The 57671-nt window shown below is 66.5% G+C and carries 51 protein-coding genes (2 of these 51 cut by a window edge); 23 read left to right on the top strand and 28 right to left on the bottom strand.

Going from position 1 to position 57671, the window contains the following annotated elements; genetic code table 11:
• A protein-coding gene (gene tatC, locus ACSC1S_RS17685) for a twin-arginine translocase subunit TatC (protein ID WP_435365433.1) crosses the window boundary here: on the bottom strand, positions 1–1682 show its 5' portion. It extends 16 nt beyond the left edge of the window; only the first 1682 of its 1698 coding nucleotides appear in the window; the start codon lies at positions 1680–1682; its stop codon lies beyond the left edge, outside the window.
• Between the two features lie 133 nt (positions 1683–1815).
• Here tatC and ACSC1S_RS17690 point away from each other — a divergent pair, with 133 nt between their 5' ends.
• Positions 1816–4266 carry a twin-arginine translocase subunit TatC gene (locus ACSC1S_RS17690; protein WP_435365434.1) on the top strand — a complete coding sequence of 817 codons (2451 nt, stop codon included), beginning with the start codon at positions 1816–1818 and terminating at the stop codon, positions 4264–4266.
• 32 nt (positions 4267–4298) lie between these two features.
• On the opposite strand, the gene ACSC1S_RS17695 is transcribed toward ACSC1S_RS17690, so the two are convergent.
• Entirely contained in the window at positions 4299–4784 is a 486-nt protein-coding gene (locus tag ACSC1S_RS17695; protein WP_435320113.1) for an Lrp/AsnC family transcriptional regulator, read from the bottom strand.
• Between the two features lie 45 nt (positions 4785–4829).
• Positions 4830–5900, bottom strand: a complete 1071-nt coding sequence (locus ACSC1S_RS17700) for an ABC transporter ATP-binding protein (protein ID WP_435365435.1) — start codon at positions 5898–5900, stop codon at positions 4830–4832.
• A gap of 143 nt (positions 5901–6043) precedes the next feature.
• Here ACSC1S_RS17700 and ACSC1S_RS17705 point away from each other — a divergent pair, with 143 nt between their 5' ends.
• The 6 genes from ACSC1S_RS17705 (at position 6044) to ACSC1S_RS17730 (ending at position 12893) form a co-directional block, all read left to right on the top strand.
• Positions 6044–7186, top strand: coding sequence for an ABC transporter substrate-binding protein (locus ACSC1S_RS17705; protein ID WP_435365436.1), 1143 nt, complete (start codon positions 6044–6046; stop codon positions 7184–7186).
• Between the two features lie 21 nt (positions 7187–7207).
• Complete coding sequence (locus ACSC1S_RS17710) at positions 7208–8125, top strand: ABC transporter permease (RefSeq protein WP_435365437.1); 918 nt, start codon at positions 7208–7210, stop codon at positions 8123–8125.
• Position 8126: 1 nt separating this feature from the next.
• The gene (locus ACSC1S_RS17715) at positions 8127–8996 is read left to right on the top strand and encodes an ABC transporter permease (protein WP_435365438.1); all 870 of its coding nucleotides are present in this window, start codon (positions 8127–8129) and stop codon (positions 8994–8996) included.
• A gap of 127 nt (positions 8997–9123) precedes the next feature.
• Entirely contained in the window at positions 9124–9924 is an 801-nt protein-coding gene (locus ACSC1S_RS17720) for an enoyl-CoA hydratase/isomerase family protein (RefSeq protein WP_435365439.1), read from the top strand.
• Complete coding sequence (locus ACSC1S_RS17725) at positions 9917–12112, top strand: acetate--CoA ligase family protein (RefSeq protein WP_435365440.1); 2196 nt, start codon at positions 9917–9919, stop codon at positions 12110–12112. The genes ACSC1S_RS17720 and ACSC1S_RS17725 overlap by 8 nt, the downstream gene beginning before the upstream one ends.
• Positions 12105–12893: an enoyl-CoA hydratase/isomerase family protein gene (locus ACSC1S_RS17730; protein WP_435365441.1), complete on the top strand. Its 789-nt coding sequence runs from the start codon at positions 12105–12107 to the stop codon at positions 12891–12893. Before ACSC1S_RS17725 ends, ACSC1S_RS17730 begins: the two co-directional genes overlap by 8 nt.
• Here the strand turns inward: ACSC1S_RS17730 and ACSC1S_RS17735 are convergent.
• Complete coding sequence (locus ACSC1S_RS17735) at positions 12890–13645, bottom strand: HpcH/HpaI aldolase family protein (RefSeq protein WP_435365442.1); 756 nt, start codon at positions 13643–13645, stop codon at positions 12890–12892. The two genes, ACSC1S_RS17730 and ACSC1S_RS17735, sit on opposite strands and share 4 nt — an antisense overlap.
• A 117-nt stretch (positions 13646–13762) precedes the next feature.
• Here ACSC1S_RS17735 and ACSC1S_RS17740 point away from each other — a divergent pair, with 117 nt between their 5' ends.
• Positions 13763–13939, top strand: a complete 177-nt coding sequence (locus tag ACSC1S_RS17740; protein ID WP_261649384.1) for a CopG family transcriptional regulator — start codon at positions 13763–13765, stop codon at positions 13937–13939.
• 15 nt (positions 13940–13954) lie between these two features.
• Here ACSC1S_RS17740 and ACSC1S_RS17745 read toward each other — a convergent pair whose 3' ends face one another.
• Positions 13955–15535, bottom strand: coding sequence for a sensor histidine kinase (locus ACSC1S_RS17745; protein ID WP_435365443.1), 1581 nt, complete (start codon positions 15533–15535; stop codon positions 13955–13957).
• Between the two features lie 76 nt (positions 15536–15611).
• Here ACSC1S_RS17745 and ACSC1S_RS17750 point away from each other — a divergent pair, with 76 nt between their 5' ends.
• Positions 15612–16352 (top strand): TrmB family transcriptional regulator sugar-binding domain-containing protein, encoded by a 741-nt coding sequence (locus ACSC1S_RS17750; RefSeq protein ID WP_435365444.1) that lies wholly within the window; start codon positions 15612–15614, stop codon positions 16350–16352.
• Positions 16353–16576: 224 nt separating this feature from the next.
• On the opposite strand, the gene ACSC1S_RS17755 is transcribed toward ACSC1S_RS17750, so the two are convergent.
• From ACSC1S_RS17755 to ACSC1S_RS17765, 3 genes are all read right to left on the bottom strand, one after another.
• Positions 16577–17359, bottom strand: coding sequence for a 23S rRNA (uridine(2552)-2'-O)-methyltransferase (locus tag ACSC1S_RS17755; protein ID WP_435320124.1), 783 nt, complete (start codon positions 17357–17359; stop codon positions 16577–16579).
• 142 nt (positions 17360–17501) lie between these two features.
• Entirely contained in the window at positions 17502–18815 is a 1314-nt protein-coding gene (locus ACSC1S_RS17760) for a PGF-CTERM sorting domain-containing protein (RefSeq protein ID WP_435365445.1), read from the bottom strand.
• Positions 18816–18931: 116 nt separating this feature from the next.
• A complete protein-coding gene (locus tag ACSC1S_RS17765) occupies positions 18932–20215 on the bottom strand; it encodes a PGF-CTERM sorting domain-containing protein (RefSeq protein WP_435365446.1) in 1284 nt (427 codons plus the stop codon).
• 337 nt (positions 20216–20552) lie between these two features.
• On the opposite strand from ACSC1S_RS17765, the gene ACSC1S_RS17770 reads away from it, so the two are divergent.
• The 5 genes from ACSC1S_RS17770 (at position 20553) to ACSC1S_RS17790 (ending at position 29540) form a co-directional block, all read left to right on the top strand.
• Complete coding sequence (locus ACSC1S_RS17770; protein WP_435365447.1) at positions 20553–21020, top strand: DUF8159 domain-containing protein; 468 nt, start codon at positions 20553–20555, stop codon at positions 21018–21020.
• Positions 21021–21463: 443 nt separating this feature from the next.
• Positions 21464–26227 carry a PKD domain-containing protein gene (locus ACSC1S_RS17775; RefSeq protein ID WP_435365448.1) on the top strand — a complete coding sequence of 1588 codons (4764 nt, stop codon included), beginning with the start codon at positions 21464–21466 and terminating at the stop codon, positions 26225–26227.
• Entirely contained in the window at positions 26224–27513 is a 1290-nt protein-coding gene (locus ACSC1S_RS17780; RefSeq protein WP_435365449.1) for a dockerin type I domain-containing protein, read from the top strand. The genes ACSC1S_RS17775 and ACSC1S_RS17780 overlap by 4 nt, the downstream gene beginning before the upstream one ends.
• Positions 27513–28610 (top strand): CARDB domain-containing protein, encoded by a 1098-nt coding sequence (locus ACSC1S_RS17785; protein WP_435365450.1) that lies wholly within the window; start codon positions 27513–27515, stop codon positions 28608–28610. Before ACSC1S_RS17780 ends, ACSC1S_RS17785 begins: the two co-directional genes overlap by 1 nt.
• A 186-nt stretch (positions 28611–28796) precedes the next feature.
• Positions 28797–29540, top strand: coding sequence for a DNA polymerase sliding clamp (locus tag ACSC1S_RS17790; RefSeq protein WP_435365451.1), 744 nt, complete (start codon positions 28797–28799; stop codon positions 29538–29540).
• 12 nt (positions 29541–29552) lie between these two features.
• Here ACSC1S_RS17790 and ACSC1S_RS17795 read toward each other — a convergent pair whose 3' ends face one another.
• Positions 29553–29927, bottom strand: coding sequence for a hypothetical protein (locus ACSC1S_RS17795; RefSeq protein ID WP_435365452.1), 375 nt, complete (start codon positions 29925–29927; stop codon positions 29553–29555).
• A gap of 57 nt (positions 29928–29984) precedes the next feature.
• Positions 29985–30581 (bottom strand): DUF7474 family protein, encoded by a 597-nt coding sequence (locus ACSC1S_RS17800; protein ID WP_435365453.1) that lies wholly within the window; start codon positions 30579–30581, stop codon positions 29985–29987.
• Between the two features lie 85 nt (positions 30582–30666).
• Between ACSC1S_RS17800 and ACSC1S_RS17805 the strand changes: the two genes are divergently transcribed.
• Positions 30667–31044 carry a DUF7994 family protein gene (locus ACSC1S_RS17805; protein WP_435365454.1) on the top strand — a complete coding sequence of 126 codons (378 nt, stop codon included), beginning with the start codon at positions 30667–30669 and terminating at the stop codon, positions 31042–31044.
• Between the two features lie 85 nt (positions 31045–31129).
• Positions 31130–31501 (top strand): hypothetical protein, encoded by a 372-nt coding sequence (locus tag ACSC1S_RS17810; RefSeq protein ID WP_435365455.1) that lies wholly within the window; start codon positions 31130–31132, stop codon positions 31499–31501.
• Positions 31502–31523: 22 nt separating this feature from the next.
• On the opposite strand, the gene ACSC1S_RS17815 is transcribed toward ACSC1S_RS17810, so the two are convergent.
• From ACSC1S_RS17815 to ACSC1S_RS17850, 8 genes are all read right to left on the bottom strand, one after another.
• On the bottom strand, positions 31524–32813 hold the full coding sequence (locus tag ACSC1S_RS17815; protein ID WP_435365456.1) for an MFS transporter: 1290 nt from the start codon (positions 32811–32813) through the stop codon (positions 31524–31526).
• Between the two features lie 182 nt (positions 32814–32995).
• Positions 32996–34033: a 3-oxoacyl-ACP synthase gene (locus ACSC1S_RS17820; RefSeq protein WP_435365457.1), complete on the bottom strand. Its 1038-nt coding sequence runs from the start codon at positions 34031–34033 to the stop codon at positions 32996–32998.
• On the bottom strand, positions 34030–35187 hold the full coding sequence (locus ACSC1S_RS17825) for a branched-chain amino acid ABC transporter permease (protein WP_435365534.1): 1158 nt from the start codon (positions 35185–35187) through the stop codon (positions 34030–34032). Before ACSC1S_RS17825 ends, ACSC1S_RS17820 begins: the two co-directional genes overlap by 4 nt.
• A gap of 199 nt (positions 35188–35386) precedes the next feature.
• On the bottom strand, positions 35387–36391 hold the full coding sequence (locus ACSC1S_RS17830) for a branched-chain amino acid ABC transporter permease (protein ID WP_435365535.1): 1005 nt from the start codon (positions 36389–36391) through the stop codon (positions 35387–35389).
• Positions 36392–36423: 32 nt separating this feature from the next.
• The gene (locus ACSC1S_RS17835; protein ID WP_435365458.1) at positions 36424–37188 is read right to left on the bottom strand and encodes an ABC transporter ATP-binding protein; all 765 of its coding nucleotides are present in this window, start codon (positions 37186–37188) and stop codon (positions 36424–36426) included.
• Positions 37185–38012: an ABC transporter ATP-binding protein gene (locus ACSC1S_RS17840; protein WP_435365459.1), complete on the bottom strand. Its 828-nt coding sequence runs from the start codon at positions 38010–38012 to the stop codon at positions 37185–37187. The genes ACSC1S_RS17835 and ACSC1S_RS17840 overlap by 4 nt, the downstream gene beginning before the upstream one ends.
• A 4-nt stretch (positions 38013–38016) precedes the next feature.
• Complete coding sequence (locus ACSC1S_RS17845; protein WP_435365460.1) at positions 38017–39414, bottom strand: ABC transporter substrate-binding protein; 1398 nt, start codon at positions 39412–39414, stop codon at positions 38017–38019.
• Positions 39415–39533: 119 nt separating this feature from the next.
• Positions 39534–40238, bottom strand: a complete 705-nt coding sequence (locus ACSC1S_RS17850; protein WP_435365461.1) for a helix-turn-helix domain-containing protein — start codon at positions 40236–40238, stop codon at positions 39534–39536.
• A 133-nt stretch (positions 40239–40371) separates the two neighbouring features.
• Between ACSC1S_RS17850 and ACSC1S_RS17855 the strand changes: the two genes are divergently transcribed.
• Complete coding sequence (locus ACSC1S_RS17855; protein ID WP_435365462.1) at positions 40372–41127, top strand: DUF429 domain-containing protein; 756 nt, start codon at positions 40372–40374, stop codon at positions 41125–41127.
• Positions 41128–41159: 32 nt separating this feature from the next.
• Complete coding sequence (locus ACSC1S_RS17860) at positions 41160–41528, top strand: DUF7994 family protein (protein ID WP_435365463.1); 369 nt, start codon at positions 41160–41162, stop codon at positions 41526–41528.
• 1 nt (position 41529) lies between these two features.
• Here the strand turns inward: ACSC1S_RS17860 and ACSC1S_RS17865 are convergent, their stop codons facing one another.
• Both ACSC1S_RS17865 and ACSC1S_RS17870 read right to left on the bottom strand, forming a co-directional pair.
• A complete protein-coding gene (locus tag ACSC1S_RS17865) occupies positions 41530–43095 on the bottom strand; it encodes an AMP-binding protein (RefSeq protein WP_435365464.1) in 1566 nt (521 codons plus the stop codon).
• Positions 43085–43918, bottom strand: a complete 834-nt coding sequence (locus ACSC1S_RS17870; RefSeq protein WP_435365465.1) for an alpha/beta fold hydrolase — start codon at positions 43916–43918, stop codon at positions 43085–43087. The genes ACSC1S_RS17865 and ACSC1S_RS17870 overlap by 11 nt, the downstream gene beginning before the upstream one ends.
• A gap of 213 nt (positions 43919–44131) precedes the next feature.
• Here ACSC1S_RS17870 and ACSC1S_RS17875 point away from each other — a divergent pair, with 213 nt between their 5' ends.
• Together ACSC1S_RS17875 and ACSC1S_RS17880 are read left to right on the top strand one after the other, a co-directional pair.
• Positions 44132–44572: a MaoC family dehydratase gene (locus ACSC1S_RS17875; RefSeq protein ID WP_435320143.1), complete on the top strand. Its 441-nt coding sequence runs from the start codon at positions 44132–44134 to the stop codon at positions 44570–44572.
• 90 nt (positions 44573–44662) lie between these two features.
• Complete coding sequence (locus ACSC1S_RS17880; RefSeq protein WP_435365466.1) at positions 44663–45691, top strand: DNA primase regulatory subunit PriL; 1029 nt, start codon at positions 44663–44665, stop codon at positions 45689–45691.
• Positions 45692–45714: 23 nt separating this feature from the next.
• Here the strand turns inward: ACSC1S_RS17880 and ACSC1S_RS17885 are convergent, their stop codons facing one another.
• From ACSC1S_RS17885 to ACSC1S_RS17905, 5 genes are all read right to left on the bottom strand, one after another.
• Positions 45715–45933 carry a DUF7472 family protein gene (locus ACSC1S_RS17885; protein ID WP_435365467.1) on the bottom strand — a complete coding sequence of 73 codons (219 nt, stop codon included), beginning with the start codon at positions 45931–45933 and terminating at the stop codon, positions 45715–45717.
• 46 nt (positions 45934–45979) lie between these two features.
• Entirely contained in the window at positions 45980–47032 is a 1053-nt protein-coding gene (locus ACSC1S_RS17890) for a DUF7350 domain-containing protein (RefSeq protein WP_435365468.1), read from the bottom strand.
• A 78-nt stretch (positions 47033–47110) separates the two neighbouring features.
• Positions 47111–48421, bottom strand: coding sequence for a DUF7405 family protein (locus ACSC1S_RS17895; protein ID WP_435365469.1), 1311 nt, complete (start codon positions 48419–48421; stop codon positions 47111–47113).
• 193 nt (positions 48422–48614) lie between these two features.
• Positions 48615–49127 carry a winged helix-turn-helix transcriptional regulator gene (locus ACSC1S_RS17900; protein ID WP_435365470.1) on the bottom strand — a complete coding sequence of 171 codons (513 nt, stop codon included), beginning with the start codon at positions 49125–49127 and terminating at the stop codon, positions 48615–48617.
• The gene (locus tag ACSC1S_RS17905) at positions 49124–49468 is read right to left on the bottom strand and encodes a DUF7471 family protein (RefSeq protein ID WP_435365471.1); all 345 of its coding nucleotides are present in this window, start codon (positions 49466–49468) and stop codon (positions 49124–49126) included. Before ACSC1S_RS17905 ends, ACSC1S_RS17900 begins: the two co-directional genes overlap by 4 nt.
• A gap of 208 nt (positions 49469–49676) precedes the next feature.
• On the opposite strand from ACSC1S_RS17905, the gene ACSC1S_RS17910 reads away from it, so the two are divergent.
• Complete coding sequence (locus ACSC1S_RS17910) at positions 49677–50315, top strand: SWIM zinc finger family protein (protein WP_435365472.1); 639 nt, start codon at positions 49677–49679, stop codon at positions 50313–50315.
• A 115-nt stretch (positions 50316–50430) separates the two neighbouring features.
• Complete coding sequence (locus ACSC1S_RS17915; protein WP_435365473.1) at positions 50431–52920, top strand: DUF5059 domain-containing protein; 2490 nt, start codon at positions 50431–50433, stop codon at positions 52918–52920.
• A gap of 195 nt (positions 52921–53115) precedes the next feature.
• Here the strand turns inward: ACSC1S_RS17915 and hjc are convergent, their stop codons facing one another.
• From hjc to ACSC1S_RS17930, 3 genes are all read right to left on the bottom strand, one after another.
• Positions 53116–53544, bottom strand: a complete 429-nt coding sequence (gene hjc / locus ACSC1S_RS17920) for a Holliday junction resolvase Hjc (RefSeq protein ID WP_261649431.1) — start codon at positions 53542–53544, stop codon at positions 53116–53118.
• A gap of 65 nt (positions 53545–53609) precedes the next feature.
• Positions 53610–55766 carry a hypothetical protein gene (locus ACSC1S_RS17925; RefSeq protein ID WP_435365474.1) on the bottom strand — a complete coding sequence of 719 codons (2157 nt, stop codon included), beginning with the start codon at positions 55764–55766 and terminating at the stop codon, positions 53610–53612.
• A 154-nt stretch (positions 55767–55920) separates the two neighbouring features.
• Positions 55921–57204, bottom strand: coding sequence for an adenosylhomocysteinase (locus ACSC1S_RS17930; RefSeq protein ID WP_435320151.1), 1284 nt, complete (start codon positions 57202–57204; stop codon positions 55921–55923).
• Between the two features lie 140 nt (positions 57205–57344).
• Here ACSC1S_RS17930 and ACSC1S_RS17935 point away from each other — a divergent pair, with 140 nt between their 5' ends.
• Positions 57345–57671, top strand: partial view of a PAS domain S-box protein gene (locus ACSC1S_RS17935; RefSeq protein ID WP_435365475.1) — the 5' portion only. It continues 2064 nt past the right edge of the window; 327 of the gene's 2391 nt are visible here — the first part of the coding sequence; the start codon lies at positions 57345–57347; its stop codon lies off the right edge, out of view.

Genomic DNA, 57671 nt, shown 5'->3' on the forward strand with positions numbered 1-57671 from the left:
GCGAAGAACAGCGAGGCCTCGAACAGCACCACGAGGCCGACCGTGAGCACGATGGCCTGCGTCTGTGGCAGCGCCACGTCGGTCATGACCCGTGCCAGCAGCGAGTTCTGCGTGCCGAGGTAGCCCGCCAGGACGGCGGTGAGCCACACGGCCGGGCGGCCCTTCCGGAGGGCGCGCCAGAGCTTCACGCTACCGTAGTAGTTCTTGTTGACGTACGCCACGAGCTCGTAGACGAACACGGCCGCCCCGCTGAGCAGGAACGGCGTGGCGTTCCCGAAGCCGAGCGTCGCCAGGTTCTCCGTGACCACCGCGGGGAGCTGCTGGTAGTAGCCGTTCGGGACCGGGGCTGCGCTGGCGGCGTAGCCGAAGATACCGATGAGCAGCCAGATGTACGGGCGACGTTCGCCCATCTCCTCGGCGGTCGGAATCGGCGAGGAGCTGTCGGTCCACCGCAGGAGCAACAGCGTCCCCTCGAACAGGACGACCATCGACAGCGCGATGATGATGGGGGCCATCCCCGTCGGGTCCGGTGCGAACACGAACGCGATGGCGACGAACGCACCCCAGAACAGGATGCGCTTGGATTCCAGCCAGCGCCGGCTCGTCACGCCCATCATGATAGCGAGCATGATGAACAGCGGAATCTGGAAGACGATGGCCTGGAACGCCATCAGCGTGATGATGAGGTTGAACGTGTCCGAGAGCGCGAACGCGATCTCCGCGGAGCCCTCGGTGTAGTACAGGAAGTACTCGAACAGCGCGGGCAACACGAGGAAGTACGCGAAGGCCATCCCGGCGACCGCGAGGATGAGACTCGTCGGGACGGACGCGAGGTAGTACCGGCGCTCTTTCGGGTAGAGCCCGGGGCGCATGAACAGGTAGGATTCGTACACGAACAGCGGCAGCGCGACCACGATACCGGAGAGGCTCGCGACCTTGATCTTCGTCAGGATGAACTCGAGGGGGGCGTAGACACGCGGCCGTGTCAGTTCGCCCGCCGAGGGCAGGAGGTCGAACCACATCGTCGTGATGATCGCCTCCGAGGCGAAGATGGAGAGCGCGGTGGCGGCGGCCGCCGCGATGATGACGATGCCGAGGCGGCTGACCATCTCCTCGATGTGGACCGCGAGCGGCATCTCCTCGTCGTCCGGTGGGCGTTCGAAGTCGTCTGCGGCTTCGTCGTAGCCGAAGTCGGGTTCGGTGAACGAGTCGTCGTCGACGGTCGACTCGGCCGCCGGCCGAGCCGCACCGGTGGCGTGTCCGACGGGCACGTCCTCGCCACCGTCTGCGTCTGCCTGCGGCGGGTTCTCGGTCACGTCGGTCGGGTCGGTGACGCCGTACGGCGCGTCGTCCTCGACCGGGTGGTCCGTGCCGTCGGCTGGCGCGTCGTCCTCGACCGGGTGGTCCGTGCCGTCGGCTGGCGCGTCGTCCTCGACCGGGTGGTCCGTGCCGTCGGCTGGCGCGTCCGCGTCACCGCTGTCGGGAGCGTCGTCGACGTGCTGGAACTGGTCCGGCACCTCGGGTTCCCCGCCGGTCGGGCCCTCCTTCTCGGGCGCGTCGGCGTCGTCGGCCGCGGGCGGCGCGCTCGGTTCGTGCTCCGCCGGCTCGGTCTCGGGCGGTTCCGGTCGGGACTCCTCGTCGTCGACCTTGGATAGCCCGGACTCTTCAGACTCGTCCGCCATCTACGGGAGAGTAGTCGGCCCGCGCGTTATAGACCTTTTTCTTACCGGGGCGTCGTCGGCGTAGTTTCGCTCCCTCCGGGCGTCCCCGTAGAAGAAGATTGATGTTCGCGAGGTTGGTACCACTCGGCATCCAATGAGCTCCGTGGTCGGAGAGGACACTGCGCGCACCATCAACCAGGGGCGTGAGAGCCTCGGTGTGTTGTTACGCACCGCGCAGAAACACCTCCAGAAGGTATTCATCGTCTTCCTGGTCGGGTTGCTCGGTACCATCTACGCGTTGCGGCTGTTCATCTGGGACTTCCTCCGGGCGAACACCCAACAGCGGATGTCGGCGAACGTCGCCGAACAGGTCGACGTCATCGCGAGAACACCCTTCGACGTCATCCTGTTACAGGTGAAGATCGGCCTCGTCGTGGGTATCCTCTTCGCGCTACCCGTGCTGTTGTACTACGCCCGCGACTCGCTGGCACAACGCGGCTTCCGCCCGAAGGTGCCACTGTCGCGCTTCCAGATAGTCGGGTTCATCTCGCTCGGTGTCTTCCTCTTCACGCTCGGGGTCATCTACGCGTACGCGGTCTTCTTCCCGTTCATGTTCCAGTTCCTGGCGACCAACGCCGTGAACGCGTCCATCAAACCGAGCTACGACATCACGATGTGGACGCAGTTCATCGTCCTGCTGACCTTCTCGTTCGGGCTGGCGGCCCAGCTCCCACTCGCCATGTCCGCGCTCTCGTACACGGAGATAATCCCGTACGAGCAGTGGCGCGACAAGTGGCGCTACGCGTTCGTCGCCATCTTCGTCTTCGGGGCGGTGTTCTCGCCGCCGGACCCGTTCACGCAGATCATGTGGGCGCTCCCGCTGGTCTCGCTGTACGTCCTGAGTCTCGGCTTCTCGAAGGTCGTCACCAACCTCCACCGGGCCGGCGAGAACTCGCCCTCGGGCGGCAGCAACCTGCTGCGGACGCGCATCTACCAGCTGCTCGGTATCGTCGGGCTGACCGCCGTCGCCTCGTTCTTCGCGGTCGACGCGGGCGGGCTGGAGACGGTCAACCGGCAGGTCATCTCGCAGTTCCCGGAGTGGGTCCCCATCGGGCCGCTCTCGGTCGAGGGGCTCACGCCCTTCACCGGCATCGCCGGGCAGATACTCGTCGCCATCGAGGCCGGGCTCATCGTCGGGACGTTCATCCTCGTCGTCTACACGGTCGTCGTGCTCCGCCAGCCAACCGTTCCACGCGGTGGCCGGCGGACCGGTGACCCGGCGAGCATCGACCTCGACACCCTCGACGCCGCCGGCGTGCGGGCCGCCCCCATCGAGGCCTTCATGGAGCTTTCGGAGGACAAGGCGCTCAAGCACGCCCGCACGGCGATGGACGAGGACGACTCCGAGAAGGCACAGGCGCTCCTGGACCGCTTCGACGAGGCCCAGGAGGTAAAGGAGATGCAGGAGGCGGCCGAGGCCGGCGACCAGCCGAAGTCCCTGGCCGACCCGTCCTCGATGGGCGGCGACGTGCCTCCCGAGGACGCCGAGGGAGAGAGCAACGTCCTGTCCCGGACCGCGGCCGGCGTGCTCAACCCCTTCACCGAGGAGGAGACCACCGAGGACGACATCGGCGGGTACTACTACGACCTCGCGTTCATCCTGCAGTCACTGACCTCGAAGTTCTTCCGTCTCATCGCGCTGTTCATGATCGTCCTGGTCGGCTCGTTCGGCTGGCTGTACGGCGGCGGGCTCGGCGAGATCAAGCGGAACTTCATCTCCCGCGTGCCGCCCGCCATCCGGGGCGACCCGGCGGCGGTCGGCTTCGAGGAGTTCTTCGTCGCCGGCCAGCCCCTCATGGACGCTATGACGGTCATGCCCGGCGTCCCGGAGGCGGCCACGGTCGGCCCGACGAACCCCGGTGCGGTCGTCGGTGCACACCCCTACGAGCAGATCGTCAACGCGTTGGGCGGCCCCAGCGAGGTCGGCCTCATCGTCGCGCTCCACCCCGTCGAGGCGCTCATCTTCGAGGTGAAGGTGAGTACCCTGCTGGCGGTGGTGACGACGCTCCCGCTCTTGCTGTACTACGCCTGGCCCGCGATGAAAGAGCGCGGCATCGTGAAGACCGGCAACAACAACATGTTCCTCATCTGGGGAGTCGCCCTGTTCGTCGGTTTCATCATCGGGAGCGTCCTCGGGTTCTTCGTCGTCGCCCCGACCATCATCTCCTACCTGGTCTCGGACGCCATCCAGGCGGACATCATCATCTCCTACCGCCTGCAGAGCTTCTTCTGGCTCATCTTCTTCACCACGGCGGGCATCGGGATATTCATCGATATCCCGGTCACGATGCTGTTGTTCCACCGTGGACGCATCGTCCGCTACGAGGCGTTCCGTGAGTACTGGCGGCCCATCATCCTCGGCATCTTCGCCCTGGCGGCGGTCTTTACGCCCTCGGGCGTCCTGACGATGCTCATCCTCGCCATCCCCATCTCGCTGGCGTACGGCATCGGGCTGGTGTTGCTCGGGCTGGTGACGTTCCCGTGGCGGCTCCGTGGCGGTGGCGGTGGCTCGAAGCCCGAGGAACCGGAGCCAGAATCAGTGTAAGCGCGGTTTCGTTCCCTTTTCGCCGAAGGCGGTCAGTCGAGTAACGCCTGGAGTGCCTCGTCGTCGTAGTTGACGAGGAGGCGCGACTCCTGTTTGACCGTCCGGAGGACGACGTTGGTCGAGGAGTCGACGACGCCGTCCATGTCGATGATGCGGTCGATGAGTTGCTGGAGCTCCTCGTGGCCCCTGACCTGGGAGATGACGAGGAACGACACCTCACCCAGCATCTGGTGCACCTGCTGGACGCCCGAGATGTCCGCGAGCTTCTCGCCGACGTCGTCGTACGCGTCGCCGTATTCGCTCTGTATCTGGGTGACTGCGGTCAGTTCGAACCCGAGCACCTGGGGGTCGAGTTGTGCGACTCGTCCGTTGAATAGACCGTTCTCGCGGTAGGTCTCGATACGGTAGTAGACGGTGGACGTGCTCACGCCGAGCTCCTCGGCGAGTTCGTTCGCGTCTACCTCTCCGTGTTCGTCGAGCTGGGTCAGAATCTCGATGTCGGTTTCGTCAAGCTCCATTATGTCGTCTGTAACTGGTCGCTTCGCGTCTGTTTCCCGCTCGGTTCACTCGAACACCACCGGTCCGTCGTCGACGAGTTCGAAGTGGGCGGTGTCTCCACGTTCGACGGGGGTCTGACGGCCCTGCATGACCACCTGTATGTTCGAGAGGGCAGGCGAGGCCGGTTCGACCACGTAGTTGGTCTGGTCGCCCTGGAAGTATCGCTCGACGATATCACCTGTGAACGCGCTGTCCTCAGGAGTGGTCAAAGAAATATCCTCCGGCCGAACCGAGACCGTCACCTCGCCCTCGACGGACTCGTCTGTGGTGAAGTCGAAGCCGTCGTCGCCACCGACCGAGACGACCGTCCCGTCACCGTTCTGCTCTGCCTGCGCGTCGAAGAGGTTCGTATCGCCGATGAAATCTGCGACGAACGGCGTGGCAGGGTCGCGATAGATCTCTTCGGGTCGTCCGACCTGCTCGATCTGCCCTTCGTTCATCACCGCCATCCGGTCGGAGAGGGTCATCGCGACCTCCTGGTCGTGGGTGACGTAGAAGAACGCGCCCTGGGTCTTCTCGTGGAGCTTTCGCAGTTCGACCTGCATCTGTTTCCGGAGCTTGCGGTCCAGGCTGGACAGGGGTTCATCCAGCAAGAGGACGGCGGGTTCGTTGACCAGCGCCCGCGCGAGTGCGACACGCTGTTGCTGTCCGCCGGAGAGTTCGCCGGGGTCCCGTTCCTCGAAGCCGCCGAGGTCGACGAGTTCGAGGTACTCGCTGGCCTTTCGTTTGCGTTCGTCCTCGCCGACGCCGGCCTTCTGCAGGCCGTAGGTGACGTTCTTCCCGACGGTCATGTGCGGGAACAGCGAGAGGTGCTGGAACACGAGGTTCGTGTCGCGGTCCTCGGGCGGGATGCTCCGCATCCCCTTCCCGTCGAGCCGGAGGGTGCCGTCGGTCGGTGTCTCGAAGCCGCTTATCATCCGGAGGGTCGTCGTCTTGCCACACCCGGACGGGCCGACCAGCGAAAAGAACTCACCCTGTCGGATGGTGAGGTCGATGCCGTCGACGGCGGTGACCGACCCGAACTCCTTTCGCACGTCGGTCAGTTCGATGAGCGCACGTTCGTCATGCGGTGACATACCGCTCGGTTTACTCCCGTCCCTAATAAATCTCCGGGAATTTGGAGACTAAGCTGATTTCAGGGCATATTGTCCGTCTTGGTAGTGAAATAAACTACTTCGGCTGGTGAAGTTTTAATAGTCTCCAGAATGTTCCCCAACATATGCCACGCGGTAACAAAGGTCAGCACGAGGGTGAAACGGAGTCGACACCGACCAGACGGCGGACGTTCCTGAAAAGTGCAGGCGCAGCCAGTGCAGCGTCGATGCTCGGGCTCGCAGGATGTATCGGTGGTCTGACCGGCGGTAGCGGGACGACGACCATCAACATCTACACCTGGGAGGAGTACAAGGACTTCAAAGAGCAGATCGAGGACAAACTCGACATCACGGTGGAGTACACCATCGGGACGTCCTCGGCGAAGATGTTCTCGGCGTTCAACTCGGGACAGGACTCCCAGTACGACGTCGTCATCCCGAACAACAACTACATCCCCAAACTGCAGCAGGCGGGGCTGCTGGCACCGCTCCAGAAGGACGCCGTGCCGAACTTCGAGAACCTGTACGGGAAGTTCAAGGAGTTCGCCAACACGCAGTTCGCCGCAGACGGAGATATCTACGGCGTCCCCATCCGGTTCGGCTGGTACGGTGTCTCCTACGACTCCCGCAAGATCGAGAACCCCGAGAAGTCCTACTCCGAGCTCTGGAACGAGGAGAACAAGGGGGACATCATCATGTACGACAACCACTTCAAGTCGATGAGCGCGGCGGCGCTCTCACTCGGCTACACGGAGGCCTTCGAGGGCTCGAAGGTGAGCCTCTCCGATTCGCAGCTCGAGAAGGTCAAACAGAAGCTCATCGAGCAGAAGTCCCTGCTCCAGGGGTACATCGCGGCGGACCCGACGTACATCAAGTCCTTCCGGCAGGGTAACCACACCATCGGCCTCTCGGGTCGCAACGAGATCGTCGAGATGTGGGCCAACGGTGACGACTGGCCCGAGCTGTACGTCCCGAAGGAGGGGTCGCTCGCGTGGTTCGAGGGCGCGGGCGTCTCCGCGAAGTCGGACAACAAGGAGATGGCCTGGAAGGTCGTCAACGAGTACATCGGCGCGAAGACCGGTGCCGAACTGGCAAAGGTGGGCTACTCGCCCAGCTGTAACCCGAACACCCAGGAGCACCTCTCCAGCGAACAGAACGATATGTTCGGCAAGGTCGACCCGGGCCGCCTCGACGGGTTCATCCCGTTCAAGGCGGTCGAGAACGAGGAGAAGTGGGTGACCGCCTGGGAGGACGTGAAGACCGCCTAGGGTCGAACGAGGACCATATTTATGTCAAACGAGCAGACGAAGCGGAAGCGACTGGTGGCGGCGTTCAGCGGGCGAACACGCCAGCTCCAGCTGGCGCTCGTCCCGAGCAGCCTCTGGCTGGTGTTGCTCCTGCTGGCACCCATCACGTTCATGGTGACCGTCAGCTTCCTGCAGGTCAACGACGCCTACCAGATAGTCTGGGAACCGACGCTCCAGAACTACACCACGCTGTTCAGCGGCGAGGGCCCGTTCTGGGAGTCGTCGTTCTACAAGTCCCTCATCCTGTCGTACGAGATCGCGCTGGTGACGACCATCCTGTGCCTGGTGCTGGCGTTCCCGCTCGCGTACTTCCTGGCACAGGCCGACGGACGGACGTTCAAGATCGTCATCTTCCTCGTGCTGTTGCCGTTCTTCACGATGTACCTCGTCCGGGCGTACTCGTGGTTCCTGATGTTCGGGCCGAACGGGGTGATAAACGCGACGTTACAGACGGTCGGCATCGTCGACGGTCCGGTGGAGCTGTTCAACTTCGGGAAGCTCGCCATCGTCGTCGGGCTTGTCCACGCGTACTTCCCGTACATGCTGCTGTCGCTGTACGCCAGCCTCGACGGCATCGACTTCACCCTGATAGAGGCCGCACGCGACCTCGGCGCGAGTCGGGCCACCGTGGTCAAGGACATCATCGTGCCGCTGACCCTGCCCGGCATCATCAGCGGGAGCCTGTTCGTGTTCGTGCCCGCACTGGGCGCGTTCATCACGCCGCGCTTCCTGGGCCAGGGGAAGGTACTCATGATCGGCCAGCTCATCGAGGAACGAATCAACTCGCTGTACGCTATCGACTACGGCAGTGCGGCGTCGATGTTCATCGTCGTCTCCATCGTCGTCGCGTTCGCCGTGGCGTTCCGGTACGTCAGCATCGAAGACATCGGAGGTGTGTGAGATGGCAACCGAGACACGAACCGACACCGGCACCGAGACGTCGTCCGGACTGGTCGGCCACGAACTGCGCGAGCGACTGTTGAGCGGCGGGTTCCGCATCCTCGCGGGTGCGTTGCTCGTGTTCCTGTGGATCCCGCTCGGGGTGATGGTCATCCTCTCGTTCATGGAGAACTCGAGCACGTTCTTCCCGTTCCGCGGGGTCACACTCGACCACTACGCGGCCACGTTCGCGGACGAGTCACTGATGAGTTCGCTGTTCACGAGCGTCCAGGTCGCGACGTTCTCGGCGGTCATCGCGACCGTCCTCGGCGTGCTCGCGAGCTTCGGTCTCGCCCGGTACGACTTCCCGTACAAGGAGACGTACCGGACGCTGGGTATCTTGCCGATGGTCATCCCGGGGGTCGTCCTGGGCATCGCGTTGCTCATCTACTTCCAGACGCTGCTGGGCATCTCGCCAGGGTTCCTGACGCTGGTGTTGACCCACTCGGTGTACGGCTTCCCGTTCGTCCTGCTCATCGTGACGGCACGGATGTACACCTTCGACGAGTCGCTGGAGGAGGCGGCCCGTGACCTCGGTGCGGACCCCCTGACGGTGTTCAGGGACGTGACGTTCCCGGTCATCGCACCGGCCATCGGTGCCGGGTTCCTGTTCGCGTGGATTCGGTCGTTCGAGGACTTCATCCGCGCACACTTCGTCAAGGGCGTGATGGACGTCCTGACGACGACGATGTTCGGGATGATCAAGTTCGGAGCGGCCCCGAAGATGAACGCCATCTCGTCGTTCATCGTGCTCGTCATCGGCGTCGTCCTCGCGGTCGCGATGAACCTGGGCAACGTCACCGAGTACGTCGCCGGGACCGAGGGCGAGTAGCCGCCCCACGAGTTTGGAATTTCTCCAAACTCTGGTTGGTATAGTACATATAATCTTATACAGAGTCCAAATAATCACAACTCTCCCTATCTTTTAGTTTCTTGTTTGCGTAATACACAATCGAGTAATGCCTGCTACCGAATCACTGCAGAACACACCCGTCGACTACGAGTACGACGATGCGGAGGACGTCGCTCGTATCACGCTGTCGCGCTCCGACAGTCTGAACGCCGTCACCAGACCGCTGTACGACGGCGTTCGGGCCGGCCTCGACGCCGCTGCGGCCGACGACGCCAGGGTCGTCGTCCTGCAGGGCGAGGGTCGCGCCTTCTGCGTCGGTGCCGATATGAAGGGACACGACGAGGCCGAGCGCACGCCAGCCGAGAAGCGAGCGTACGTCGAGGCCGCACAGGAGACCTGTCTTGCGGTCCAGACGCATCCTGCACCCGTGGTCGTGAAGGTCCAGGGGTACGCCATCGGCGCGGGGGCGGAACTGGCGCTGAGTGCCGATTGCATCGTGATGGCCACGGACGCCGAGATGCGGTTCCCCGAGGTGTCCATCGGGACGTACGTCGGCGGCGGCGTCACGTACACGCTCCCCGAGCGCGTCGGGCGGGCGAAGGCCCGCGAACTCGTCCTGACCGCGGCGACCGTCGAGGGGACCGAGGCCGGCGAGATGGGCCTCGCGACCGAGGTCGTCCCACCGGCGGCCCTCGACGAGGCGGTCGACGACCTCGTGGATACCCTCGCCAGCCACGCCCCCATCCCGATGCAGCACGCGAAAGAACAGTTCCGGCGAGAGCCCGACCGCGACCACCTGTTGACCGCGGAGGCCGACGCCCTGCTGGCCTGCATGGAGACGGACGACTGGCAGGAGGGCGTCGACGCGTTCGCCGAGGACCGAGAACCGGTGTTCAGGGGTGAGTGACGTGCGCGACGACCAGCTCCAGCGCATCCTCGCTCCGGACTCCGTGGCGGTCGTCGGTGCCTCGACGGACCCGCAAAAGCGCGGGCACCAGGCCATCGCCACCCTCGAAGCGGGCGGCTACGAGGGCGACGTCTACCCCGTCAACCCCAGCGCGGACGAGATCCGCGGCCGAACCGTCTACGACAGCGTCTCCGACATCCCCGACCCGGTCGACCTCGCGCTCGTCGTGGTGCCCGCACCCGTCGTCCCGAGCGTCCTGGAGGACTGCGCCGACACCGACCTCGCCGGGGCGGTCGTCGTCGCTGTCGGCTTCGGCGAGACCGACGACGAGGGCGAGGCACTCGAACGACGCATCGTCGACCTCGCGAACCAGCACGACATCCGGCTCATCGGGCCGAACACGTCCGGGATGATAAACGTCCACGAGGGGCTGAACCTCGTCGGCGCGGAGAACGTTCCGGCTGGCGACGTCGCCTTGCTCTGCCAGAGCGGGAACCTCGCCATCGCGCTGTTCATGGAGGCGATGGGCGTCCCCGGCCTCGGCTTCAGCCACTACGTCGGCGTCGGCAACGAGTCCGACCTCCGGTTCGACGAGTACCTGCCGTTCTACGCCGAAGACGACGAGACAGCGGCTATCACGCTGTACGTCGAGGGGATGAGCGACGGCCGGGCGTTCCTCCAGCGTGCCCGCGAGGTCACCCCGAACACCCCCATCGTCGCGCTGAAGGGTGGCCGTTCGGAAGTCGGCAAGCAGTCGACCAGCTCGCACACCGGCTCGATGGCCGGGAACGCCGCGGTCGCGGACGCCGTCTTCGAGCAGGCCGGCGTCATCAGCGTCGAGCGCGCCGACGAACTGTTGCCGACGGCGGGGGCGCTGGGGGCGCTCCCACCCGCCGACGGTGAGACGGTCGCCATCCTCGCGGACGGGGGTGGACACGCGACCCTCGCCGCGGACGCGCTCGCCGAACAGGGGCTCTCGGTGCCCGACCTCACCGCCGAGACCCAGGCCCGACTCCGGGAGGTCCTGCCCGATGCGGCGAGCGTCGTCAACCCGGTCGACGTGGCCGGCGGCACCGACGACGACCCGACCGTCTTCTACGACTGTGCCGCCGCCATCGCGGCCGACCCGAACGTCGATGCCCTGTTGCTCTCGGGGTTGTTCGGCGGCTACGGCATCCGGTTCTCGGATGCCCTCGCGGAACCGGAACTCGACGCGGCCCACGACATCGCGGGCCTCGTCGACGAGCAGGACATCCCCATCGTGGTCCAGAGCGCCTACGAGAGCGCCGAGCCAGACGCTCACGCAGTCCTGCGCGAGCGGGGCATCCCGGTTCAGGAGTCGCTGGAGGTCGCCACCCGGACCATCGCCGCGCTCGCGACCTACGGCGACCACTGTGCGCGGGCCGACCGGAAGTCGGACTTCCGGCTCGCCCCCGATGCCGCGGACGACGCGACCCTCGCCGAGGTCGTCGACGACACCGGCGGCGACCTCTCGGAGTACGAGGCCCGCGAGGTGCTCTCGCGGCACGACGTGCCGCTCTCGCCCTCCGAACTGGCGACCAGTGGCGAGGAAGCGGCCGCGGTCGCCGACCGGTTCGACGGCCCGGTCGCGATGAAGGTCGTCTCGCCCGACATCGTCCACAAGTCCGACATCGGCGGGGTCGCACTCGACGTGACCGACGACCCGGGCGACACCTACCGCGACCTCGTCGGGGCTGCACAGGCCCACGACTCCGACGCGACCGTCGAGGGCGTGCTCGTCTCGCCGATGCGCGAGGACGGCGTCGAGCTCGTCGTCGGCGTCGTCGAGGACGAGCAGTTCGGCCACGTGGCCATGGTCGGCATCGGCGGCGTGTTCGTGGAGGTACTGGAGGACGTGGCGTTCAGGGCGCTTCCCCTGACGCGGGCCGACGCCCGCGAGATGCTGGCCGACCTCGACGCCCAGGCACTCCTCGACGGGGCTCGCGGCACGGAGTCGGTCGACCGCGAGGCACTGGTCGACCTGCTCGTGGCGGTCTCGCGGTTCGTCGAGACGAACCCGCGCGTCACGGAACTCGACCTCAACCCGGTGCTCGCGAGCGGGAGCGACGTGGAGGCGCTCGACGCCGCGATGACGGTCCGGCCGGCGGGTCGGGACGGGTCCGAGGAACCAGCCGAGCAGGTCAGCGAGGAGTCCGCCGATGACTGACGTGGTCCGGGTCGAGCGGCCGACCGAGCACGTCGCGACGGTCTGGCTCGACCGGCCGGACGCGATGAACGCCTACAACGAGGCGTTGTTGACCGGACTCGTGGCCGAACTGGAGGCGCTGGACGATGACGACTCGGTCCGCGCCGTGGTCCTGACCGGTGCCGGCGAGGCGTTCTGTGCCGGTGTCGACCTGACCGACATGCCCCTGACCCCTGCGATGGACTTCGCGGACTACGAACACGGTCTCGGCCTGTTCCAGGACGTCGTTCGGACGATTCGGTCGCTGTCGCTCCCGGTCGTCGCCGCCGTGAACGGGTACGCCCTCGGCGCGGGCTGCGACACGGCGCTCGCGTGTGACTTCCGGATGGTCTCGCCCGACGCAACGATGGGTGAGACGTTCATCGACGTCGGGTTCGTGCCGGGCGACGGCGGGGCGTACCTCCTGCCGCGGCTGGTCGGCGAGGAGCGCGCGAAGGAACTCATCTTCACGGGCAAGAAGCTCACCGGCGAGGAGCTCGTCGAGTGGGGACTGGCGCGGTCGTGCGAGCCCGCGGGTGACCTGCGGGCGGCCGCCGAATCGTTCGCCGCGACCCTCACCGAACAGCCCCCCGTCGCGCTCGCACAGAGCAAACGGCTCGTCAACGAGAGTCACGAGGTCGACCTGGAGACCGCGTTCGCCCACGCGACCCGGGCCCAGCGCATCTGCTCGCAGACGCGGGACCACGAGGAGGCGGTCGCAGCGTTCCAGGAGGACCGAGAGCCGGAGTTCGAGGGCCGCTAATCCCCGAGTCTGGCGGCCAGCCCGTCTCGCGCGAGCGAGCAGTCGCCGCCGAGCAGGAAGAACCGGAATCCCCGTTCCGCCCGGCGCTCTCGCGCCGCACGGTCACGGGCGGCGACCCCGGCGTGGACGCCGGCCTCGCTGGCGGCGCGGCGCACCGTCTCGACACCGTCTTGCACCGTGTCTCTACCTTTCTCGCCGGGTGTCCCGTACGACGCCGACAGGTCGTTCTCGCCGACGAACGCCACGTCGACACCCGGAACGGAGACGATCTCTGCGGCGTTCTCGACGCCCGCCGCGGTCTCCAGCTGCACGATTACCAGCGTCTCGTCGTCCGCCGTCCCGACGTGCTCGTCGAAATCCTCGCCGAACCCGTTCGCCCGGACGCTCCCGGCGACGCCACGGTCGCCGTCGGGCGGGAACGTCGCGGCCCGGACCGCCGCCTCGGCGTCGGCCGCGGATTCGACGCGGGGGACGATGACCCCGCCAGCCCCGGCGTCGAGTGCGAGCTTGCAGCCCCTCGCCACGGCGTACTCGACGGACGGGAGTCGCACGATGGGCGTCGCCTCGGGTTCGATGGCGCGGACGAGCGATTCGACCTCGCGGGGCCCGACCGGTGTGTGCTCCATGTCGATACCGAGCCAGTCGAGCCGGGTGGTCGAGAGCGCCTCGGCCAGCCGGGGACTCGCGGATTCGACCCAGACACCGAGCGCCGACTCGCCAGCTGCCAGCGTGGCTGCCGTCGCGTTCGTCATGACCGACCTGTCGGACCGGCTCGACAAAACGGTCGGGGGTGGCTCCGGGGTGTCGTGTCTGGCCGGGGACAGAGCGCAGGCATATCGCTTATACCCTTCTGTGGGTATTCTCCGAGTATGCCCAAGATAAGCGTCGAGATTCCGCAGGAACTCCTCGACGACCTCGACGACCACGTCGGCGACGACGGGAAGTTCGTGAACCGGAGCGACGCGATCCGGTCGTCGATCCGGAAGAACCTGGACATCCTCGACGAGATAGACGCACGTCACGACCGGCTGGACGACGATTCGTAGCGACGCCCCGTAGACTCAGGGACGGTCGACACCAGTGAACTCGAAGCGTGCGCCACCCGACTCGCTCTCCGTGATGTCGACCGACCAGCCGTGGCCCTCGGCGACCTGCGAGACGATGGCGAGGCCGAGGCCGGTCCCGTCGGAACCGGAGTAGCCGGATTCGAGCACCTGCTCGCGGGAGTCCGCGGGGATGCCTGACCCGTCGTCGGCGACGTAGAATCCCTCGCCGTCGGGGCACTGGTCGACGGTCACGGTCACGCCCGCCCCGCCGTGTTCAACCGAGTCGCCAGATTCCATCTGGCGGCCTGTCGAGCCGTGCTCGACAGCGTTCCGAAAGAGGTTCTCGAGCACCTGCGCGAGGCGTGACTCGTCGGCGAGCAGGTACCCACAGCCGTCGCCGACCCGGAGGGTCGCGTCCTGCGTGTCGACGCTGCTCCACGCGCGGTCGACGGCGACGCCGAGGTCGACGACGGTCGCCTCGTAGGCGTCGCGGCCCTCCCGGGCGAGCTGGAGCACGTCGGCGACGAGTTCCTCCATCCGGTCCAGTGACTCATCGATGGCCTCGACGGCATCGTCGTCGACCGCCTCGTGGTCCGCATCGAGTTCGCCGAGGTACGCCTGGGCGACCCCCAGCGGGTTACGCAGGTCGTGGCTGACGATGCTCGCGAACGTGTCGAGGCGCTCGTTCTGGCGGCGCAGGGCGACGCGCGTCTCGGTCGCGTTGATGGCGTACGCGATGGTGTCGCCCAGCTCGGCGAGGACGGTGCGCTCGGTCTCGTCGAGACCGTCGGAGGCGGTGGAGCCGAGTGCGACCACGCCGTAGGTCGTCCCCTGGTAGGTGATGGGGAACGCGGCGACCGCCTGCGGCGTCTCCTCGGTCATCCCGGCCCAGTCCTCGCAGGCCGCGATGCCGCTCGCGACCGCGACCGACTCGCCGTCGAGGGCGGCCGGGAGCGGCGTGGCGTCGGCCGGCATCGCGTCGACTTCCTGGCCGTCACAGACCACGGCCGCGGTCTCCAGCGCGTCGGAGCCGGGCGTGCCCCACCAGGCGAACGAGTAGCCGCGGTCGCCCGCGAGCTGGTCGCACACCGTCGTCTCGATCTCGCTCCGGTCAGCGGCGCGGACGAGCGACTGGTTCACGTCCCGGATAACCTCGTTGATACGTGCCTGTCGCTCGGCGCGGCGGTCGGCTCGCCGGAAGGCGACGGCGCGCTCGACGCGCCCGATGAGGCGCTGGTAGGACTGTTCGGCGGCGGTGCGAGGGACGTACTCGGTGACCCCGCGGGCGATGGCGGTCTCGGCGATGGCCTCGTTCCCCACGTCGGTGAACAGGACGAACGGGAGGTCGCCGTCGACCTCGCGGACGGTCTCGAGGAGTTCGAATGCCCCGACGAACTCGATGCCGTCCGGGCGGGGTATCTCGAAGTTGCTCACGACGCAGTCGATGTCGCCGGTCTCGACGACCCCCCTGGCGTCGGAGACGTCGCTGGAGAGGCGAAGGCGCATCTCGTCCGTCTGGTCCTCGATGTGGCGGACGGTCTCGGCTGCGGACTCCAGTCGGTCTACCACCAGCACGTCGATGGTCTCCGACTTCATTACCCACCTCGATGCGAGGGGTCGGTAAAAGCGTTCGGCCCACGCGTTTTATTTGATTGCCCGCCCCTTCCGGGGTATGGATGGGATGGTCACCGTCGAGCACGGTCGCGAGGCGGCACTCGACAGACTCGCAGACCACGTCGACGCGGCCGACCGTGAGGTGATCTTGCTCACGTCGGCAGGCGTCGTCGAAACGCTCGAAGCGGAACTCGTCGCCGCCCGCGAGCGTGGCGTGCTCGTCGCGGTGCTGTTCGCCGGCGGCGAGCACCTCGAACCGGCGGCGCTGGAGCGGATGACGAGCGTCGCCCGCCGCTGGGACACCGCCGAAGGCGGCCTGAACATCGCCGCCTTCGACGGCGAGGCGTCGATGGTCGCCGGGCCCGGCGCGCTCACGACCGACAAGGGGCTGCGAACCGTCTTCCTCACCGACCAGTTCTTCGAGGGTCTCGCCTTCAGCGCGTGCTTCGGGAACTTCTGGCCGGTCGCCGAGGACCTGTACACCGCCGACCCAGAACCACTGCCGCGGACGTTCGTGAGCCTCCGCCACGCCGCCTGTACGGCGGCCCTGCACCTCCGGGCAGGGCGGACGCTCACGGCGACCGTCGAAGCTATCGAGACCGACACCGGCGAACAGCGCACGCTCTCGGGACAGGTCATCAACGCCAGACAGAGCATCGTCTCCCCCATCACGGCCTCGTTCCCGCTGGAGAACAGCCTCATCCTCTCCTCGCCGTTCGGCCGGGTCAGCGTCGGCGGCGAGGGCGCGTTCTTCGAGGACTACGGCGCGAGCGAGGTGAAACTCACCCGCCGGGAGTGAGCCGACCGGGGCCCGTCACTCCTCACGGGTCGCTGCTCCCCGTTCTGGATTGGAGACTCTCACTCCGTTCGGCCCCTCGTTACTCTTCGTTCGAATCTCCCTACTGCTCGCGGCTTCGCCGCTCGCGTTTCGAGGTTCTTCGCTACGCTCAGAACCTCGCTACTCCTCACGGGTCGCTTCGCTCCCCGTTCTGTATTGGAGATTCTCACTTCCTTCGAATCTCCCTACTCCTCCTCGACCGGTTTCGCGAAGCCGAAGCGCGGCTTCAGCCCGGTCACCTCGATGTCGAGTTCGTCGCCCGTCTCGACGCCCTCGACGAACAGCGTGTAGCCCTCGACCTTCGCGATGCCGTCGCCTTCGCTGCCCACGTCCTCGATGGTCACCGAGAGCACGTCGCCCTCGCGGACCGGTGCGGTCAGGCGGTGCTTGGCGATGAGGTACGTCTCGGAGGACTCGTCACGCGAGGCCTTCGGGGTCGTGGTGCGGACGTACTGGAACTCCTTCTCCATGTCTTTGCGGAGGTCGTCCACGTCGGGGCCCTGGAACACCTTCACGGCGAAGTCGCCGCCGGTGTCGAGCACGTCGAGTGCGGTCTCGAACGCCTGCCGGGCGAGGTACACCGACCGGGCGTGGTCGAGGTTGTACTCGCCGGTCATGTTCGGTGCCATGTCCGAGATGACCACGTCGACCTCGCCGCCGGCGAGTTCCTTGACGCGCTCTTTCGTGTCGTCCTCGGTCATGTCGCCCTTGATGGTCTCTATCTCGGCGTCGTACTCGTCGCCGAAGCCCTTGATGCGCTGGAAGTCCACGCCGATGACCTTCCCGCCCTCGCCGACCTCCTCGGCGGCGACCTGTATCCAGCCGCCGGGGGCCGCGCCCAGGTCGACCACCGTGTTGCCGGGGCCGAACAGGCCCTCTCGCTGGTCGAGCTGCTTGAGCTTGAAGGACGCTCGTGTCCGGTAGCCCTGCTGTTTCGCCCTGTTGTACCATTGGTCCTTTCGCGCCATAGTCGATTGCTGGTAGATATCGGGCCGAGTCGGTTAGGGGTGTCGCATCGCGTTCGACAGGCTCTGTGAGCGGTTCACGCGGTGGGGCGGGTCGTCGTTCTCGACCGGAAGCGAAGGGGTTCCGGGTGCGGCGGAGTGGGGGTCAGCGACGGCGGCCGAGCAGGGCGAGACAGGTCAGTGCGACGAGCGCGCCGAGGAGGGTGAACCCGGGGATTTCGTCCGTGTGGGGCTCCGAATCGGTCGTCACTGGTCGCGTGGTGGTCGGCGCTTGCTCTGTCGGGGTGGGTGTTTCCGTAGTGGTCGACTTGCTGGTTGTGGTCGTCGTCGGTGACGGGGCCGCGGTGGTCGGCACTCGCTCTGTCGGGGTGGATGTCTCAGCAGTGGTCGACTGGCTGGTTGTGGTCGTCGTCGGTGGCGGGGTCGTGGTGGGTGACGCAGACCCCGGTTCGGCGGGGACGACGAATGTGCCTAGCCTCTCGTGCTTCTCGTCCTCGACAGGGATGGCCGTCCCGTCGCGCTGCACGATGGCCACGTCGGCAGTCACCGTCTCGTTCGGCTCGAAGGAACTGAGGTCGAGTGGCATCGAGAAGTCGTCACCGAGGTATTCGTACGGGTCCCTGGCTAGCTCAGTCGCAACTTCACGCCACAGGAGGGTGACGATGGTCTGGGCGCTGGCGTTCCGAAGGCGAACCTGTACCGACTCACCGGGTGTGACACCCTCGACCGAGCCGAGTAGCGTGGCACTCGACCGGTTGTGGACGAGTATCTCGCCAGCGAACGGGTGACAGAGCGTGCCGAAGTAGATGTTCGAGCCGTTCGCTGACGGGCCGAGCGACAGTTCGCCAACCCATTTATCGCCACAGTCGATACCCGGACTGTTGTATCCCGGGAGACCCTCGTCGACCGCGACGGTTGTGAGGTTGACTACGTGGTAGTACGTCTCGTTCTCGGGACCCGGGACCAGTGTGGTCGCAGTGGGGTCGGAGAGAATGATTCTATCGACCTCGCCGCTACTCGTGGGAACGTTCTCACCCCGATAGAGTCGCTGTACCGGGTTGCTGTGGAAGGCAGCGAATCTGGCCGCCGTCTCGTTCACGAACCGATGGAAGCGGGTCGTCAGGTTCGACCCGTTGTAGCTATCGAGTGTCGACCGGAGGCCGGGCGCGTCGAACCGGATGACGATGGTGTCGTTGGGACTGACCACCGTATCTGGTGCGAGGGTACCGTTCTCTCTGGCGACCTGAATGGCGCGGTAGGAGTCCAGTGATTCGCGTTCGAGCGACGTTCCGAGGATGGTGACGTTACTGGCGGTGGGCGTGTCGTTCTCGTGGACGGTCGTCATTTCGTCAGACCGTTCGAAACTACTGGCTGGTGGTTGTGCTATCGAACTCGTCACGGCGGCCGGTGTGCCGAGGACGAGGAGCGCGGCGACGAGGAGGGTGCGGGGACGGTTCACAGCGCCGTATTCTCACAAATTACATATAAAATATTTGTTGATGTATGGATGTGGACAGGTTCTCCCCGACTTTCGCCCGACCGGAAACGAGGGGATTCAGGTTCGGAAAAACGGGGTCACCGTCGCCGCCCGAGCAGCGCCGCACAGGTAAGCGCGAGTAGCGTGCCGAGGACGGTGAATCCAGGAACCTCGTCGGTCTGCGGTGTGCGTGGGGATGTGTGGGTGTTGTTCGCTGGGGCGGCGCTGGTGGCTGGCGGTGTCGCGGTCGTCTTCTCGGCGTCGGGAGTCGTGCTGATGGGTACTGTCTGGGTGGTAGTCGGCGCGGTGGTTGTCGTGGATGGTGCAGTCGTCGTCTCCGTTGGAACGACGAATCGCTCCTCGTGGACGGGAACCCGCGTCCCGTTCCGCTGGACCACCTGTACCTTCGCGACGACCGTCGTGTTCGGCTCGATGTGGGCGATGTCGACCGGCAACTGGTACTTGTCGATGTATCGCCCCTCGTCGGACGCCTGGGCAGCGATCGCCTCGTGCCACGGGACGCCCGTCGCGGGCCAGATAGTCGGGCCGGTCTCGTTCGTTCCTGTTCCCAGCAACCGCACTCGGAGCCGCTCACCCGGGACGAATCCGGCCATCTCCATCGTCAGCCGGGCGGTCGTCCGGTTCACGGTAACCGTCGTGGTCTCTGCCCAGACCGCGGGACATTCTGTCTCGAACCCCGTGCTCGCCGAGCGGGACTCGTTGCCGTCGAGCGAGGACGTGACGGCCCACTTGTGGCCGCAGTCGATTCCGGGGGAGTACTCGTGGCGCCCCTCGACAACCTCGACGGTGCCGAGGTCGACGACCTGGTAGTACGTCTCGTTTGCCGGACCAGGAACCAGGGTGCTCGCTGCCGGGTCGGTCAGGACGATTCCGTCGTAGTTGGGGGGAGTGCCCAGCGGGACAGCCTCACCGCGGTAGAGTCGCTGGACCGGGTTGCTGTGGTTGGCGGAGAACGTCGCGTTGGTCCCGGTCACGAACCGGTGAAAGCGTGTGGTCAGGTTCGGGCCGTCGTAGTCCGCGAGCCGGGACCGGAGACCGGGTGCCTCGAACCGGAGCACGACGGTGTCGGTTTCGCCCACGGTCTGACCGGGAACGAGCGTCCTGTTGTCCCGGGCGGCCTGGAGTTCGGCGTACGAGTCCAGCGAGTCGAGGGGCAGCGCGGACGTGAGGACGGTGAGGTTGCTGACGGTGTCGGTCGTTGCTGTGGTCGCGGTGGTGAGCGAGCTGTTCTCGCTGTCGACAGCGGTCGACACAGGCGAGTCGTGGCCGACAGCAGGAACCGGCTCTGCCGACCCGGCCACTGCGACTGGTGTGGCGAGGACGAGGAGGGCGACCGCGAGGAGGATGCGGGGGACGTACACAGTCTCGGGTTATCGTCCACCTGTAAATTAACTGGCCATGAACGGTCTGGGGTAGGTGTCGAAACGGGCTGCACTCGCGCGGAAGCGAGGGGTTCGGGCGAGCCGAACTGGTGTCAGCACTGCTGGAAGAGGAGCGTCGACCCGGTCACCTGGTGGCGGAAATAATGTGCCTGAAACGTGCGATTTATGCATCTCTCACACGAGCGACCTAGCCATGGACCGGTCAAGGAATCAACAACAACGACGAGAATCCGGTTCTCTCGGGGGAGTAGACCGGGTCTCACGACGGTCCCTGTTGAGCGCCACCGTCGGTGCGGTCATCGCCACGGCAGGGTGCATGGACGGCTCGTCGACAGCATCGACGACAGAATCACGCCACGCACCGACGGCGTCACGCACCACCGCGGCGCAGGGAGGAACGCAGACGGGAACGGGCGCACCAACTGCCGCCTCGACAGCCGACGCTGTACGGATATTCCGGTCCAATCTCGGGTCTGCCGAGATCGATATCGAGTCGCTCACCTACGACGATGCGACGAACAGCGTCGAATTATCGTACGTGAGTGCCGACCCTGGCTCCCGGGAGACGGTCACGACCGAGGTCGGGATTATCACTGCTGAATTCTACAATAGCATCGCCGCTGGACTCCGAGCGAAACGGCTCGATTCGACGATCATCGGACCGAAAGGGACGGACCAGCTCAGGTGGTATGCCGAGCGTGAATGGTTTACGCAGTTCCAAGATGGCAAGATTTCGGAAGATGAACTGATACTGCGTGTCATCGAGACCGTCGAACAGGTTTGAGGTCCTTTCGGTATCGACCGAACCTGCTCCCGCGTCGCACTGGAGAGACTCATTGCTCCCGTTTCTGACTGCTCGGTCAGCATACCACCGATGGTGATACCATCGCGGTTAGTCGCCTGTTGGTGCAGGTTCGCGGTGCCCACCGCTAACTGAACAGTATTTATAATCTCTGGAAAAAGAAAGTATTGCTGGACAATATGTTCAATGGGGCAACATTTAAGTGACAGTGGTTTAATCTGTCGCCCATGCGGACTGATGGGAAATGGGTAATTAAACTCTCTGTGTCACTACTGCTTCTGGCCGTGGTGGCTGGGGCCCTGTCGGGTGGGGTTGCCGCCACGCCAGGTGACAACGTCACCACGGGTGGGGACACAGTGGATGAGGAGAACAGTTCGGTCTACTCAGCGACGACAGCTGGGTCCGATACCGATGGAGTACAGCTTATGGATAGCGACGACTCGTGTTGCGACAACCCCGAAGTCGCGGTGACGGTCGTCCCGACCGGGTCGTCGTTTGCGAGCGACGAGACGATGACCATCTACGTGGGTGCGTACAACGACACGACGCCCGTGCCCACGGCGGTCGCCAACGAGAACATCAACGTCACCGTCACGCGACCCGACGGGACGACGACGAACTACTCGGTGACGACCGATTCGGACGGGAAAGCACAGGTCGACTACGACCTCTCGGCCGACAGCCAGAACGGCACGTACTCGGTCACCGTCTCTCGCGACGGTAGCACCGAAACTGCGACGGTGAAGCCGGACGTCGGTCCGGCGGTCGCCCCTGCAGAACGGGACTACGAGGACGTCCTGACCAACGAGACGACCGACGTGACGTTCCTCGTCCGGAACGGTGGGAACGGGAGTGCTGACACTCAGCTCAACGTCACCATCACGGACCCCAGCGGGAGTGTCGTCGACACTCGGCAGGTCCGTACGGACGCAGACGGCTTCGTGAACGTCTCCGTGACGCCCTCGCAGCAAGGGCGGTACGAGGTGACCGCGAGTCTGGTCGACTCCGGGTCGAGTGTCAGCCAGACCATCGATGCACACCAGGTCGTCCTTCGCACCACTTACGAACTCGGCCGGGGTGCCGAGAACGAGACGTTCGTCTACGGCGGGTATCTCAAGGACCAGAACGGGCTCTTGCAGAACGAGCCGGTCACCGTCGAGATATACAACAGCAGCACGACCGTCGAGAACATCAGCACGACCACCGGGAGCAACGGGTTCTTCCTCGTCGAATCCGAGATCAACAGTTCCGACTGGTACGACGTCGATGTCACGGTCAACGGGACCACCATCCGGGACAGTGTCGACGTCGAAGACCCGTACCCCGGTAGTAGCGGCGGTGGTGGCAGCGCCGATGTCAGAATCACTGCATCGGCCCGGGAATACGACGTCGCACCGGGGTCGAACGCGACGTTCGACATCGAAGCCACGGAGAACGGCTCTGCCATCGCCAACGAGCAGGTCCCGGTGTTCGTCAGGCTCGACTACGACGGCGCACCGCTGCTGTCGACGACCGTAACGACCGACGAGAACGGTGCCGCAGTCGTCGACGTCCCGATTCCGGCAGGCATCGACGGTGAGGCCGACATCGATGGCGAAGTCGCCATCACGCACAACAACACGACTGCGACCGACAGCCTGTACGGCGACATACAGAAGTACGACTTCAACTTCGACTTCGATTACAGTGCACAGGTCGGGTCGACGGCGACCTTCGGCGTGGACGTGACTGCTATCGACGGCACCAGTAGTGTCGAGAACCTGCCGATCCAGTACAACGCGCTCTACGACGGCAACGGGCTCGAGTCCTACGCCACGGGGCAACTGGTCACCAACCAGACCGGGAGTGCCACGGAGGAGGTGTACGTTCCCCGTACTCTGGAGCCGTACCGTGCCGTCGTGCCCTTCTCTCAGAACGAGAACGCGAGAGAAGCGAGTCTCTACTACGTGAATATGTTCGAGTTCCCGGGGACGCTGGCGATCGAAGGCGTGTCCGAGGACGAATTCGGTAATCCCGTCGTGAAGCCGGGCGAGCAGATAACGCTCAACTTCACGACGCCGAACGGGTCGGCTGCCTCGGGTATCGCGTTCACCGAGATCGAACACAACAGCTCCGAGAGCTACGTCGACGTGTCGCTCGGGACCGACATCAGCACGGGCTCGGACGCGACCCTGACGATTCCGGAGTACGCGGCCCAGGATTCGTACGTCTGGTTGACGGTCTGGACCGCGGATTCACAGGGCCGGTTCTACACCGACGAAGTCTACTTCGAGATCGACCCGTCGGCGGACGACGGGCCGATCGACGCCTCCCTCACGTCGTCGACGGACACCGTCGAAGCCGGGAACAGCTTCACCCTGGACGCGACAGCCAACCAGTCCGTCCAGGAGTACCGCTGGGACTTCGACAGCGATGGGACGGTCGACCGGACCACGACGAGTTCGACGGTCTCCCTCGTGGCCGATACCCTCGGTGACAACACGATCACGGTCACGGCGGTCGGCACCGACGGCGACACCGCCTCGGCGACGACGCAGGTCACCGTGACCGACACGACGGTACCGACCGTCGCCCTGACCGGGCCGGAGACGGTCGTCGTCGGTGAATCCGTGGCGTTCAACGCGAGCAACAGCACGGACAACAGCGACATCGACTCCTACGCCTGGGAGGTCACGAACGACACCGGGACGGTCACCACACAGACGACCAACACGAGCACCACCTCGCTCTCGTTCCCCGCGACCGGGAACTACACGGTCTCGATGACGGCGACCGACCTGGCCGGGAACACGAACACGACGACCCAGCAGGTCGCGGTCGTCGCCGGTGCGAACCTCGAGACGACGGTCACCGTCACCGACGCCCAGTACACGGAGAACGTGACGGCGACCATCACGGTGACCAACACCGGCAACGAACAGGTCACCGCTCCGTTCGAGGTCGCCTACGAGTACACGGGGAGCCAGCACGCGAGCGGAACCACGGCCAGCGCGACTGGCAACCTCTCGATCGACACGACCATCGCGGGTAACAGCTCGATCCAGCGGACGGTCGACATCACCGACTGGGTCCGGCAGAACCGCATCACCGGCGACGTCGTCGTCACTGCGAACGCAGACCCCGACGACAACGTCTCCGAAGCACGGACCGAAGACAACGTCGACACCGGCGAGTTGACGATCACCTACGCCGACCTGGAGACGTCGGTCAGCAGTCCCACGGCGGCGACCAACGCCTCCGAGACGCCGATTCGCGCGTACGTCGGGAACAACGGGACCGCGAACAGCACGGCGACGAGCGTGAACATCACGGTCACGGACAGTAGCGGGACGGTCGTGGTGAGCCAGACCGCACCGGTCGAGGCACTCACGACCGCCGAACAGAACCTGACCCGCGTCACGCCCACGCTGGAGGCCGGTACCTACACCGTGACCGCCGCGGTCGACGACGCCGACTTCCCGGCCGGGAACGTCTCCACGACGACGATCACCGTCGAGGAGTACAACCTGACCGCCGAGCGCGTGGAAACGCCCTCGGAGCTCGAGGTCGGCCAGGGAACGACCGTCGCCTTCGCCGTCGAGCCGAACGACGACGCCCCGGTGAACGCGACGCTCTCGCTCGACGGTTCCGGACTCGCGTTCCAGAACAGTCAGAACGACAGCGTCTCGACGGTCATCACGCCGGACCCGAACCAGCCGAACGTCGTCACCTACGACCTGGAGGCGGTCAACACGACCACCACGCCGACGACGCTGAACTTCGCGGTCACCGAGACCAACGGTGCCGATTCCGCGAGCCTGACGGCGTCGACGAACGTGACGGTCGTCACCAGGACGGTGACGAACTCCACGTCTGTCGTCCACGAGAGCTCGCAGGAGACTGCGACCTTCGACGTCCACGACAGCGGCGTGACCGAGTCGCACAACGTCAGTATCAGCGTGCAGGCCGGTGCCAACGGCCGGACCCTGCAGGGACTCGAGTACCTGGTCCAGTACCCGTACGGCTGCGTCGAGCAGACCACCTCGGCGTTCCTCGGTGCGCTCAACACCGACCAGTACTACCGTGACCGGCCGGACTCGGAGATCGACCAGAGCCAGCAGGAAGAGATCAACGGCTCGATCGCCGAGGGCATCGCCCGACTCAACGAGAGTGGCATCCGTGCCCAGCAGGACGACGGGTCCTGGAACATGTGGGGCAACGAAGACGTCGAGGGTGACACGTTCTACAGCGTCTACGCACTGTACGGCACCTCCGAGGTCGCCAACGACCCGATCTACGGGCCGAAGAACGACGACTCGCTCGACGGGGTCGACTTCGACCAGGCGGTCGTCTGGCTGAACGACGAGGACCAGAACGCCGACGGCTCGTTCAGCGCCTACTCCTACATCGAGGACGAGGAGGCGATGACCGGGTTCACCATCGTCGCGGTGAACAAGACCGCACAGACCGAGCGAGTGGACGCCGGCACCCGCGCCAACATCACCGAACTGCAGGGTGAGGGCGTGGACTACCTGCTCGACTCGCAGAACGAGACGTCCGGTGCGTGGAACAACGGGAACGCGCGCTCGACGGCGCTGGCCGTCCACGGGCTGCAGGTCGCCCTCGACGCGGGGGCTGCCGCGGACGCGGAGGCCAACGCCAGCGAGATCCAGGCTGCTATCGACGACGGTCGCGAGTGGCTGGTCGCGAACCAGAACAGCGACGGCTCGTGGGACCCGTACCACGACTCCAGCTACTGGAACGAAGCGGGCGACACCAGCGTGACGACCGCGTACGCGCTGCTGGCCCTCGACGAGACCGGCATGCAGGCGACCAACCAGACCATCGTCAACGGGACCGACTACCTGACGGCGGTCTACGAACGGGATGGCTCGTGGGGCTACCCCCGCGCGACCGCCATCTCGATCGAGGCGCTCGACCAGCTCACCGGAGCCCAGAGCAGCGGGACGATGACCGTCACCCTCGACGGTGCCAACGGCACCGTCACGAAGACGGTCACGGTCAACGAGACGACCCCGCGGGTGACGGTCTCCCTGACCGACTCCGAACTCCAGACGCTCCGGGCAGCCGGGAACGGAACGACCACGGTGACGGTGACGGTCTCCGACGGCGGGGACTCCGGCACGATCATCGTCGGTATCGAGAGCACGCAGGAGATCGTCGACGAGTCCGAGGGTGATGATTCATGAGTTCGCGTTCGATAGCAACAGTGACACTTGCGGTGCTGCTGGCTGTTAGCTTTGCCACCCCGATGGCGGGGACGGTAGCTGCCGACGACCACGCGGCACACGACGTTCGTATCGACACGACCACGCTGACTTCGGGCACGGAGCAGATGGTCGAGATAACGGTCACCAACAACCAGTCGAGCGACATGGTCTCGCCGGTCGTCGAGATTCCGCTTCGCAACGGGCTGTCCGTTGCCGACGACCGTCGCTCGACGGACGGCAGCACCGAGTTCGTCGATGGCGTGACGGTCACGACGTCCAGCGGGACGGTGAGCCGAACGGCGTTCATCGACGACAGTTCCTTCCGTGGAACTGATGCACTCTACGTCGAGGGCGTCGTGGTGCCGGCCGGCGAGAGCCGGACGTACACGGTCCCGCTGACGGTCAGCGGGTCCAACGAGATCACCCTCGAAACCGACGTCCGGCCGCTGAACAACGTGGACCAGAACGTCCGCGTCTCGCGCTCCATCGAGCCGACCGTCCCGGGCACGATCGACGCCTCGTACGCCAGTGGGAGCGGTGACATCACGGTCTCCGGGAGTGCGATAGACAGCCAGACCGGCAGTGACTCGGTCGAGACGGACGTTCCGAGTGGCCAGTCCTACGACGTGTCGACGACGCTGTCGGGACTCGACGAGACGGTCACTATCAGCGGGCTGCAGGTCGGTGAGTTCGAGACCGAGACGGTCCGCTTCGTCGACCCGTCACAGCGTGACTCGCTCTCGCCGATGGTCGTTGGCCGCACCAGCAGTCAGGCCAGCGTCGTCGACGGGAGTGTCATCCGGTCGACGTCCGACGGGACGGCCGAGACCAGGACGACCCAGACGGTGACGTTCGACCTGGTCGCCGGCGGTGGCCAGACGGTCGTGGCTGTCGGCACGGATGCCGACCTCCCGATGGCGTCGCTCTCGTCGACGACCGGTGTCGACGACGCTCGATTCGCGACGGACGCGGCACCCGGGGTTGCCATCCTGAACACTTCTGGCGCGGTCGACACGACCGTGACCGTCCAGTTACAGGGTCGCTACCTCGGTGACGTCGATGCCGACGACACGGTCGACGGCAACGACGCGTCGTCGATCGCGGCCGCCCTCGCATCGAACTCGACCGATTCGCTCACCGAGTACGCCGACGTGAACGACGACGGCGAGGTCTCTGCCATCGACGCGATGCAGACCCAACAGTACGCAGAAGGGAACAGAACGGCCGACTACTCCAACACGACGGACGAGGAGGAGGATAACTGATGACATCGAGAGAACTGCGTTCGTGGCTGCAGGCCGCGCTCGTCGCCGCTGTCGTCTGTGGGATGCTCGCAGCTGCGGTATCCGGCCCAGTCGGGGCACAGTCTTCGACAGTGGTCACGTTCAGCTCAGACAGCACCAGCTTCGAGGACTCGACGACGATGAAGCTGATGGCGACCAACGCACCGACGGACGATGGTGTCGGTGCGTACGAACTGACCCTGACGTACGACAGCGACGTGGTCGATGTCGACGTCTCGGGTACCGACCGCTTCGACGTCTCCACCGACACGGACGGGTCCAGCGGGGAGGTGACGATGACGGTCGTCGGGTACACCGGGGCCACGAACGCCTCGGGAGCGAACGTGACGCTCGCGACGGTGACCGTCACGTCGAAGGTCGATAGTGCCGATACGACGCTGTCTGTCGGCAGCATCGAGACGTTCGCCGACACCAACGGTGACCCCATCAGCCACAGCAACGACGCCAGCGTCGACCTCGGCGTCGAGAGTAGCGGTGGCAGCGGTGACAGCGGTGGTGCCGGCGGTGGCGGTGGCGGTCAGAGCGACGGTCCGGCCGGCACGGTCAAGATCAGCGACTGGTCGGTCTCGGACGAGACGGTCGCACCTGGCGAGCAGGTGACGATGACGGTCACCGTCTCGAACACCGCCGACGAGACGAAGACCATCACGCCTGCGCTCTACGTCGACGGCGAACTCATCGAGGGCAAGCGGGTGTCGGTGCTGAAGGGCACGGAGCGGACCGTGAACTTCACCTATCGGTTCGAGGAGACCGGCACGCACAGCCTGAGCCCGGACGGACAGGATTTCAAATTCGTCACCGTCGAAGGTGCGGGCGAAACCTCGACTGCGCCACCGTCGACGACACAGACCCAGACGCCTACGCCGACTGAAACCGACGAGCAAGCCGAGACGACTGCCGGAACGGTGGCATCGGACGATGAATCGACGGGTTCACCAGAACCGACGGATACGACCGAATCAGGAGCGTCGAGCGGGGGTATCCCAGGGTTCACCACGACGGCCGCGATGGTGGCACTGCTGAGTGTCGCGTTCCTGGCCCGCTCACGGGTTGAGTAACCTCCGTCCTCTGGTTTCCTCGTTGTACCCAGCGTGGCAGCCGACACCTGGGCATGGCTCAGAGCCGGCTCGTCGGTGTCGCGCGACTGCGCACGAGTTGCTCACCTGCGTGTCGCCTCGCACGCGGCGCACACACGCGCCTGAAAGGGTGTCTTTTTAGGGCCCGATTTCGTACCCTGACTCAACATGTTCAAGGCCATCGTGAGCGCGGAGACGCTCAAGACGACGCTCGATTCCGTGAGCGTCCTGGTGGACGAGTGTAAGATCCACCTGAACGACGACGGGCTGGAGATTCGTGCCGTGGACCCGGCGAACGTCGGGATGGTCGACCTGCGGCTCTCTGCCAGCGCGTTCGAGTCCTACGAGGCGGACGGCGGCATCATCGGCGTCAACCTCTCGCGACTCGAAGACATCGCCGGCATGGCGGACTCGGGCCAGCTGGTCGAACTCGAACTCGACGAGGAGACGCGCAAGCTCCACATCCAGATAGAGGGCCTGGAGTACACGCTCGCGCTCATCGACCCGGACTCCATCCGCAAGGAGCCGGACATCCCGGACCTCGACCTCCCGGCGTCGGTGAAGATCGAGGGCAAGGACATCAACCGCGCCGTCAAGGCCGCGGACATGGTCTCCGACCACATCGCGCTGGGCGTCGATTCGGACGCCGGCCTGTTCTACGTCGACGCGGAGGGCGACACCGACGACGTCCACCTCGAACTCGACGAGACGGACCTCATCGACCTGCAGGCGGGCGAGGCCCACTCCCTGTTCAGTCTGGACTACCTCAAGGACATGGACAAGGCCATCCCGAAGGACGGCGAGGTCACGCTCGAACTCGGCGAGGAGTTCCCGGTCAAGCTCTACTTCGACATCGCCGAGGGCCAGGGAACGGTCCTGTTCGTGCTCGCACCGCGCATCCAGAGCGACTGAGACCGAGATCTCTCACTTCTCTCTCGTTTCCCACGCCGCGTAGCCGAGCGCGGCGGCGACCGGACACACCAGGCTCCCGACCGCGAGCAGCAGCGCTGGCGAGAGCGACCACGTCGGGAGGATGGCGAGGCCGCCGACGATGGCCGCCGCGATCGCTCCAGTGAGCAGCGCGATCTCGGTATCGCCACCGCCGAGGGCAACCCCGGCGACGAAGGCGTGGCCCGCGGCGAGGAGGGTCCCACCCATGGCGAGCAGCACGGACCAGTTGCCGACGAGCGCGAAGTAGGCGAGTATCGGGACGATAGAGACGACGACCGGCCAGCCGTAGCGGCGGAGGTTCGCGACGACGGGGGCGTACCGGTCGGTCGATGACTCGGTCGCAGTCATTGCCTGCAGTTGGGAAGGTGGTGTGAAAAACGTGCCGTGGTCGGGCGGTTCCGCGCGTCAGAGGCTGCGGTCGATGACCGCCTTGGCCTCCCGCGCTGCCTGTTTCCAGCCGTAGCCGGCCTCGAACACGTGTCGCTTCGAGTCGACGAGGTCCTCGGGCGTCTCCTCGGCGAAGCCGCCGCGTCGCCAGGTCCCCGACTCGTCGAGCCACTCCAGCACCTGTTCGCGGGTCTCCTCCCACGTCAGGCCGACCATCTCGTAGTAGGCCACCATGGCGAACACGCTGTTGTCGTGACAGCCGGGCACCGAGCCCTTCTCGTAGATGGTCTTCACGGGTTCGTACTGCGGCTTCGTGAGTCTATCCCGGTACTCGTCGGGGTCCAGCAGTTCGAGGCGGTCACGGCGCTCCTCGACGCGCTGGACGTTGCGCAGGTACCGCAGCGCGCCGTGGTGCAGGCGGTCCCAGTCGGCGAACTCGTCGACGGCGTCGCGGAGCTCGTCTTCGCCGGTGACGCCGCTGGAGAGGACCGAAAGCAGGTCCGCGTAGGCCTTTTCGACGTCGTGCCACTCGACGCCGGCGAACTCGCAGTCCGGGTCGTGGAGGTCGTTCGTGCTCCGACAGTCCGGACAGGGGTACTCGAAGTGACGCGCCACTGGTCGCAAAAGCGGGAGGCGAAACAAAGAGCCTACTGGTTCGTCGATGGGTTTATTTCGAAGAGCGAGGTGACAGCTAGAATAGATGCACGTCCGCTACTTCCGCTACCTCGGTGTCCTCCTCCTGTTGATTCCGACGGTGTACCTGGCCGTCTTCGGGCTCGAACCACTCATGCACCTCGAAACCGGGGTCTGGCTCGGGTTCAGTGTCCTGTCGGGGGTCGCGTTCGTCCTCGCCGGGCTCGACCGTGGGCCGTACTCGACCCGGACGCGACTCGCGGTCGCCTACCTGCTCGCCGGGGTCGGAGCCGGGTCGAATCTGGTGGCTGTCCTCGTCACCGGGGACTGGGGCGGTGCGGACGCCTTCGCGGTCACCATGGGTGTGACGGCGCTCTGTTTCCTGTACTTCGCGTACGCCATCGGGACCGACAACGGGGCCTTCGAGTTCGACTTCGAGGCGTGAGTCTCCCCGGCCGACTGGTCATATCGCCGAAACGTGTCAATCAATGCCCCACGTTACTTATCGTTCCCAGTACTGTTCGGGACGTATGCGCCAACGTGTGTTCCTCCCCCTCGGGAGCATACTGCTTCTGGCATCGCTCTGGCTCACGCTCACGGTCGGGACCGACTGGCACGCCCATCCGGCGGTCGGGGTCCCGGTCGCCCTGCTCGTCGTCACGGCGATCTCGCTCGGCCTCATCGGGGTCGACTCCCTCCAGTACGACCCGGCACAGCTCCTGCTCCTCGCGCTAGTGAGCGCCGGCACGGCCATGGCGTCGAACCCGTTCCTCGCGGTCGCGACACAGACACCCGCCGACGCGTTCGGCCCGGTCGCGGCGCTCCTCGTCGGGGCGCTCGCACTCTACCTGGCGGCGGTCTCGGTCGCCATCGAGCCGAACAGCGTCGTGGTCGGAGCCTGAAGCCTGCCGAACCCGCTCTCTCCTACTCGCGTACGAACCCCACCAACAGCCCCAGCACCGGCAGGAGCAACAGCCCGCCCACGATGAACGGGACCCAGTGGAACGCGAAGGCGTACAGGCCCGCCATCGCCGGCGGTCCCACCGTTCGCCCGAGGCTCCCGGCACCCTGGGTCACCCCGAACGCGCTGCCCTGGGACTCCGCGCTCGCCGACTTCGACACCAGCGCGCCCAGGGCCGCATTGAGCAGTCCGTTCCCGAACGAGAGCAGCGGCAGGACGAGCACGACCGCGAGTGCGCCCGCTGGCAGTGGCCCGAGGGTCGGCAGGAGCGTCCCAAGCGTCGGCGCGAACGGGATGCTCGCGACGCCGAGGGCCAGCGCCGACCCGCCCAGGACCGCCATGCGTTCGTCGCCGAGGCGCTTCGAGACCTTGCCGACGAGGCCGGCCTGCACGATGACGCCGAGCACGCCCACGTAGGTCATAAACAGCGCGGCCTGCTCGGACTCGTAGCCGAAGGTGTCCGCGAGCCACGGGATGAACGCGATGGTGACGCCCGAGAACGCGACCGAGACGAGGAAGAAGGCGAGGACCAGTCCGCGTAAATCCGGGTCGGCCAGCGCGTTGCGGAACTGCCCGACCAGCGTCTGCCGTTCGCCCGCGGTCCGCAACCGGTCGGGTTCGGGCAGGAACGCCAGCGCGACCACGACACCCAGCAGCGACATCCCGGCTGCCGCGAAGCTCGGGATGGAGAACTGGGTCGCCGGCACCGCCGCCGGGAGCACGTCCCGCGCCACGGCCAGCACCGGGTCGCTGGCGAAGAATCCGCCGAGGGCCGGCCCGAAGATGAACCCCAGCGCGAACGATGCGCCGAGGATGCCCAGCGCCTTCGCCCGCTCCGCCGGGGGCGTCACGTCCGCGACGTACGCCTGCGCGGTCGCGATGTTCCCGCCCATCGCCCCGGCGAGCATCCGTGCCAGGAACAACACCCAGAGCGCGCCCGCCAGCCCGAAGATGACCCAGGCGACGACACTGCCGAGGAGGGAGAGGACCAGGACCGGTCGCCGCCCGCGCTGGTCGGACAGCCGCCCGAGCCACGGCGCGGCCAGGAACTGCATGATGGAGTACGAGGCCGCGAGCAGCCCGATGAAGAAGTCCGACACCGCGAACGACCGCACGTAGAACGGCAGGATGGGGATGACGATGCCGAAGCCCACGAGGTCGAGGAAGACCACGAGGACGACCACCGCCATGGCGCGCTTGCGGGGTATCTCCGTGGGGTCCGGGACCGCCTCCTGCGCGTGGGTCGCCGCCATTTGGTTGGGCGTCGCAGGGTGGCAGGTTAGGTGTTGGGTTGCTGTCGGTCGTTCGACGGGGCGGTTCCCACTGCCATCGGCGCGAGCACGCTGCTCGTCGAACCAGACGACAATGACGATTCTCGCGTCCGAGAGACGCACACCACGACCGACTCGAAAAACGAGGTATCACACCGACGAACTCACGACCGCCAGGTCAGACAGGTCGCGGCCCAGGTGTACCCCGTGCCAGCAGCCAGGAACAGCACTGAATCCCCACTCGCTACCAGCCCGCGGTCCAGCCCTTCCGACAGGGCCAGAATCTGGTCGGCGGACTGGACGTGGCCGTAGTCGTCGAGGTAGTAGCTCTCCGAGCCGGGGTCACACCCCAGTTCTTCACACACCAGCTCGTGGAACGACCGCTTCATGTGCGTCAGCGCGACGAAATCAACGTCCTCGATTCCCGAGCGTGCCATCGCCGTCTCGGCGACCTCGTGGAAGTTCGGCAGGCTGACCTCGGCGAGACGTTCCTTCATGCCCTGCTGGTCGGGCACGTCGAGTGTGTGCAGGCCGTGCTGGACCGTCTCGGCGCTGGCGGGGCGGGCCGAGCCACCGGCAGGCATCACCACGTCGCGGGAGAACGAGCCGTCGGTGATTGCGGCGCTCTCGTGGACGCGGGCGCGGACCTGCCCCGGTTCAGCAGCCGACTCCAGCACCATCGCGCTGGCCCCGGAGCCGAAGTTGAACATGAACGACGACCGCTCGTTGTCGTAGTCGATGAGGTCCTCCTCGCGGCTGGCCGTCACGAGCAGGGCGATGTCGACGTGGTCGGCGAGCAGTTGCGCTCTGACCTGCCGGATGGCGATGGGCGCGCCGGCACAGAGCGAGTAGCTCTCGGTTGCGAACGCGTCCGAACAGCCGAGACGCTCGGCGATGTCGGCGGCGGCCGACCAGACGACGTGGTCCTTGTACTCGCTGCCGTGGTACAGCACGAGGTCCACCTCGTCCGGGTCCACCCCGGCATCCGCGAGCGCCTCTCGGCCCGCCTCCACACACATGTCGCTGCAGTGGTCCGCCTCCGCCGGGCAGACGTGCTTCCGGCGCAGGCCCATCTTCTCGGTGACCACGTCCTCGGGAATCCCGCTCCGCTCGGCGATTTCCGCGCCAGAAACGGTCTGGTCGGGAACGTAGGTCCCGAACCCGGTGAGGGCGACTGCCCCTGCGTACTCCTCCCGGCTCACTTCAGGTACCTCTGGAGGTGCGCCGGCAGTCGCTTCGCGACCGTCCCGCCGAGGCGAACCCGGAGCGTCCCGAGCAGGCCGTGCGGGACGTAGAGGACGAACACGACGAACAGCAGGCCGATGTAGAGGCCGGCCCGCCCGTTCAGGAACACCTCGATGCCCTCACCGACGGTGAAGCCGTTCCAGAGCACCGTGTCGAGGGTACCCTGACCGAGGGTCTCGCGGAGGTAGGGTAGCAGGCCACCACCCTCCTTCGAGAGGAACTCGTGCAGCCCCTCGTGGAAGAGGCGACCGAACAGCGGCCCGGCGAGGGTGCCGAACCCGCCGATGATAGAGGCCAGGAGGGCGTCACCCGCCGCGAGGAAGTAGAAGGAGTTCTCGGGCGCGACCGAGCCCTTGAACCCGGCGAGCAGGCCGCCGCCGATGGCCCCGAAGAACCCGGAGATGGCGAACGCGCCCATCTTGACCTTGAAGGTGTCGTAGCCGACGGCGCGGGCGCGCTCCTCGTTCTCGCGGATGGCGACCATCGCGCGGCCGAAGGGCGAGTGCAGGATGCGCTGCATCGCGAAGTAGCACACCACGACCACGAGACCGACCATGTAGTACGACACCTCGGTCGGGCCGAGGGCGATGGTGTGGCTGATGGGTGCCAGGAAGCCCAGTCCGGTGAGCTGGACGAAGTCCATCCCCCAGACGAACTGGTCGCCGAGCAGGCGGCCGATGCGCATGTTCAGCGCGTCGACGTAGGGCACGCCGATGGCGAAGCCCTCCTGGATAGCGGCCGAGACGCCGTCCTGGGGGCTGTCGGAGACGAAGTCCCAGTTCGAGAACAGCACGTAGAGAATCTGGGAGAACCCCAACGTGATCATCGCGAAGTACACCCCGGAGAGCCGGAACGACACCGCCCCGACGAGCAGGGCGAGCAGCGCCGCCAGGATACCGGCCACCACGAGACTCACCATGAACGGTGTCTCCGGTCCCAGAATCGGTATCTTCCCGTTCGCCACGAGGATGACGAAGTACGCGCCGAGGCCGTAGAAGGCCGCGTGGCCGAACGAGAGGTAGCCGGTGTAGCCGCTGATGAAGTCGAACGACATGGCGAACAGGCCGAAGTAGAACACCGTGACCATGGTGTCCACCCGCGGCAGGAACATCGCCATCTCGGCAGCGACCGGCGACTCCAGCAGGAAGGTGTAGACGAACGGGTACAGTCCCAGCAGCACGATGACCGCGAGGTGGACCGACTGCTCGCGGGCGTACTGGAGGAGGTAGTGTTCGTCCGCCTGTTCCGTGGTCTGTGTGGCCGAGCCGGACCGTGTGGACTCCCCTGCCGGGGACTCCGCGGTCGCGTCGCTAATGGCCACCCACCTCCTCGACGCCGTAGAGGCCCTGCGGTTTCACGACCAGCATCACCACCAGGATGAGGAATATCATCAGCTCCGGCAACGCGGAGAAGCTGACGATGTTGCTGGTGAACAGCTCGGTCGTGACCGCGTCGACGAAGCCGACGAGGATGCCCGCGACGACGGTGCCCCGGAAGGTCCCGAGGCCGCCGACGATGACGACGACGAACGCGGGTAACAGCACCTCGGCCCCGAGGCTGATGCTGGCGGCCCACGCCACGTCCCACATCAGCAGCGTCCCGGCGATACCGGTGACGCCGACGCCGATGCCGAAGACGACGGTGAACGCCTGCCGGATGTTGATGCCGAGCGCCTCGGCCATCTCGGTGTCCTCACTGCCGGCGCGGATGTAGAGGCCGTACCGGGTCTTCGTGAGGAACGCCCAGAGACCGGCGACGACGACGGCCCCGAAGACGATCTCGAACAGTTCGAGCCCCTGTACGCGCGCGCCGAGAACGAGGAAGCTGTTCTCCGGCGACAACAGCGCGGGCTTCGTGCCGAGGGCCTCCTGCCAGTCGGTCGACGGCTGGATGTCGTAGAACAGCAGCACCATCCGAAGCACCTCCTCGAGGACCAGGGTCACCCCGAAGGTGAGCAGTATCTGGTACAGCGGCGGCCGGTCGTACAGCGGCCGGATGAGCTTCACCTCGAGCAGGCTCCCGAAGCCGGTCAGGAGCGCGAACACGACGACGACCGCGACGAAGAACATCGCGAGGCGGGCGAGACCGCCGCTGGCTTGCGAGACGAGTGTCACCATCAGCAAGCCGCCGAGGTACGCCCCGATGGTCGTCAGGGAGCCGTGGGCGAAGTTGAGCACGCCCATCAGGCCGAAGATGAGGGTCAGCCCCGCGGCTATCATGATGTAGAGCGACGCCTTCGCCAGCCCGTCGAGCACGATGCCGACGAGCACGCCGAGGTCGAGGAAGTGGAGGACGGCGTCGACGAATGACACCATCGGAACCGCCCCGGTGGCGGTGGTGAGCGGACTCACGTCAGGTACCTCCGTATCTCCTCGTCGTCCGCACTGACGCCGTCGGTGGTATCGGTGTGGACGACCTGGCCGTTGTCCATCAGGTAGAACCGGTCGGCGAGGTCCATCGCCAGCGGGAAGTTCTGCTCGACGAGCAGCAGGGAGGCCTCCTCGGAGACCGCCCGAAGCGCCTGCGCGACGTTCTCGACGATCTGCGGGGCGAGCCCCTCGCTGGGTTCGTCCACGAGCAAGAGGTCGTTCTCACCCACGAGGCCACGGGCGATGGCGACCATCTGCTGCTGGCCGCCCGAGAGGTTCCCGGCCTTCTTCTCGCGGAACTCCACGAGGTCGGGGAACGCCGAGAACGCGGTGTCGAGGTGTGACTCGACGTCCTCACCGTCTTTGACCGCGACGCGGATGTTCTCCTCGACCGAGAGCTGTGAGAACATCCGGCGGTCCTCGGGAATCCAGCCCATGCCGGCGCGGGCGACCTCGTGGGTCGCCGTGCCGGTGACGTCCTCGCCGCGGAGGCGAACCGTCCCCTCGCGGGGCGGCGTGAGCTGGAGCGCGGTCCGGAGCGTCGTCGTCTTGCCGACGCCGTTCCGCCCGACGAGGGCGACCGTCTCACCGGGGTCGACGTGTAACGAGACGCCTTCGAGGATGTGGCTCTCGCCGTAGTAGGTGTGGACGTCGGACAGCTCGAGCAGATGACTCCCCCTGTCGCTCGAACGACTCCCCCCGTCGGTCGTGCTGTCCTGTCCACCCGTGCTGGACTCGCTCATACGGCACCCCCTCCGGTCCCGCCCGTCGCGCCGCTGTTCGAACTCGCGACGTGCTCGGCGTCGGCGTCGTAGCCGCCGAGGTACGCCTCCTGGACCGCCTCGTCCTCGCGGACGGCCTCGGGCTCACCGTCGGCGATGAGGCTGCCGCGATGGAGGACGGCGATGCGGTCGGCGAGGTCCATCACCACGTCCATGTTGTGCTCGACGAGCAGGACGGCGTGGTCGCCGGCCACGTCCCGGATGAGGTCGACGATGTCGCCGACGCTCTCGGAGGAGACGCCGGCGGCTGGTTCGTCCAGCAGGAGCACGTCGGGGTCGCCCGCGAGGGCGATACCGAGTTCGAGCTGGCGCTTCTCGCCGTGGCTGAGGTTCTGTGCGACCGTCTCCGTCTTCCCGCCCAGGCCGACCCGGTCGAGGATGGCCTCGGCCTCGTCGACGAACTCGGGGAACGCGTCGACGTTGCGCCAGAAGCGCACCGTCGCGTCGCTGTGGGCCTGTGCGGCCACGCGGACGTTCTCCAGGACCGTCGCGGTCGGGAAGACGTTCGTTATCTGGTACGAGCGGTGGAGCCCGACCGACGCGGTCTGGTCGGGCCCGTGGTCCGTGATGTCTCGCCAGTCGCCGTCGACGCGGAACTCGACGCGCCCCTCGGTGGGCGAGAGCGCCCCCGTGAGCAGGTTGAAGAACGTCGTCTTGCCGGCCCCGTTCGGGCCGATGAGCGCACAGCACTCGTCGTCCCCGAGCGCGAAGTCCACACCGTCGACTGCCGTCACACCGCCGAACCGTTTCGTCAGGCCGCTCGTCCTGAGCAGCTGTGCGGCCATCGGCCTACAGCGAGCACCCCATCTGGTCCGACCCTTCAGGGATGGTGACCTCGTCCGCGCTGACCCGGGCGACCGGGTCGCCGGGCATGATGGCTGCGCCCCAGTTGGACTTCCACTGGTCGCTGGTCGGCACCGGGTACGCGACCGTCATCTCGGAGCGTGCCTGCCCGTTGTACTCCTGGTAGGTGTAGCCGTCTGCTCCCTTCGGGGTGTCCGCGACGGTCATGCCCCGGAGCGCCTCCCGGATGTCGACGCCCTCGGTCGACCCCGATGTCTGGACGGCCTGATGTATCGAGGAGGCCGCGGTGAACGTCCCGGAGGTGAACAGGTCGGGCACCTTCCCGTACGCGCTGGTGTACATGTCGACGAAGGCGCTGTTGATCTCGTTGTCGTACTGGTTCCAGTGGTAGCGGGTGGTAAACGGCCCGACCTCGGCGTCCATGATCTTCTGTTCGGTCAGCGGCTTCCCGAGGATGTTCTGGAGGACAGACCCCACCACGGAGTTCGTGATCTCGGTGGCGAACCCACCGAAGACCCGCACGTCGTAGTTCGCGGCCGTGGTCATGAAGTTCGGCAGCGTCGCGACGGTGAACCCGCCGACGACGGCGTCTGCCCCCGAATCGACGGCGGCCTGGAACAGCCCGTCGAACTCGGAGTAGCCCTGCGGGACGAAGCGCTCGCCCGTGATGGTGATGCCGTTCGCCTCGAGCACGTTCCGGTAGTTGTTGACGACGGCCTTCCCGAAGGAGTAGTCCGCGCCCATCAGGAACACCTTCTCGATGTCGGTCTCCTTGGCGACGTAGGTCCCGCCGGAGCGGGCGTCCATCGCGGTGTTCTCGTTCGCGCGGAACACCTGGTTCGAGCAGGTGCTCTCGCTCGAGGTGATGTCCGCCGACGCCGCGGGCCCGGCGATGAACGGGATGTCGACCGCCGGGGTCTTCACGACCGTCTCGATGACGCGGGTCGCCGAGGCCGAGGAGGTACAGCCGAAGAGCACGTCGACCTCCTCGTTCTGGACGAAGTCGGTCGCGATGGTCTGGGACTGGTCCGCCGAGAAGCCGGTGTCCTTGAAGTGAAGTTCCCAGGTCACGTCACCGTCTTCGATGGTCCGGGTCCCGGTCTTCACGTCCGTCAGCGGGTCGGTGTCGGTCCGGTAGGCCAGCCCGGAGAGGAAGCCCCAGATGGACTGCATCCCGTAGTACTGGAGGTCGCCGGACATCGGTTGCATGATGCCGACCTTGACCGTCCCCGACGCCGACACGTCGGCCTGCGTCGTGGTCTTGGTCCCACCGCCACCGCCGCCGCCGTCGGTGGGGGTCGACCCGTCTGTCTCCGTTTCCTGTCCACCACTCGTACACCCGGCGAGGCCGCCGACCCCGAGTGCACCCAACGTTCCCAGCATTCGTCTTCGTGAGATGTCCACGCGCGACATGTTAAGGTCTATCGGGGAATATTAGGCAATAATTACAAGGTTAACATATCAACCTCTGCCGAGAACGGGCCGTACTCCGGCGGTCGCCGCTACTCGTCGAGTTCCGAGAGCGCGTCGACCACGCGCTCGACCATCTTCTGTTGACCACGCCGGAGGTTCTTCGACACCGCCGGTTTCGAGACGCCGAACTCGTCGGCGAGGTCGCCGAGCGTGGTCTCCCGGGGGCTCTCGAAGTACCCCTCGCTGGCGGCGGTCTCCAGGGTCTTTCGCTCCACGTCGGAGAGGTCGCGACAGCCGTCGATGAGCGACATGGCGGCACCCGCGTTCCGGACGATATCGTTCATCGAGGGGAGCGTGGTCGACTCCTGCTCGAGGACCTCGAACTCGTTGTGCTTCTCCAGTTCCGAGAGCGTGCCGTTCGCCCGCCCCTCGTCGTCGAACCCGACGTGCCACATCTCGCTGCCATCCTCGATGTAGAACGGGCCGGTGATGTAGCCGTCGTTGCGGCGAATGGTCGCCATCGCGTCGGTCTGTCCCATCACGGTCCGCAGGTGCGCGACGTTCTCCCGCTTGGCGAGCAGGTCGATGTCGTGCATCTGGCCGTGGTCTTGCAAGGCGTGCAGGCCGTTGTCGAGCGCGCCCCTGTCCGCTCCTTCGACGACCATCCGACACTCCAGCTCCTCCGCGACCGGGTTGAACTCCCAGTGAGCGGCCGCGAAGGCGACGTCGTGGTCCGCAGTGGTGTCGATGAACGGGCAGTCGTACTGCTCCATGTCCATCGAGATGTCTATCATGATAGTGTGTGACTAGTACACAGGCAACGGGCCGGGCGTTGATAAGGGTTTCCGTACTGGTATCTCCATTCCGGTTACTGCTTTCGATGGCAAGCCTGCGAGGACTTTTGCCGATACGGTCAGAAGGACAGATATGAGTTCGACAGCGCAGTTCGTCGGCGTCGACGGGAGTCCCGACGGATGGGTGGCGGTGCGGTACAGCGAGGACAGCTTCGAAGACGTCCAGCGATACGACGGGATTCAGGAGCTGTGGGAGGCAAACTCGGCGGCGGAGACGATTCTGGTCGATATCCCGATCGGGCTTGCCGAGGACGCGGCCGCGCGGGAGCCAGAGCAGGAGGCTCGGAACGTCCTCACGGGACGCACCAGCAGCGTGTTCAACGTCCCGATTCGTGGGGTGCTGGATATCGAGGATTACGACGAAGCCAACGAGGAGCAGAAGGACGAGATAGACAAGGGACTCCAGAAGCAGACGTTCAACATCACCCCGCGCATCCGCGAGGTGGACGCGTTGTTGACCGGGGATTCAGAGGCAACACAGGAGACGCTCCGTGAGTCTCACCCCGAAGTGTGCTTCTGGGCGTTCAACGAGAAATCTGCGATGCAGTTCTCGAAGACCGGCCAGCCGGCAGCCGCCTTCTGGGAGCGGGTTGCGGTCCTCGAAACCATCGACGACGATTTCACCGACCACCTCGCCGAAGCCGGAAAGACGATTGCTGCGTGGGAGACCCCCGAACTATCCAACGACGACCTGCTGGACGCCTTCGTGCTCGCGCTGACCGCGAGAGAGGGATTCGACGACTATCAGACGCTGCCAGAGGAACCAGTGGAAGACGACGAGGGTCTCAGCATGGAGATGGTGTACGCCCAGCCCGAGTCAGGGAACTGACTTTTTTCAAACACGGTCACCTACCGCCGGCCATGCACGCGCGAATCAGGTCGATATACGGCGGGTTCCTCCTCGCACTCGCCGCCTCGATGGCCGTTCTCGTCCCCGAAGCGCGGTCGGAGCCACTCACCGCGCTCTACGTCCTCCTGTTCGGCCTCGCCGGTGTGCTGTATCTGGCGAGCAGTCACCCCCCGGCAGGGGTTGACCGATTCCAGTTCCGGGGTGCCGGCGAGGTGAGTCTCGGACTGGCCTTCTTCGTCATGGTGGTCGGTGGTACGTTCGGGCCGGACCCGTGGTGGGCAACTGCTGTTCTCGGCACGCTCGTCGGCGTCTCGATGGTGTGGATAGGCGTCCAGCGCGTCCGCGGCGTCGCCAGTCCCGGGGCGTCGTGGCCGTGGTGACCTACTCCCCGCCGAAGCGTTGCTTCACCGCTTCCCTGTCTATCTTCGACGGTCCAGAGGTCGGCATCTCGTCGACGAAGTCGAGGTGCCGGGGACGCTTGAACCGCGCCAGCTTCCCCGCCAGGAAGTCGGTCAACTCCTCCAGCGTGAGGCTCGCGTCGCCTTCGACGACGGCCTTGCCGACCTGGCCCCACTGCTCGTCGGGGACGGGAATCACGACCACCTCCTCGACCTTCGGGTGCTTCGCGACGACGTCCTCGACCTCGGCAGGGTAGACGTTCTCGCCGCCGGAGACGTACATGTTCTTCTTGCGACCCTCGATGTAGACGTAGCCCTCGTCGTCCCGGCGGGCGAGGTCGCCGGTGCTGACCCAGCCCGAACCGAACGTCTCCGTGGTCTCCTCGGGTGCGTTCCAGTACTCGCGGGCGGCGTGCGGACTCCTGATCTCGAGTTCGCCGATGTCGCCGTCGGGGACCGCCTCGCCCTCGCTATCCACGATGCGGATATCCACGTGCATCGCGGGGACGCCGACGCTGTCGGCCTTCTCGTGAGGCCAGCCGTCGGGCATGGCGAAGTTGTTCGGGCCGCACTCGGTGAGGCCGTAGCCCTGCGAGAGGTCGACGCCGCGGGACCACCACTCCTCCATGACGGTCTCGCGGCAGGGGCCACCGCCCGACTTCGCGAACCGGAGCGTCGAGAGGTCGGCGGTCTCCCAGCCGTCGGCCTGGGTCATCATCCGCAGGACCGCGGGGACCGCCACGAGGACGGTCGCGTCGCGCTCGTCGACGATTCTGAGTACCTCTTCGGGGTCGAACTCGCGGGCGATGACGACCTCTGCACCGAGGTGGAAGAGGGGGACGGTGAGGACGTTCCAGCCGCCGGTGTGGAACATCGGGAACACCATCGGGGTCACGTCCTCGGGGCGCAGTCCCCACGCCGTGATGGTGTTGAACGAGTTCCAGACGATGCTCCCGTGCGTGATGACGGTCTCCTTGGGCGTGCCGGTCGACCCGCCGGTGTGCAGGAACAGGTGCGGGTCGTCCATCGACAGGTCGGCGGTCTCGACCGGTGAGTCGTCGTCGGGACGGGCGTCGACCAGTCCCGGGAACTCCGAGTCGCCCAGCCCCAGTACCGGCCCGTCGTAGTCGCACGCGTCGTGGGCGAGAGCCTCGGTCAGCAGGTCGTCGAAGGGACCGTCCACGACGACGAGGTCGGGCGCGACGTTCGCCAGCAACGCGGCCAGCTCCCGCTTCGCGAGGCGGTGTGAGAGGGGGGCGAGCACGCCGCCGGTCTTCCCCGTCGCGAAGAACAGGTCGACGAGTTCGGGGCGGTTGCGTGAGAGGACGACGACGCGCCCACCTGCGTCACCCGAGCCGGTCTCCGGCCGGCTTTCGACGCCGTACTCGCGGAGCAGTCGGGCGGTCCGGTTCGCGCGCCGGTCCAGCTCGGCGTAGGTGTACGCCTCGCCCGTCGTCGCGTCGCGCAGCCCCACTGCGTCGGGCGACAGGCTGGCGCGGCGCTCGGACCACGCGCCGACCCACTCGGCGGCGGTCGCGCTACGGTGCATCGGCCTCGAGGTGCTCGCGGATGGCCGCCGTCACGGCGTCGGCCGACTCGATGAAGAACAGGTGCGAGCCGTGGTCGTACAGGTCGAGGTCGCTCCCTGGCAGACGCTCGTGCAGCTGTCTCCCGTTCTCGACCGGGAGGACGCGGTCGGCGGTCCCGTGCAGGACCATGGTCGGTATGTCGAGTTCGTCCAGCCATGGCGTGCTGTCGAAGGCGGCGACCGCGCCGGCCTGTGCCAGCCGGGCTTCGGGTGGCGCGTCGGAGGTCAGCCGCCAGTCGATGATCTCCTCGACGAGGTCGTCGTTGTCCTCCCAGAAGTCGTCGGACATCGCGGGCTGCATCTTGTAGCGCAGCGCCTCGCGCTCGTCGTACTCCGGCGGGACGTTGAACATCCGTTCCTGGGTCTCCGGGGGCGTCGGGACCGCCTCCTCACCGCCGTGGGAGGTACACAGCAGGGTGAGGCTCTCGGCGCGATCGTAGTCGTGGGCGTACCGCTGGGCCGTCATTCCGCCCATGCTCGCACCGACGACGTGCGCCGAATCCACCTCTTCGGCGTCCAGCACGGTCTCCAGGTCGCTGGCGAACAGCTCGATGCTGTACCGTGGGTCGTCCCCCTCGGCACTCGGTTCGGGCACGTCCGAGTCGCCCGTTCCGCGGTTGTCGAAGACGATGGTCCGGTACTCGTCGAGCCGCCGTCGCTGGAAGCGCCACATCCAGCGCCCGTACCCGAGCCCCTCGCAGAAGGCGATGACGGGAGCGTCCGTCGGTCCGTCGACCTCGTAGGCGATATGAGTCTCGTCCTCGTCGTTTTTGACGCGTTCCATGCGGGTGGCAACGGCCGAGACGATAGAAAAGACCTCTCTTCACATGTTAACCTCCCACGATGGGGGCCGATCGCACTCGCTCGCCATCTCGACCGCTTCCGGGCGTGATTTCGAAGGTCGATGTCGCCTCCGGCTCACGAACCACGGCAATATTCCCGGCGAGGTTGATATGTTAACGCATAACTTATACCCTTTCAGGGTAAGGCTCCGGATATGGCAGTAGCTACGGTGGGTGATCTGGCGACTGCGACGATGACAGTAGAGACCGAAGATATCGAAGCCTACGCGGCTCTCGTCGGCGACGAGAACCCCATTCACATGGAGGAATCGTACGCCGAGGAGACGATGTTCGACGGACGCATTGCACACGGGATGCTCTCGGCCGGCGTCGTCAGCGCCGCCCTCGCCGACCTCCCGGGCGACGTTATCTATCTCTCACAGGACCTCCAGTTCCAGGCACCAGTTCAACCAGGTGACACGGTCGAAGCCACGGCCAAGGTCGTCGAGCAGGTCGGCGACGACAGGCTCCGCGTGACCACGACGGTCGACGTGGCTGAGACGACGGTGCTCGCGGGCGAAGCGGTCGTCATGTCCGTCCCCCACGAAACCCACGAAGCGGGCGTCGGCTCCGAGGCCGAAGCAGGCGCGGACTGACCCACACGACCGAAACGAACAGCTGCTTTCTGCTGACGGTCGCACCGGCGACCGTCGCGTTTATCCGCGCGCACCCGGAACTGACCCTCGATGGAGCGTCTTCACGCCCGGTATCCGTTCTTCGCGGCGGCCCGCGAGGCGGTCGACGAGGCGGCGGTCGACCTCGGCGAGTTGGTTGCTCGCGAGGACGACCCCGCGGTCGACCGTGCCATCGAGCGGGTCACGACGGCCCTGACGGAACACACGACCGGCGAGATGCGACGCGATAATCGGACCGAACTCCTCTCGTACCCGGTGGCGCGAGTGCTCGTCTCGCTGGTCGACGACCCGGTCGTCACGCAGACCTACGCGAAGGCGGAGGCCGCCACGGCCCACGAGCGCGTCCTCTCCGACCTCGATACGACGACCCAGCTCAAGTCCGCGAGCGGGAGCGACCTCACCGTCGAGCGACTGCTCCGCGAGTTCGACCTCGCGGGCGCGGTCCAGGAGGCAGACACCGGCTACCGCGTCTCTGTCGGCGCATACCTGCGGCTGACGGGTGACCTCGACGACGACGCCTGGCGGCTCCCCCGACGCAGTCTCGCCGACGGGACCGTTCCCGTGGGCCGCGACGAACTCCTCACGCTGCTCCGCGGCGCTATCGAGGAGCGAGTCATGCTCGGACTCCCGTTCCAGGTACCCGATGTCATCGCGGACCACCTCGTCGACGAGGTGGCGAGTATCGAGGACGTGCTCTCGGACCCCGCTCTCCCGACCTCGTTCGACACCGTCGACGCCAGCTCGTTCCCGCCGTGTATCGAGCACCTGCTCGAACGGGCGCAGGACGACGAGGACGAACTCGCGCCGCCGTCGTGGTTCACGCTCTGTGCGTTCTGTGCGACCGTCGGGATGGACCCCGAGGAGGTCGTGGCGGTGACCCGCGCCGTCGATGAGACGGCCGAGCGCATCCGCTACCAGATGGACAAGCTCGCGCGCGAGGACGGCGCTATCGAGTACCCGCCGGTCTCGTGTACGACCGTCCAGGCCTACGGCGACTGCGTGAACCAGGACGAGGTCTGTGCGGAGATATCGCATCCCCTGGCGTACTACGCGCAGAAGGGAGAGACTGCAGGCGATTGATTCGGGCGGCGGCCGCCCGGGTGTTACTCCTCGTCGAGGTCGAGCCAGTACTTGCGGGTGTACCCGATGACGGCCATCAGGACGACGAAGAAGGCGATCGCGTACGCGAGAATCTGACCGCCTTCCGAGGTGAGGACGCCATTGTCGCCGCCGTAGGTCATTCCGATGTAGACCATGATGCCGATGATGGTCACAACGGCCCCGGAGGAGACCACGACCTCTTTGAGTGTCTCCGAATCCATGTCGTTGCGTCGCGCTTCCCGCGGCCCGGACAAAAGCGTGTCGTAGTTACGCTACGGTGAACGTCGTCTCCGACATGTCGATGAAGGCTGTCTCGTAGCCCTCGTGACGGGCGGCCTGCGGCGGGATGGTCGGTCGAAGCGTCACCTCGTCACCGGATTCGATGGTCCCGACCGATGCGCCGTAGTGGTGGTGCAACTCGGGGTCGAACGTCGGAGTCAGGTCGCCGTCGAACACCGTCTCGCCGTCGCGGGTGACCGTCGCGGCCAGTCCCATCGAGGGGAGCACCATCCGGTTGTACGGGGACCGCGCGGACACCGCGAGGTAGGTTCCGTCGCCGAAGCGGTCGGCGTCGATGGCCTGCGTCGCCAGCACTGCGTCACCCGATTTCGGGGCATCGAGCGCGCGACCCGGGAGGTCCGCCTGGGCGGGCGCGACGCCGAGGGGCATCTGCATCTCCATCGGTGGGACGGCCTCGAGCGCGCCGGCGCGGTCCTCGGTGTTCTTGTACATGATCTGTTCTTTCTCGCCTTCGCTGTAGCTCAGGTCGAGCGTGACCGACGTTGACTCCCCGAACTTCCCCTCGAACGCGCCGGTGGTCTCGACGCCGGAGAGCCCGCCGATGGACACCTCGACATCGTAACTCGCGGTTCCCTCCAGCGGGAAGTTCGCACCGTAGTGAAAGCCCATCGGCTGGGAGAGCATCGCGTAGATGGTCTCCTCGGTGACGAGTTCGCCGTCTTTGGTGACCTCGATGCTCACGCCGGCGTCCGGGAGGACAACCTTGGTCTCGGGGTCCCAGACCGCGACCATCAGGTGGACTGCGTCGTCCGACTCGATGTCGACCAGCTCGGTCTCGGTCGCAGACACCGTCCAGAAGCGGTGCGGGTAGCTGTACATCAGCCCGACCGCGTAGTCGCCGCTCATCGTCATATCCTCCATCTGCATCCCCTCGACGTGGGTCGGGTAGTAGACCGCGGCGGGGCGGTCCGAGAGGACGGGCGGGACGCCAGCGGTCTGTGTCTCTAGCAGACCAGCACAGCCCGCGAGTCCTGCCGCGGTGGCGCTGGCCCCGGCCGCGAGGAACGTGCGTCGTCTCATGGTCGTCTCTCGGAACTTCGGGGAAAAGCGGCTTCTGGTTCTTCGGTCGAAATCGGCTGGTTCACGCGTCGAATCGTTCTACTGCGGGTTCGGTTCGGGGAGCGCGCGGTGGGCCCGCGGCGGGAGCAGGAAGTTACCACGGCGCTTGACGAACGTGTACTCGAGGATGCCGTTGTTGACGCGCTGGCGGATGGTCGGGTGCTTCGTCTGGTCGGTGCCGTTCATCGCCTCGCGGGTCTTCTCGAAGTCCGCGATGGAACGCTGGACCGCGAGGAAGTGCAGGCCGGCCTCGTCCCTGTCGGTCGAGTCGAAGTCCCGGCGGATGATGAGTGGGCTCCCGTCCTCGCGGGCGGCAGCCGTCTTCTGGGTGTGGCCGATCTTCCCGTAGTTCCTCGCATCGTCGTCGATGGACTCGACACAGCCGGCTTCCTCCACGCCGGAGGAGGTGCCGAGGTTGTCCCCTGCACCCTCGACCTTGCCCTCCTTGGCGTGGGCGGGACAGAACATCTTCGCGACGTTCTCCTCCCTGTCGTTCTCGGTGTACCAGTCGTCGAGACGCAGGCGGATGCGCGAGACGTGCTGGGTCGTCCCGCCGGCGAACGGGCCAGCCGGAATCGTCACGAAGTCCTCGCTGGCCTGGTTCTTCTTGAAGCCCGACTTGAAGCCCATGAACAGCGGCGACTCCTCGTCGATGTCCACGTCGTCGGGGATGCCGGCCACGTCCTGGTGCTCGGCGGGCAGGCCAGCGCCGACGAACCCGGTCCGGCGGCCGGGGAAGTCGTCCGGGAAGTCGAACACGTCGCCGAGGTGGGCGTCCATCTCGACACCGTTTGCTTCCTCGCGACTGCCCTTCAGGGTCTCCTCGGCTTCGAGGACGACCGAGCCGTGGTCGCTGGCGAGGTGGACGACCGCGTCGTTCGTGTCGAACTCGGGCTCCTCGAACGGCGAGAGCGCCTTCGGCTCGGCCATGCCTGCCGAGTCGGGCAGCTCGTCGTCGAACCGGGCGAAGTACGCCGGGGAGTAGCCGACCGTGAACAGCAGTCCCTCGTTCGACCACTCGAAGGCGCGTTCGAGGCTCTGGAGGGCGGCCTCGACCGTCTCGCGCTCGTCGCTACTCGGCGTCCCGTCGCCCGCGTAGTCGAGGGAGAGCAGGAGGTGGTGGCGCGGGGCGACGTCGTTGCCGTGGTCGTCGGTCGCGAGGAACTCGTTCCAGGTGTGCTGGCCGCGCGGGAGGCTCGTCGGGTCGTCGGTGCCCGTGGGAATCGCGGCGGCGTCGTCGCCGCTTCGCTCCCGGTCCAGGCAGGCGGCGAGGGCGGCCGTCCCGCCGATGGCGACGGCCGATTTGACGAACTCGCGGCGGGGGATTCCGCGGCTGTCGCGTGCTGTCATCGGCGTTCGCTAGGAACTGCCCCGCAAAAAACGGCGTGGTGCATGCGTCGAAAGGGCGAACAGGCGACACGTGGGCGTCGAGGCTGGTCTGGCGTCGGCACCCGAAGTCGTGTGGCGGCTGGTCGCGCACCCGCTGCCCGCCACACGGTTACTCGTCAGGACATGGCGGGGCTGGCCCCGTCCTCGTATAAAATCACTCCGCCAGCAGGTCGTCGACCAGCCGGGTGAACCGGTCCACCAGCCGAGCCGGCAGCGTCGGCGTCACGTCCGCGAGCAGGTCGCCGGTCCGTTCGGGGTCGGCGAGCACCAGCGTCACGCGGTTGCGCGAGTCGCGTTCCTTCTCGACGAGGCCTGCGTCACAGAGGTTGCCGAGGTGGTGTTCGAGCGTCGAGCGCGCCACACCCACGTCCTCGGCCACCGCTGCGGGACGCGAGGGCCCCGCCTCGATGAGGACAGCGAGGATGTCGCGGGTGGTCTCGCGGCGGACCAGCGCGATGGCGGCGCGCTCGAACGCGTCGTAGCCCGGCGGGAAGTAGTGGGTCCGGCCGAACAGCTCGTCGCGGAGAACCGAGTCGTCGGTGACCAGCGAGCGGACGTGGTACTGGACGTGGCCGGCCGCGAAGGGGAGCGACCGGACGAGTTCGTTGAAGTGGACGCCGGGCTGTGCTGCGATCTCGTGCTCGATGCGGGTGCGTGCGTCGGTCATGTGTCGTCGGTATCGCGTCCCTGCCGGATCTCGCGGGCGTACCACACCGCACCGACCACGAGCGCGGTCATCACCACGTCCAGGCCGTGTTCGGCGAGGTGGTGGTCGGCGTCGGTGAGCGGCCCCATCATGGCGAACCAGGCGACCAGCGACCGGCCCGCGATGGTGGCGAGCGCCAGCGCGACCAGCAGATACGGCCGCGAGCGCCGCCGGACGTACGCTGCCAGCCCGAGCCCGAGCAACAGCGCGGACCCGAGCCCGGCGAGGGTGAGGACGCCCAGCAGCAGCGGGCCGACCGTCGTACTGGCGTGCAGCGGTGCGAGCCCCGGCAGGGGTTCCATCGTGCTGCGCTAGCGGGTCCAGTCACCTGAACTGTTCGATTGTGTGGGCTGCACACAACCGATGGCCTTTGCGGGAGGAAAAGTGTCGAAGCGTGGGGTCTGAGGGCGCAATGGGCGGGAATACGGGTGAAAGACTTACGCTCGCCGAACCCGTACTTCAACTCGAAGCCGGACACCGGCATAGCCCACGCTCCGGCGGTGAATACGCATGACGCACACCAGAAGCACACCCGCGTCACAGAAGACGAACCTGCCCGTGCCCAGCGACGCCCATCTCGACGAGCGGTCGCGCCGCGCACGCGAAGAGCCGATGCTCGTCACCGCGTTCGGCGGCGACGTGTACGAGGTCGAGACCGAACCAGGCCATCGCTACCTCGCGAACGTCGTTGCAGGGCGCTGCACCTGTCCGGACCACCTGTTCCGCGACGCGCGCTGTAAGCACCTCCGCCGGGTCGCCATCGAGATAACCGAAGGGAGAGTCCCCCCGCCGGGCTACGTCGCGGTCCCCTGCGCGGTCTGTGCCGAGGAGGTGTTCGTCCGCACCGCCTCTGCCGACCCGCACCTCTGTCCGCGCCACCGGTTCCAGCGCGGGGACGTGGCGCGTGACCGCGAGACCGGGGGGCTGGTCCTCGTCGTGGCGGTCTCGAACCGTCGCGCGGACGAGGTCCGGATTCCCAGCCAGGACTGCACGGTCGCCGAGTACGCCACCAATCGGGCGTACCCGGCGAGCGACCCGGTCGTGAGCGCGGTGTACCCGGCGGTCCGGGTCACGAGTGGCGGGCCGGCCCCTGAGTCACTCCGCGTGTACTCGTTCCCCGTTTCGCGTCTCGTGCGCCCCGAATCCTGACTGCGGTCTGTTTCCAATTCACACGAAAACACGGCCTGAAACAGCGGATTCGCCTAGGTTTAGGCCAGCCGAAAAATCGTAACACCTTTTACCTTTAGGTCGGCCTAAATCGAGTATGAAGTTCGACCGACGTGAACTCCTGCGGACGCTCGGCGCGACAGCCGGCGCAGCCGCACTGGCCGGCTGTGGCGCGACCGACGGGAACCAGACCGACGAGACGTCACCGGAGACCGGCCAGTCCGGCGAGGACACGACCGACTCCGACGACGAGAACGAGAGCGACGGCGGGAGCGCCGCAGTCGGCGCGAACGTCGCCGTCGCAGCCCAGTGGAACGTCTACCGCGCCCGGCTGGCCGACGCGGTCGCCCTCGGCATCGCGGGCGACTTCTCCGGTGGCGCGTCCATCGCCGAGGACGTGTTCGCGAGCTTCGAGGGCGCGTCGGGCGAGTGGGGTGCCCACGAGCAGCTCGAACACACCAGTGAGTCCAGTTACGAGGGCTTCGAGGGCGCACTCGAGGCCCTGAAGGAGAGCCTCGAGTCCGAGTCACTCGCGACCGCGAAGCTCGACGCCCGTGACGGAAGCCAGGCGCTCCGGGCGGCCCAGGTCGAACTGGTCGGCGAGACAGCCACGCAGGCGCTCGACATGCAGCTCATGGGCGCGAACGCGGGCAACGTCCGGATGCTGGCTGGCGCTGGGCACTTCCAGGCGGCTGCAGCCGTCGCGGGCGAGGTTCTCGACGACTTCGAGGACGCCGCGGTCCACGACGCGCTCGAATCGGCCGACGAGGAGGCGTACAGTCTGTTCGAGAACGGCCTGAAGCAGGCCACCACCGCGGCGGAGTCCGAGGACGCGGCGACCGTCGAATCGAAGATCGACGCGGCGGTCGACGGCGCGGTCCAGGGTTCCTACGCGCTGGCCGAGGCCGAGACCACGGCCGGGGCGGGCCACCTCGCCACCATGCAGGCCCGCGGCTTCGATGCCGCCACCCTCGCCGGGCTGGGCGGCCCAGGCACGAACTTCGCCCACGCTGGCACCCTGACCACCTACCGCGCCCGCGCCGTCGACGCGGCGCGACTCGCCGCCGCCGGCGAGACCGAGGTCGCAGCCACGATAGCCGGCGACATCTACGCGCACTTCGAGGGGGCTCGCGCGCACGAAGGACTCGAACACGCCGACCACGAGGCCTACGAGGCGTTCGAGGGCGGCCTGGAATCTCTCAAAGAGGCCATCGAGAACGGTGACTCGGCCGGCATCGAGAGCGCCCTGGCCACCGTCGACGAGAGCCTCGTGACCGGCATCGGGAAGCTCGCGACCGGGACCGAGGCGGCTGTCCTCGAGGCCGCGTTCTTCCGCGCCCGCGTGGAGGACGCCATCCTGCAGTACGAATCCGGCGAGGCCAGCGCTGCGGCCGACAGCACGAGCGCCCTCTACGAGCGTTTCGAGAAAGACGAACTGGGCTTCCACGAGGCGTTCGAGCACGCCGACCACGAGGCGTACGAGTCCTTCGAGGGTCACCTCGAATCGCTCGGCGAGGCCTTCTCGAACGGTGACGACGCAGCCGTCGAGACCGAGGGCGAGGCGACGCTCTCGGTCCTGTTCGAGTTCGAGACGATGGTCGGCTCCACCACGCTGGTCTCGGTCGCCGAGGCGAGCTACATGACGGCGCTCGGCTTCGACGCCGCGACCCTCGCCACGGTCGGCGCGACCGACCGCGCGAAGGCGACCCTGCAGAGCGCCTACGAACACTTCGAGTCCGGCGCTGGCGGCTTCCACGAGGCACTGGAACACGCCGACCACGACCTCTACGAGTCCTTCGAGCACGAACTGGAGGGCGGCATCGAGGCCGTCGGCTCCGGCGGGGACGTGTACGCGAAGACGAAGGCGTTCAGCCAGCAGGCGCTCGACGCGATGTACACTCTCGTCGAGAGCGCCGGAAGCGGTGACTTCACCGCCGCCGCGGCGGGCATCGCCAGCGGGGTCTACGAGGACTTCGAGAACGCCGAGGTCCACGAACTGCTGGAGGAGGCTGACCACGCCGCCTACGAGACCTTCGAGCACGAACTTGAGGCGCTTGTCGAGGCGCTGGAGAACGGTGAAGCCGTCTCCTCGCACCTCTCCGCGTTCGCTGCCGCGACCCTGCGCGCCCAGTTCGCGGTCGTCGGTGCCGTCGACAAGGCACCCGTCGGCACCGGAAACGGCGGGAGCGAGGAAGGCGGCGAGACCGACCCCGAACTCACTGGTGGTCCCAACGTCCAGGACGGCGTCCCCGAGGACGCCGACCACGTCGTCGACATGAAGGCCGTCTCCTTCGAGCCCGCCGAACTCACCGTGAAGAAGGGCGACACGGTCGCCTGGAAGCACGTCGCCGGTGAGGCGCACTCCGTCACCGCGAAGGGCGACGCCATCCCCGAGGGTGCGTCCTTCTGGGCCTCCGGCGGCTTCGAGTCCCAGGACGCGGCCGAGACCGGCTGGGAGGAGGGCAAGGGTGCCGTCCAGTCCGGCCAGTCCTACGTCCACACGTTCGAGACGACCGGGACTCACGAGTACTACTGCATCCCGCACGCCGCGGCCGGGATGGCGGGTACGGTCGTCGTCGAGGAGTAAGCACGACACCGCCCCCCGACCGCTGACGCTGCCACTGTCCTCCCACCTGCCGCTGTCGTCCCATCCTTTTTACCAGAGAACGCGGCCACCCCCGGTGTGCCCCCACGAGCCACCGTCCGTGTCCCAGCGGTTGCGCGGTGAACACACGGACGGCCCGCGGTCACCGCCTGTCCGCCACCCTACAATCAGTCGACGCTATTCGTCGTAGTCGGTCAGACTGCGCTTTCGCGGGCCGCCGACGAACTCCTCGAAGTCGGTCCCGTCAGCGAGTGCCGTCTCCTTCTTCACCCGGTAGTTGCCCCCGTCGGTGACGTACAGGTCGGCCGGATGGAAGAAGTACCAGTCCTCACGGTCGAAGCGCACGCCGACGCGCGCCTTCGCGCCGAAGTTCTGTGCGAAAAAGAGCAGCGCTTCGATCTCCTCTCCATCGAGGTAGATGGGCCTCCCCGATGACGACTTCGCCTCGATCGCGTAGAACACGTCGCCGTTGCCGGCGAGGACGTCGGGGAGCTCGCGCTCGGTCGCGCTGCCACTCGCCGGCGCACGCATGACCGCGAACCCGGCCTCGTCGAGTTTGTTGACGAGCTCGCGTTCCATGCGGTCACCCTTCCGGTTCGAACTCATGTTCCCCTCTCGGAGACGGGGGATGATAAGTCGGGCGACCCGAGAATCGCGTTCAGGAACAGGAGTCAGTCGGCCGATTCCTCGTCGGTGTCGGCCTCGTCGGCCGCGTCCTCGCCACCGTCGGTTTCGGCCGTGGCTTCGACCGCCCTGTCCTCGTCCGGCTCGGCGTCGTCAGCACTCTCGGCCGCCGCCACCTCGTTCGCGTCGGCCTCGCCCTCGCCCTCGCCGGACGCCGAATCGCTCTGGTCCTCGGTGGTCTCGGTCTGCGGTGCCGCCGAGGTCGCGTTCTCATCGCCGTCGGCGATGCCGCTGGCCAGCCCGCCCGGCTGGAGATACCACCAGCCGCCCAGGATGACCGCGCCGAGGACGAACGAGCTGAGCGCCAGCGATGCCGACCCGGTCGCCGCGAGGACGAACGAGAGCAGGACGCCGCCGGAGCCGAGCCCCAGCAACAGGAGCGCTCGGATGCTGTTGTCGACCCGCTGGACGATGACGTCGTCGACGGTCCGCTCGGTGACGTACTCGTCTTCGAGCAGGTCGTGGAGCGCTGTGACGTCGTCGTCGGTCGACTCCCGGAGGTCAGACACGTCCGATTCGAGGGTCGACTGCATCTCCACCAGGTTCGCCTCCATGTCGTCACGGAGGTCGCCGGCTGCGGCCTCGCGTTCGCGCCGAACCGCCTCGAGGTCGTTCTCGAAGTCCTCGCGGGCGTCCTCGACGGTCGCTTCGAGGGCCGCTCTGAGTTCTTCGGTCGCTTCCTCGCGCTCCTCGCGGAGCGTCTCGAGACCGTCGTCGAGGGTGTCGACGCGGTCTTCGAGGTCGCGGAGCGCCGCGGCCCGCGCGGCGAGGTCGTCGAGTCGCGCGAGATCGCGTTCGGCCTCGGCCAGTCCCCGAACCGTCGCCGAGCGATGGTCGAGCGCGTCGACCTCCTCCGTGAGGGCCTCGAGGTCGTCGGCGCGAGCGGCGGCCTCGTTTAGCTCGGCCAGCCGGTCTTCGACGCCGTCGACGCGCGCGTCGGTCGCAGCGTCCTCGGCCAGCTGGTCGAGCTGGTCGGCCACGCTGTCGAGGCGGTCTGCCTCTGCCTTCGCGTCCTTGAGCGCCTGAACGGCCTCACGGATCACCGCGAGGTCCGTCTCGTCGGCCTTCTGGTCGGCGAGTGCGGCGAGGTCTGTGCGTGTCTGTTGCAGGTCAGCCGCGTCGGCTTTGAGGCCGTACACCTCGGTGATGCTCGATTCGAGGTCCTCGATGTCGCGTTCGAGCCGTTCGCGCTGCTGGCCTGCACGGTCGCGGAGCCGGTCGAGGAACGCGGCCGTCGACTCGGAGAGCTCCAGGTTGAGCTCCTGTGCGATGGCGTCGCGGTCCTCGTCGTCGACGCTGTCGGCGCGGAACTCGCGAGCGAGGTCCGCCGCGACGGTGCCCGTGCCCGTCGGGTCCGTCGCCCCGCTGTCGTCCGGCGATGGCTCGTCGTCTATCGAGACGTCGTCGAGGCTCGGTTCGTTGTCGTCGATACCCAGGTCGTCGACGCCCGAGAGGTCGAGGCCGGCACCGAACCCGTCGTCCCCGTCGCCACTGTCGTCGGTCTCGTCGACCGCGCTCTCGTCGGGCGCGGCGACTTCGTCCAGTGCGATGGGTTCGTCGCTGTCGGCCTCGGTCAGCTCGTCGAGCTCGAGTGCCTCCGCTGCGGCCTGCTCGACGGTCTCCGCAGTATCGTCGTCCGCGGCGTCGTCGTCGTTCGCCGCGAGGTCACCCTCGTTGTGAACGTCGAGCGTCGGGACCGCCTCCGAAGTGTCGTCGAGTGGTGCCGGCCCGTCCTCGTCCTCGGTGGAGACCGACAGTGTCGGTCGGCCGAGGAACGCCTCGGGGTCGTCGAGCGACGGCCGGCGGACGCCGTACACCGTCGTTACGGACTCGCCGGGGGCGAGCTGTCGTCTGTACGCGATCTCGTTCTCGTCGATGCGTCGCCAGTTCTCGGCCTCGAAATCCTCGTGAAAGCCCACGTCGTCTCCGGAGAGGTCGTCGGGAGTCTCGTCACGGAGTTCGAGCGTGACTGGCTCGTCACGCATCGACGCGATGTCGTAGTTCACGACGGGCACGGCGGCGCCACGCTCCGTCACCCACTTTCGAACGCGGACGCCGCGTTCGGCGACGTTCACTGCGTCACCGTCCGTCGGGGGCCAGTCCACCGCCTCCTCGTCAGTCGTAAGTTCGCTATCCTCCGTCACGCTGTCTGATGCTCAATCCGAATGCATTTCATGGTATCGGAAATTGTTGTAAAATTAAGGTTATTGGGGATTGAGGTGTGGGAAACCCAACCAGAGCGGGGAAAAATCGCCAGAAAGCGCGGTTCTTCTCAGTCGCTGGGAGTGACGATTCTGCCTACGTTCCGTGCTCCCAGGAGCCCATGTACTCGCGCTGTGCCTCGGTGAGCGAGTCGAACTCGACGCCCTCGGCCGCGAGCTTGATCTCGGCGACCTCCTTGTCGAGGTCGTCTGGGACCTCGTGGACGCCGGCGTCGTACTCGTCGCCGTTCTCGACGAGTTCCTCGACACAGACAGCCTGGATACCGAAGGACTGGTCCATGACCTCGACCGGGTGGCCGAGCGCGATGGGCGTCGCGAGGTTGACGAGGCGACCCTCGGCGAGGACGTTCAGACGGCGCCCGTCGGGCATCTCGTACGCCTGCACGCCGTCGCGGGCCTCGTAGCTGTCGACGGCCATGTCGTCGAGTTCGTCGAGCGCGATCTCGATGTCGAAGTGGCCGGCGTTGCTCAGCAGGACGCCGTCTTTCATCGACTCGAAGTGCTCGCCGGTGATGATGTCGCGGTTGCCGGTCGTCGTGATGAACACGTCACCGACCTCGGCAGCCTCGGCCATCGGCATCACGTCGTAGCCTTCCATGTGGGCTTCGAGGGCCCGGCGGGGCTCGACCTCGGTGACGATGACGTTCGCGTTCTGGCCCGCGGCCTTCTTCGCGACGCCCTTGCCACAGTAGCCGTAGCCACCGACGACGACGTTCTTGCCGGCCCACGAGAGGTTCGTGGTCATGGCGATGCTGGCCAGCGAGGACTCGCCGGTGCCGTGGACGTTGTCGAACAGCGTCTTCATCGGCGTGTCGTTGACCGCGAAGACGGGGTACTTCAGCTCGCCGTCGGCGTCCATCGCGCGCAGGCGGTGGACACCGGTCGTGGTCTCCTCGCAGCCGCCGACGATGGTCTCGATGAGTTCGGGGTAGTCCTCGTGGATGGCCGCGATCATGTCCATCCCGTCGTCGACCGTGATGGTCGGGTCGATGTCGATGACCGCCTTGATGGCCTCGTAGTACTCCTCGTCGTCGACGCCGCGCTTGGCGTAGCTCGTGATGTTCTCGTGGGTGTCGAGCGCCGCGCTCACGTCGTCGTGTGTCGAGAGCGGGTTGCAGCCGGTGATGGCGACCTCGGCACCACCGTCGGCGAGGAGTTCGACGAGGTTCGCCGTCTTCGCCTCGACGTGCATCGCCATACCGATGCGCTGGCCGGCGAAGGGCTGGTCTGTCTCGTAGTCCTCGCGGAGGGCTTCGAGGATGGGCATGTGCTGGCGAGCCCAGTCCATCTTGCGGCGGCCCTCTGTCTGGGCCGGCTCGGGGTCGTCGAGTTGTTCCGTGATGGTCGGATACGTGCTCATGCCTGCGACCATGGGAAGCGGGAGGAAAACGATACCGAAGTCGGAGCACTGCCCCCGTCCGCGGGTTCCGGTGAACCGTCGGTCCGTCCCGATGTGTGTAGGTGCTCCGTTTTTTATCCCGGCCCGGCGACCTGCCGCCAATGCAGTTCTCGGACGAGCAGCGACGACTGCTCGGGGTCGGTAGCATCCTGAGCATCTGTGTGGCAATCCTGGCGATCCAGATTCGAAGCGTCCTGACGGACTCCTGGGCCGGTGAGCCACTGCTCTCGGCATCGCTGGAGGTCGCGTTCCCGGCCCTGTTGACGCTCGCCGTCGCCGGGGCCGCCATCTGGTCCCTGTTCGCGGACTGGCCGGCTAATCGGGTCCTCCACATCGCCCGCTGGACGTTCGTCGCCGTCGTGGTCGCGGTCGCGCTCGAATCGTGGGTTCTCGGGGTCCACGTGTTCCTGCAGGACCAGACCGCCTCG

Origin of the sequence: Haloarchaeobius pelagicus (genome assembly GCF_051207375.1) — an archaeon.
GTDB lineage: Archaea > Halobacteriota > Halobacteria > Halobacteriales > Natrialbaceae > Haloarchaeobius.

Bases quoted from the DNA above. Each gene is read 5' to 3' on its own strand.
- ACSC1S_RS17690 (WP_435365434.1), top strand. From the start codon at position 1,816: ATGAGCTCCGTGGTCGGAGAGGACACTGCGCGCACCATCAACCAGGGG.
- ACSC1S_RS17695 (WP_435320113.1), bottom strand. From the start codon at position 4,784: ATGGAGCTTGACGAAACCGACATCGAGATTCTGACCCAGCTCGACGAA.
- ACSC1S_RS17700 (WP_435365435.1), bottom strand. From the start codon at position 5,900: ATGTCACCGCATGACGAACGTGCGCTCATCGAACTGACCGACGTGCGA.
- ACSC1S_RS17705 (WP_435365436.1), top strand. From the start codon at position 6,044: ATGCCACGCGGTAACAAAGGTCAGCACGAGGGTGAAACGGAGTCGACA.
- ACSC1S_RS17710 (WP_435365437.1), top strand. From the start codon at position 7,208: ATGTCAAACGAGCAGACGAAGCGGAAGCGACTGGTGGCGGCGTTCAGC.
- ACSC1S_RS17715 (WP_435365438.1), top strand. From the start codon at position 8,127: ATGGCAACCGAGACACGAACCGACACCGGCACCGAGACGTCGTCCGGA.
- ACSC1S_RS17720 (WP_435365439.1), top strand. From the start codon at position 9,124: ATGCCTGCTACCGAATCACTGCAGAACACACCCGTCGACTACGAGTAC.
- ACSC1S_RS17730 (WP_435365441.1), top strand. From the start codon at position 12,105: ATGACTGACGTGGTCCGGGTCGAGCGGCCGACCGAGCACGTCGCGACG.
- ACSC1S_RS17735 (WP_435365442.1), bottom strand. From the start codon at position 13,645: ATGACGAACGCGACGGCAGCCACGCTGGCAGCTGGCGAGTCGGCGCTC.
- ACSC1S_RS17740 (WP_261649384.1), top strand. From the start codon at position 13,763: ATGCCCAAGATAAGCGTCGAGATTCCGCAGGAACTCCTCGACGACCTC.
- ACSC1S_RS17745 (WP_435365443.1), bottom strand. From the start codon at position 15,535: ATGAAGTCGGAGACCATCGACGTGCTGGTGGTAGACCGACTGGAGTCC.
- ACSC1S_RS17750 (WP_435365444.1), top strand. From the start codon at position 15,612: ATGGATGGGATGGTCACCGTCGAGCACGGTCGCGAGGCGGCACTCGAC.
- ACSC1S_RS17755 (WP_435320124.1), bottom strand. From the start codon at position 17,359: ATGGCGCGAAAGGACCAATGGTACAACAGGGCGAAACAGCAGGGCTAC.
- ACSC1S_RS17770 (WP_435365447.1), top strand. From the start codon at position 20,553: ATGGACGGCTCGTCGACAGCATCGACGACAGAATCACGCCACGCACCG.
- ACSC1S_RS17775 (WP_435365448.1), top strand. From the start codon at position 21,464: ATGGATAGCGACGACTCGTGTTGCGACAACCCCGAAGTCGCGGTGACG.
- ACSC1S_RS17780 (WP_435365449.1), top strand. From the start codon at position 26,224: ATGAGTTCGCGTTCGATAGCAACAGTGACACTTGCGGTGCTGCTGGCT.
- ACSC1S_RS17785 (WP_435365450.1), top strand. From the start codon at position 27,513: ATGACATCGAGAGAACTGCGTTCGTGGCTGCAGGCCGCGCTCGTCGCC.
- ACSC1S_RS17790 (WP_435365451.1), top strand. From the start codon at position 28,797: ATGTTCAAGGCCATCGTGAGCGCGGAGACGCTCAAGACGACGCTCGAT.
- ACSC1S_RS17795 (WP_435365452.1), bottom strand. From the start codon at position 29,927: ATGACTGCGACCGAGTCATCGACCGACCGGTACGCCCCCGTCGTCGCG.
- ACSC1S_RS17805 (WP_435365454.1), top strand. From the start codon at position 30,667: ATGCACGTCCGCTACTTCCGCTACCTCGGTGTCCTCCTCCTGTTGATT.
- ACSC1S_RS17810 (WP_435365455.1), top strand. From the start codon at position 31,130: ATGCGCCAACGTGTGTTCCTCCCCCTCGGGAGCATACTGCTTCTGGCA.
- ACSC1S_RS17815 (WP_435365456.1), bottom strand. From the start codon at position 32,813: ATGGCGGCGACCCACGCGCAGGAGGCGGTCCCGGACCCCACGGAGATA.
- ACSC1S_RS17825 (WP_435365534.1), bottom strand. From the start codon at position 35,187: ATGTTCCTGCCGCGGGTGGACACCATGGTCACGGTGTTCTACTTCGGC.
- ACSC1S_RS17830 (WP_435365535.1), bottom strand. From the start codon at position 36,391: ATGGTGTCATTCGTCGACGCCGTCCTCCACTTCCTCGACCTCGGCGTG.
- ACSC1S_RS17835 (WP_435365458.1), bottom strand. From the start codon at position 37,188: ATGAGCGAGTCCAGCACGGGTGGACAGGACAGCACGACCGACGGGGGG.
- ACSC1S_RS17840 (WP_435365459.1), bottom strand. From the start codon at position 38,012: ATGGCCGCACAGCTGCTCAGGACGAGCGGCCTGACGAAACGGTTCGGC.
- ACSC1S_RS17845 (WP_435365460.1), bottom strand. From the start codon at position 39,414: ATGCTGGGAACGTTGGGTGCACTCGGGGTCGGCGGCCTCGCCGGGTGT.
- ACSC1S_RS17850 (WP_435365461.1), bottom strand. From the start codon at position 40,238: ATGATAGACATCTCGATGGACATGGAGCAGTACGACTGCCCGTTCATC.
- ACSC1S_RS17855 (WP_435365462.1), top strand. From the start codon at position 40,372: ATGAGTTCGACAGCGCAGTTCGTCGGCGTCGACGGGAGTCCCGACGGA.
- ACSC1S_RS17860 (WP_435365463.1), top strand. From the start codon at position 41,160: ATGCACGCGCGAATCAGGTCGATATACGGCGGGTTCCTCCTCGCACTC.
- ACSC1S_RS17865 (WP_435365464.1), bottom strand. From the start codon at position 43,095: ATGCACCGTAGCGCGACCGCCGCCGAGTGGGTCGGCGCGTGGTCCGAG.
- ACSC1S_RS17870 (WP_435365465.1), bottom strand. From the start codon at position 43,918: ATGGAACGCGTCAAAAACGACGAGGACGAGACTCATATCGCCTACGAG.
- ACSC1S_RS17875 (WP_435320143.1), top strand. From the start codon at position 44,132: ATGGCAGTAGCTACGGTGGGTGATCTGGCGACTGCGACGATGACAGTA.
- ACSC1S_RS17880 (WP_435365466.1), top strand. From the start codon at position 44,663: ATGGAGCGTCTTCACGCCCGGTATCCGTTCTTCGCGGCGGCCCGCGAG.
- ACSC1S_RS17885 (WP_435365467.1), bottom strand. From the start codon at position 45,933: ATGGATTCGGAGACACTCAAAGAGGTCGTGGTCTCCTCCGGGGCCGTT.
- ACSC1S_RS17890 (WP_435365468.1), bottom strand. From the start codon at position 47,032: ATGAGACGACGCACGTTCCTCGCGGCCGGGGCCAGCGCCACCGCGGCA.
- ACSC1S_RS17895 (WP_435365469.1), bottom strand. From the start codon at position 48,421: ATGACAGCACGCGACAGCCGCGGAATCCCCCGCCGCGAGTTCGTCAAA.
- ACSC1S_RS17900 (WP_435365470.1), bottom strand. From the start codon at position 49,127: ATGACCGACGCACGCACCCGCATCGAGCACGAGATCGCAGCACAGCCC.
- ACSC1S_RS17905 (WP_435365471.1), bottom strand. From the start codon at position 49,468: ATGGAACCCCTGCCGGGGCTCGCACCGCTGCACGCCAGTACGACGGTC.
- ACSC1S_RS17910 (WP_435365472.1), top strand. From the start codon at position 49,677: ATGACGCACACCAGAAGCACACCCGCGTCACAGAAGACGAACCTGCCC.
- ACSC1S_RS17915 (WP_435365473.1), top strand. From the start codon at position 50,431: ATGAAGTTCGACCGACGTGAACTCCTGCGGACGCTCGGCGCGACAGCC.
- hjc (WP_261649431.1), bottom strand. From the start codon at position 53,544: ATGAGTTCGAACCGGAAGGGTGACCGCATGGAACGCGAGCTCGTCAAC.
- ACSC1S_RS17930 (WP_435320151.1), bottom strand. From the start codon at position 57,204: ATGAGCACGTATCCGACCATCACGGAACAACTCGACGACCCCGAGCCG.